The organism is Sphaerimonospora cavernae, assembly GCF_042435035.1.
In the GTDB taxonomy this organism is placed as follows: Bacteria; Actinomycetota; Actinomycetes; order Streptosporangiales; family Streptosporangiaceae; genus Sphaerimonospora; species Sphaerimonospora cavernae.
Genome location: NZ_JBHMQT010000050.1, coordinates 57,672 through 100,719 on the forward strand (window position 1 = coordinate 57,672; position 43,048 = coordinate 100,719).

General features: G+C 68.9%; 36 protein-coding genes (1 of these 36 running past the window's edge). 20 read left to right on the top strand and 16 right to left on the bottom strand.

All coding sequences use genetic code 11. From position 1 onward, the window contains the following. Nucleotides 1-855: the 5' portion of a magnesium and cobalt transport protein CorA gene (locus ACFHYQ_RS22800; protein WP_394303166.1), read on the bottom strand. It extends 258 nt beyond the left edge of the window; only the first 855 of its 1,113 coding nucleotides appear in the window; it begins with the start codon at nucleotides 853-855; the stop codon falls past the left edge of the window. A gap of 359 nt (nucleotides 856-1,214) precedes the next feature. Between ACFHYQ_RS22800 and purD the strand changes: the two genes are divergently transcribed. The 4 genes from purD (at nucleotide 1,215) to ACFHYQ_RS22820 (ending at nucleotide 6,500) form a co-directional block, all read left to right on the top strand. Beyond that, on the top strand, nucleotides 1,215-2,471 hold the full coding sequence (gene purD, locus ACFHYQ_RS22805) for a phosphoribosylamine--glycine ligase (RefSeq protein WP_394303167.1): 1,257 nt from the start codon (nucleotides 1,215-1,217) through the stop codon (nucleotides 2,469-2,471). Between the two features lie 254 nt (nucleotides 2,472-2,725). After that, complete coding sequence (murA, locus tag ACFHYQ_RS22810; RefSeq protein WP_394303168.1) at nucleotides 2,726-4,021, top strand: UDP-N-acetylglucosamine 1-carboxyvinyltransferase; 1,296 nt, start codon at nucleotides 2,726-2,728, stop codon at nucleotides 4,019-4,021. A 259-nt stretch (nucleotides 4,022-4,280) separates the two neighbouring features. Further along, nucleotides 4,281-5,525 carry a GTP cyclohydrolase IIa gene (locus ACFHYQ_RS22815; RefSeq protein ID WP_394303198.1) on the top strand — a complete coding sequence of 415 codons (1,245 nt, stop codon included), beginning with the start codon at nucleotides 4,281-4,283 and terminating at the stop codon, nucleotides 5,523-5,525. Between the two features lie 30 nt (nucleotides 5,526-5,555). Next, the gene (locus ACFHYQ_RS22820) at nucleotides 5,556-6,500 is read left to right on the top strand and encodes an EamA family transporter (protein ID WP_394303169.1); all 945 of its coding nucleotides are present in this window, start codon (nucleotides 5,556-5,558) and stop codon (nucleotides 6,498-6,500) included. A gap of 21 nt (nucleotides 6,501-6,521) precedes the next feature. Here ACFHYQ_RS22820 and ACFHYQ_RS22825 read toward each other — a convergent pair whose 3' ends face one another. Genes ACFHYQ_RS22825 through ACFHYQ_RS22835 form a run of 3 tightly spaced genes read right to left on the bottom strand, consistent with a single transcriptional unit; the run spans nucleotide 6,522 to nucleotide 9,492 of the window. Further along, complete coding sequence (locus ACFHYQ_RS22825; protein ID WP_394303170.1) at nucleotides 6,522-7,991, bottom strand: amidohydrolase family protein; 1,470 nt, start codon at nucleotides 7,989-7,991, stop codon at nucleotides 6,522-6,524. 29 nt (nucleotides 7,992-8,020) lie between these two features. Further along, nucleotides 8,021-8,599 carry an NADPH-dependent FMN reductase gene (locus ACFHYQ_RS22830; RefSeq protein WP_394303171.1) on the bottom strand — a complete coding sequence of 193 codons (579 nt, stop codon included), beginning with the start codon at nucleotides 8,597-8,599 and terminating at the stop codon, nucleotides 8,021-8,023. Between the two features lie 20 nt (nucleotides 8,600-8,619). Beyond that, nucleotides 8,620-9,492: a pirin family protein gene (locus ACFHYQ_RS22835; protein ID WP_394303172.1), complete on the bottom strand. Its 873-nt coding sequence runs from the start codon at nucleotides 9,490-9,492 to the stop codon at nucleotides 8,620-8,622. 87 nt (nucleotides 9,493-9,579) lie between these two features. On the opposite strand from ACFHYQ_RS22835, the gene ACFHYQ_RS22840 reads away from it, so the two are divergent. The 5 genes from ACFHYQ_RS22840 to ACFHYQ_RS22860 all read left to right on the top strand — a co-directional run bounded on the left by ACFHYQ_RS22840 (nucleotide 9,580) and on the right by ACFHYQ_RS22860 (nucleotide 13,310). Continuing rightward, nucleotides 9,580-10,047 carry a MarR family winged helix-turn-helix transcriptional regulator gene (locus tag ACFHYQ_RS22840; RefSeq protein ID WP_394303173.1) on the top strand — a complete coding sequence of 156 codons (468 nt, stop codon included), beginning with the start codon at nucleotides 9,580-9,582 and terminating at the stop codon, nucleotides 10,045-10,047. Nucleotides 10,048-10,167: 120 nt separating this feature from the next. Beyond that, complete coding sequence (locus ACFHYQ_RS22845) at nucleotides 10,168-10,392, top strand: NACHT N-terminal helical domain 7-containing protein (RefSeq protein ID WP_394303174.1); 225 nt, start codon at nucleotides 10,168-10,170, stop codon at nucleotides 10,390-10,392. After that, a complete protein-coding gene (locus ACFHYQ_RS22850) occupies nucleotides 10,361-11,419 on the top strand; it encodes an NACHT N-terminal helical domain 7-containing protein (protein WP_394303199.1) in 1,059 nt (352 codons plus the stop codon). The genes ACFHYQ_RS22845 and ACFHYQ_RS22850 overlap by 32 nt, the downstream gene beginning before the upstream one ends. A 104-nt stretch (nucleotides 11,420-11,523) precedes the next feature. Next, nucleotides 11,524-12,078: a flavoprotein gene (locus ACFHYQ_RS22855; RefSeq protein ID WP_394303175.1), complete on the top strand. Its 555-nt coding sequence runs from the start codon at nucleotides 11,524-11,526 to the stop codon at nucleotides 12,076-12,078. A 188-nt stretch (nucleotides 12,079-12,266) separates the two neighbouring features. Continuing rightward, a complete protein-coding gene (locus ACFHYQ_RS22860) occupies nucleotides 12,267-13,310 on the top strand; it encodes a Fic family protein (RefSeq protein ID WP_394303176.1) in 1,044 nt (347 codons plus the stop codon). Nucleotides 13,311-13,409: 99 nt separating this feature from the next. Here the strand turns inward: ACFHYQ_RS22860 and hisC are convergent, their stop codons facing one another. Together hisC and ACFHYQ_RS22870 are read right to left on the bottom strand one after the other, a co-directional pair. Beyond that, nucleotides 13,410-14,468, bottom strand: coding sequence for a histidinol-phosphate transaminase (gene hisC / locus ACFHYQ_RS22865; RefSeq protein ID WP_394303177.1), 1,059 nt, complete (start codon nucleotides 14,466-14,468; stop codon nucleotides 13,410-13,412). A 63-nt stretch (nucleotides 14,469-14,531) separates the two neighbouring features. Then, a complete protein-coding gene (locus ACFHYQ_RS22870) occupies nucleotides 14,532-15,047 on the bottom strand; it encodes a hypothetical protein (protein WP_394303178.1) in 516 nt (171 codons plus the stop codon). A 152-nt stretch (nucleotides 15,048-15,199) separates the two neighbouring features. Between ACFHYQ_RS22870 and ACFHYQ_RS22875 the strand changes: the two genes are divergently transcribed. Next, the gene (locus tag ACFHYQ_RS22875; RefSeq protein WP_394303179.1) at nucleotides 15,200-17,422 is read left to right on the top strand and encodes a glycoside hydrolase family 6 protein; all 2,223 of its coding nucleotides are present in this window, start codon (nucleotides 15,200-15,202) and stop codon (nucleotides 17,420-17,422) included. 36 nt (nucleotides 17,423-17,458) lie between these two features. After that, nucleotides 17,459-18,247 carry a polysaccharide deacetylase family protein gene (locus ACFHYQ_RS22880; protein ID WP_394303180.1) on the top strand — a complete coding sequence of 263 codons (789 nt, stop codon included), beginning with the start codon at nucleotides 17,459-17,461 and terminating at the stop codon, nucleotides 18,245-18,247. On the opposite strand, the gene ACFHYQ_RS22885 is transcribed toward ACFHYQ_RS22880, so the two are convergent. The 6 genes from ACFHYQ_RS22885 to ACFHYQ_RS22910 form a co-directional block, all read right to left on the bottom strand. Beyond that, complete coding sequence (locus tag ACFHYQ_RS22885) at nucleotides 18,177-19,367, bottom strand: acyltransferase family protein (RefSeq protein WP_394303181.1); 1,191 nt, start codon at nucleotides 19,365-19,367, stop codon at nucleotides 18,177-18,179. The genes ACFHYQ_RS22880 and ACFHYQ_RS22885 overlap by 71 nt on opposite strands. Before the next feature lie 61 nt (nucleotides 19,368-19,428). Further along, nucleotides 19,429-20,085, bottom strand: coding sequence for an NUDIX hydrolase (locus tag ACFHYQ_RS22890; RefSeq protein ID WP_394303182.1), 657 nt, complete (start codon nucleotides 20,083-20,085; stop codon nucleotides 19,429-19,431). A 10-nt stretch (nucleotides 20,086-20,095) separates the two neighbouring features. After that, nucleotides 20,096-22,003 carry a DUF4434 domain-containing protein gene (locus ACFHYQ_RS22895; protein WP_394303183.1) on the bottom strand — a complete coding sequence of 636 codons (1,908 nt, stop codon included), beginning with the start codon at nucleotides 22,001-22,003 and terminating at the stop codon, nucleotides 20,096-20,098. 49 nt (nucleotides 22,004-22,052) lie between these two features. Beyond that, nucleotides 22,053-23,144 (bottom strand): glycosyltransferase, encoded by a 1,092-nt coding sequence (locus ACFHYQ_RS22900; RefSeq protein WP_394303184.1) that lies wholly within the window; start codon nucleotides 23,142-23,144, stop codon nucleotides 22,053-22,055. A gap of 12 nt (nucleotides 23,145-23,156) precedes the next feature. Further along, complete coding sequence (locus ACFHYQ_RS22905) at nucleotides 23,157-24,434, bottom strand: nucleotide sugar dehydrogenase (RefSeq protein WP_394303185.1); 1,278 nt, start codon at nucleotides 24,432-24,434, stop codon at nucleotides 23,157-23,159. Nucleotides 24,435-24,539: 105 nt separating this feature from the next. Then, on the bottom strand, nucleotides 24,540-26,252 hold the full coding sequence (locus ACFHYQ_RS22910) for a glycosyltransferase (protein WP_394303186.1): 1,713 nt from the start codon (nucleotides 26,250-26,252) through the stop codon (nucleotides 24,540-24,542). A gap of 73 nt (nucleotides 26,253-26,325) precedes the next feature. Here ACFHYQ_RS22910 and wecB point away from each other — a divergent pair, with 73 nt between their 5' ends. The 3 genes from wecB to ACFHYQ_RS22925 all read left to right on the top strand — a co-directional run bounded on the left by wecB (nucleotide 26,326) and on the right by ACFHYQ_RS22925 (nucleotide 31,527). Further along, nucleotides 26,326-27,453: a non-hydrolyzing UDP-N-acetylglucosamine 2-epimerase gene (wecB, locus tag ACFHYQ_RS22915; protein WP_394303187.1), complete on the top strand. Its 1,128-nt coding sequence runs from the start codon at nucleotides 26,326-26,328 to the stop codon at nucleotides 27,451-27,453. 356 nt (nucleotides 27,454-27,809) lie between these two features. Continuing rightward, nucleotides 27,810-29,891: a glycosyltransferase family protein gene (locus tag ACFHYQ_RS22920; protein ID WP_394303188.1), complete on the top strand. Its 2,082-nt coding sequence runs from the start codon at nucleotides 27,810-27,812 to the stop codon at nucleotides 29,889-29,891. A 100-nt stretch (nucleotides 29,892-29,991) separates the two neighbouring features. Further along, complete coding sequence (locus ACFHYQ_RS22925; protein ID WP_394303189.1) at nucleotides 29,992-31,527, top strand: MDR family MFS transporter; 1,536 nt, start codon at nucleotides 29,992-29,994, stop codon at nucleotides 31,525-31,527. Nucleotides 31,528-31,549: 22 nt separating this feature from the next. On the opposite strand, the gene ACFHYQ_RS22930 is transcribed toward ACFHYQ_RS22925, so the two are convergent. From ACFHYQ_RS22930 to ACFHYQ_RS22940, 3 genes are all read right to left on the bottom strand, one after another. Next, a complete protein-coding gene (locus ACFHYQ_RS22930) occupies nucleotides 31,550-33,022 on the bottom strand; it encodes a flotillin family protein (RefSeq protein ID WP_394303190.1) in 1,473 nt (490 codons plus the stop codon). 29 nt (nucleotides 33,023-33,051) lie between these two features. Further along, nucleotides 33,052-33,252 (bottom strand): NfeD C-terminal domain-containing protein, encoded by a 201-nt coding sequence (locus tag ACFHYQ_RS22935; RefSeq protein ID WP_204018460.1) that lies wholly within the window; start codon nucleotides 33,250-33,252, stop codon nucleotides 33,052-33,054. A 218-nt stretch (nucleotides 33,253-33,470) separates the two neighbouring features. Beyond that, nucleotides 33,471-34,298: an SDR family NAD(P)-dependent oxidoreductase gene (locus tag ACFHYQ_RS22940; RefSeq protein WP_394303191.1), complete on the bottom strand. Its 828-nt coding sequence runs from the start codon at nucleotides 34,296-34,298 to the stop codon at nucleotides 33,471-33,473. A gap of 205 nt (nucleotides 34,299-34,503) precedes the next feature. On the opposite strand from ACFHYQ_RS22940, the gene ACFHYQ_RS22945 reads away from it, so the two are divergent. From ACFHYQ_RS22945 to ACFHYQ_RS22970, 6 genes are all read left to right on the top strand, one after another. Beyond that, nucleotides 34,504-37,146: a sensor histidine kinase gene (locus tag ACFHYQ_RS22945; RefSeq protein ID WP_394303192.1), complete on the top strand. Its 2,643-nt coding sequence runs from the start codon at nucleotides 34,504-34,506 to the stop codon at nucleotides 37,144-37,146. Next, the gene (locus ACFHYQ_RS22950; RefSeq protein WP_204018457.1) at nucleotides 37,143-37,550 is read left to right on the top strand and encodes a roadblock/LC7 domain-containing protein; all 408 of its coding nucleotides are present in this window, start codon (nucleotides 37,143-37,145) and stop codon (nucleotides 37,548-37,550) included. The genes ACFHYQ_RS22945 and ACFHYQ_RS22950 overlap by 4 nt, the downstream gene beginning before the upstream one ends. 13 nt (nucleotides 37,551-37,563) lie before the next feature. Continuing rightward, nucleotides 37,564-37,932 (top strand): DUF742 domain-containing protein, encoded by a 369-nt coding sequence (locus ACFHYQ_RS22955; RefSeq protein WP_394303193.1) that lies wholly within the window; start codon nucleotides 37,564-37,566, stop codon nucleotides 37,930-37,932. Continuing rightward, nucleotides 37,913-38,488, top strand: a complete 576-nt coding sequence (locus ACFHYQ_RS22960) for a GTP-binding protein (protein ID WP_394303194.1) — start codon at nucleotides 37,913-37,915, stop codon at nucleotides 38,486-38,488. The genes ACFHYQ_RS22955 and ACFHYQ_RS22960 overlap by 20 nt, the downstream gene beginning before the upstream one ends. 213 nt (nucleotides 38,489-38,701) lie before the next feature. After that, nucleotides 38,702-39,250 (top strand): TetR/AcrR family transcriptional regulator, encoded by a 549-nt coding sequence (locus ACFHYQ_RS22965; protein WP_394303195.1) that lies wholly within the window; start codon nucleotides 38,702-38,704, stop codon nucleotides 39,248-39,250. Nucleotides 39,251-39,278: 28 nt separating this feature from the next. Then, nucleotides 39,279-41,426, top strand: coding sequence for an MMPL family transporter (locus ACFHYQ_RS22970; RefSeq protein WP_394303196.1), 2,148 nt, complete (start codon nucleotides 39,279-39,281; stop codon nucleotides 41,424-41,426). 454 nt (nucleotides 41,427-41,880) lie between these two features. Here ACFHYQ_RS22970 and ACFHYQ_RS22975 read toward each other — a convergent pair whose 3' ends face one another. Continuing rightward, the gene (locus ACFHYQ_RS22975; RefSeq protein ID WP_394303197.1) at nucleotides 41,881-42,747 is read right to left on the bottom strand and encodes a hypothetical protein; all 867 of its coding nucleotides are present in this window, start codon (nucleotides 42,745-42,747) and stop codon (nucleotides 41,881-41,883) included. Between the last annotated feature and the right edge of the window lie 301 nt (nucleotides 42,748-43,048).

The following is a 43,048-nucleotide window of genomic DNA, read 5'->3' on the forward strand; positions in this document are numbered from 1 at the left end:
CTGGACCTGCTCGCACACCCGGGACAGGTGATCGCCGACGTCGCGGAAGTACTCCCGCATCTCCGAGGGGATCATGCGGCGCTGCGGCAGCGCGTTGAACGGCGTCTGCAGGGGGCCGACGGCCCGCTTGAGCTCCAGCATCTCCCGCTTGAACTGGTAGATGCGGTTGATGTCGCGGGAGCTCACCTGCGTGAAGACGGCCGACTCGACCTCTTCGAGCTCGGTCTGCATCTGGTCGGCGACCTGCAGGTACTTGTCGACCACATGGTCGGCGATCGCGTGCAGCACACCGGCCGGCCCGCGCACCAGCATCTTCGGCTCGGCCTCCATCCGCTCCCGGACGTCGCTGAGCGGGCAGTGCCGGCCGTGCCGTACGGTCACCACGAAGTCGGGCCCGACGAACACCATGATCTCGCCGGTGCCGATGATCTCACCGGTGGCGGCGGTCTCCTCGTGGTCGATGAATGCGACGGTCTTGAGAACGACGAACAGCGAGTCGCCGTACCGCTCGACTTTGGGCCGCTGATGGGCCTTGATGGCGTCCTCGACGGCGAGGGGGTGCAGGCCGAAGACGTCGGCGAGCCACTCGACCTCGGGGGCGTCCGGCTCATGCAGGCCGACCCACACGTAGGCGTCGGGGACGGGGCTGTCGTGGTTGTGCTCGCGGACCAGCCTGACCGCCTCGGGGATGTCCCGGGCGGGGACCTTCTCGCCGCCGACGTAGGCGCCGAACTCCACCACCGAGTTGTCCGGCGGGCCGCTCGGCCCGGCGGCGGCCGTCACCGACCCGTTGAGGCGTGGAGGCGCCATCCGGCCGTGCCTGTTGATGCGGGTGAACAGAATCGAGGAGCGCATGGCGGTCCCTTCCCGCCCGAGCCGGCACGCTCTACGCGCGACGTGATGTCACCCCTCAATACAGGCGTGAGCTACCTCTCGGGCTTCGGTTTCGGAGTGGTCGGGAATGCGCACGTCGTACGTGCGCCAGCACGTACTGACAGGATCACCAGGATTCATCCCGGACCACCTCCAATCGCCACGAGGCAGCACTTAGCCCGCCTAACCTACCACAGGTCGGCACCTTTCTCAGGCTACCCTCAGGAAGCATGGCCGATCATGCGTTTCTTGCCAAAAGCGGCCGCCACTTCCTGGCTACCCCTGTGGCATCCCGTCCGGCGGCGCGAAATCGCGGGGGGCCGGTGCGAGACAATGGGCGGGTGCGCGTACTTGTCATTGGAAGCGGAGGGCGCGAGCACGCCCTCTGCCGTGCCCTGAGGCTCGATCCCGCCGTCACCGAAGTCCACTGTGCGCCCGGCAACCCGGGCATGGCCGAGATCGCCGAGCAGCACCAGGTGGTCGCGACCGACGGTGCCGCGGTGGCGGAGCTGGCCGGCCGGCTGAACGTCGACCTCGTCGTCATCGGACCCGAGGCGCCGCTCGTCGCCGGAGTCGCCGACGCGGTCAGGTCCGCCGGCATCCCGTGCTTCGGCCCCGCACGGGAGGCCGCGGCGATCGAGGGGTCCAAGGCGTTCGCCAAGGACGTCATGCTGGCCGCCGGAGTGCCGACCGCCCGGGCCTTCACCTGCGTGACCGATGAGGAGGCCGCCACCGCACTCGACGAGTTCGGCCCGCCGTACGTGGTCAAGGACGATGGCCTGGCGGCAGGCAAGGGCGTGGTCGTGACCGACGACCGCGACGAGGCCCTCGCGCACGCCAGGGCATGTGGACGGGTCGTCATCGAGGAGTACCTGGACGGCCCCGAGGTGTCGCTGTTCGCGCTGTGCGACGGCGCGACCGCCGTGCCGCTGCAGCCCGCGCAGGACTTCAAACGCGCCCACGACGGGGACAAGGGACCGAACACCGGAGGAATGGGCGCCTACACGCCGCTGCCGTGGGCTCCCGACGGCCTCACCGACCAGGTCATGGCGGAGATCGTGCTGCCGACCGTCGCCGAGTTGGCCGGCCGTGGCATGCCGTACACGGGCGTGCTGTACGCGGGCCTGGCGCTCACCGAGGCGGGTCCGCGCGTCATCGAGTTCAACGCCCGCTTCGGTGACCCGGAGACGCAGGTCGTGCTCGACCGGCTGGAGACGCCGCTCGGCGGCCTGCTGCTCGCCTGCGCGACCGGTGACCTGGCCGCGCACGAGCCGCTGCGCTGGCGCGGCGGCGCGGCGGTCACCGTCGTGCTGGCCGCGGAGAACTACCCGGCCGACCCCGTCAAGGGCGACGAGATCACCGGTCTCCCGCCTGGTGGCGGGCCGGCCGGCGGTGCGGGGACGTACGTCCTGCACGCGGGCACCTCGCGTGACGAGAGCGGGCGGCTGGTGTCCAACGGCGGCCGGGTGCTCAACGTGATCGGCACCGGGACCGACGTGGCCGAGGCCAGGGCGCACGCCTACAAGGCGCTCGAACAGATCTCCATGCGGGGCTCCCACCACCGCTCCGACATCGCGCTGCACGCGTCCGGCGTCTGAACGGGACCTGAAAACCGGACCTGAAAACGAGGCCTGGCAACGGGACCTGAACCGGATCTGAACGGCACCTGTGAGCAGGCTTGTTTCAGTGCCCCCGTCCGGGGCACTGCGCAAGCCGTCCGGACCGGTACGGCGCACGCCCCCAGGCAACCCGTGCGAGTTCGGCTGAAACATCCGGATCAGGGGCTACGCTGTGGCGAAGCCGCCGCCTCATGCGGATCCCCTATCCCTCCCCCAACATAGGAGTCTCGTCCATGGTTCGTTACCGCGTCCGTGGTGGCAATGCGCTGCGTGGTACCGCCTTCATCCAGGGTGCGAAGAACGCCGTACTGCCGATGATCGGGGCCGCGCTGATGGCGGCCGAGGGCCGTACCGTGCTGCGCAACGTGCCGGTGATCGAAGACGTGCGCCGGGCGGTCGAACTCGCCCAGGCCGTGGGCGCCAAGGTGGAGTTCCACGAGACGGAGCGCACGCTCGTCATCGACGCCTCCCGGCTCACCAGCCCGGTCCTCCCCGCCGCCATCGCACGGCGGTTCCGCGGGTCCGTGCTGTTCGTGCCGGCCCTCCTCCACCGGCTCGGCGAGGCGGTCATCGAGGGTATCGGCGGCTGCAACCTCGGCAGCCGGAACCTGGACTTCCACTACCTCGGCTACAAGCGCCTCGGCGCGGTCGTCGACGAGGGGGAGAGCGTCATCCACATCAAGGCGGCCGGGCTCGTGGGCCACCCGCTCTACCTCGACACCCCCTCCCACACCGGCACCGAGAACCTGATCATGGCGGCCTCGCTCGCCAGGGGCACCACCGTCATCGAGAACGCGGCGCTCGAGCCCGAGGTCCTCGACGTCATCGCCATGCTCACCCGGATGGGCGCGCGGATCCACGGGGGCGGCACCGGCTTCATCACGGTCGAGGGAGTCAACGAGCTCACCGCGGTCGAGCACACGGTCATGCCCGACCGGCTCGACGCCGGCGTGTTCGCGATGGCGGCGGCGATCACCGGCGGCGAGGTGAACCTGGTCGGCGCCTCTCTCGAGCACCTGGGCGTGGTCCGCTGGAAGCTGGAGCAGATGGGCGTCGAGTTCGAGACCCACGGCGCCGTGCTGCACGTCCGCCGGGAGCGGACACTCCGCCCGATCAACGTGATCACCGACACCTACCCGGGCTTCGCGACCGACCTGCAGTCGCCGTTGATGACGGTCGCATGCCTGGCCGACGGGTCCAGCTACATCCACGAGCGCATCTTCGACGGGCGGTTCGCGCTGGCGGGCGAGTTGAACAAGATGGGCGCGAACATCGAGGTCGACGACAGCCGCGCGGTCGTCCACGGTCCCACTCCGCTGCACGGCGCCGAGGTGACCGCGCACGACCTGCGTTCCGGCATCGCGCTCGTGCTCGCGGGACTGGCCGCCGAGGGCGAGACCTCCATCGGGTCCGGCTATCTCATCGACCGCGGCCACGCCGCGCTCGCGCAGCGCATGCAGGCGCTCGGCGCCGATGTAGAACGGCTGGCAGATGTGGAACATGAAATTTCCCCTTTGAGCGGGGCATGAGCCTAGAATCCCATTTTTCCGTCTTGACCAGCGGAAACATTGCATTGTAGAGACCGGGTCAGCGACACCCGAATGGTATTCCGGTAAATCCGGGCGTGACATTTCGGCCCTAACCAGCGATCGTTCCAATGGAAGCCATGACGACGAGGCACCTGGGATGGGACGAACATTGGTCGAGCGCACGGAAGACAATCCGCGCGGGACACGCCTGAGCACGGTGGCGCCGGAGCTCACAATCGGTGTGGTGGGGTCGCATGATCTGGTCGAGAGGGTGATGCTGATGGGGCATTCAGCCGCCCCAGTGCCCTGTCGCCTGATCGCGGCCGCCTACCGCGACGAGCAGGAGGCGGCGGACAAGGTGACGCGACTGGGCCCCGGAGTGGACGCCTGCCTTTTCGCGAGCCCGGTGCCCTTCGAACTCGCCCGGCGGGCCGGCGTGCTGACAATGCCCGCCACCCACGTGCAACTCGGCGGAGCGGCACTGGTCGCGGCGATCGCACGGGCGGCGTTGGACGACCGGATCGATCCCCGGCGGGTGAGCATCGACGTGGTGGGCCGATCGGAGATCGACGAAGCCTACGTCGATCTCAACCTGCCGTCGAGCGAGGTGCACAGCCGCGAGGACGCGGGCCCGATCGGCACGATCACGGCCTTCCATGAGCGGCTGATGCGCCAGGGGACGACGACCGGTGCGCTGACAAGCGTTCAGGGGGTGGCCGACCGGCTGGCCGCGGCAGGGGTGCCGGCCGTGCCGATCCGCCCGACCGCCGCGGCGGTCCGTACGGCCCTGCACACGGCCGCGCTGCTCGGCGCACGGTACCGGCTGGAGGAGTCCCAGCTCACCGTGGTGCTGGTGGAAGTGCCGACGCTGCGCGAGCCGGTACGGAGGACCTCACCGCGCTACTGGCGGGACGAACTGCGACTGTCGCTGCACCGCCTGCTCGTCCAGGAGGCCAACCGGATCAACGCCAGTGTGTGGCCCATCGACGATCACGGCTATCTGGTGGTGGGCACCAAGGGCTCGATCGCGGCGGCCACCGACGGCTTCCGCGTGATGCCGTTCGCAGCGAGGATCCGCGACGAACTGGGGTTGGCCGTCGAGGTGGGCATCGGCATGGGCCGGACCGCCCATGAGGCGGAGACCCACGCCCGGGGCGCGCTCGCCCGCACCCAGGGCGGCAAGCAGACGCAGGGTTTCGCCGTCGACCGCGAGGGCCGGGCGCTGGTGCCGCCGCCGCGCACGCCTCCGCACCCGGCCGCGCCGTTCAAGCCGAAGGGGATCGAGGTGCTCACGCGCCTGGCCGCCAAGCTGGAGGGCGGCGACACCGTCGTGGACGCCGAGAGTGCCGGGAAGATGCTCAGCGTCACGCCGCGTACGGCCCGGCGGCTGCTGCGCACGCTGGTTGACGAGGGGCTAGCGTGGCCGCTTCCGCCGAACCGCACGCCCCAGCCCGGCCGCCCGCGTCAGCTCTACCGGCTCATCGTGGAGAAGCTGAACCGCTGAATGTCTCCCCGAGGTCTATTGTCATGACTCATGGGACAGGACGGTCGTGACATACGGGTGTGGCTGGCGCTCGCCGCCGTGTACGTGGTGTGGGGCTCGACGTACCTCGGCATCAGGATCGCCATCGAGACCATGCCCCCGCTCACGAGCGGCGGGCTCCGCTTCGTCGCGGCCGCGCTGATCCTCGGCACGGTCCTGCTCATCAGGGCCGTGCCGTACCGGATGACGTGGAAGCAGTTCGGAGGCGCCGCGCTGGTCGGCGTCCTCCTCCTGACCGGGGGCAACGGCATGGTCGCCGTGGCCGAACAGCACATCTCCAGCGGCCTGGCCGCGCTGCTCATCGCCGCCACCCCGCTGTGGCTGATCGTGCTCAGGACGGTCTTCCGCGACCGGCCGCACGTGCTGACCCTGGCCGGAGTGCTGGTGGGCTTCGCCGGCGTCGCCTTCCTCTCGCTCAGCTCGGCCGGCGGCGGCCCGGCGGGCAGCGGTGCGGGGATCGTCGTGGTCGTGCTGGCGTCGCTGTCGTGGTCGGTCGGCTCGTTCCTGTCCCAGCGGATCGCGATGCCCGCCAACCCCTTCGTGGCCAGCACCATCGAGATGGCGGTGGGCGGTGTCACGCTGCTGGCGCTCGGCGCGGCCCAGGGCGAGCGGCTGCACCTCGCCGAGGTGAGCTGGCAGTCGTGGGCGGCCCTGGCCTACCTGGTGCTGGCGGGCTCTCTCATCGGGTTCACGTCCTACATCTGGCTGCTCGGACACGCGCCGATCTCCCTGGCCTCCACCTACGCGTACGTGAACCCGGTGGTGGCGGTGATCCTCGGGTGGATCATCCTGTCCGAGCCGGTCACCGTCATCATGCTGGTCGCCGGCGCGCTGATCGTCGCGGGCGTCGCGCTCGTCGTCTCCACCGAACGCCGCAAACCCGTGGCCGCGGCCACGACCGCGGCCGCTCCCGAGTCCCAGCCGGACCCCACCTGACCGATGTTCGCGTTCCGGCACTCAGCTGTATGCGAACAGGTCCTGCCGCATGTCCAGTGCCTTGAAGAGGTAGTCGCGTGATGCTTCGAGTTCGCGTCGGAGACGGCCGAGATCCGCGCCGAGCAGGCGTCCCCGCCACTTACGGACCTTGCCCGCGACGATCACCGTCTCGACGTTGCTGCGGTCCATCAGCGAGACGACCGACCCCGGCACGCTGTTGAGCGGAGCGGTGTTGAGCGCGGTCGCGTCGAGCAGGACGATGTCGGCCTGCTTGCCGGGCGTGAGGGTGCCGCTCCTGCCGTCGAGCCCCAGGTGCTCGGCACCGTTGATGGTCGCGTATCGCAGCACGTCTCGGACGGTGACAAGCTCCGGCACGCTCTCGGCCGGCGTCGGGTAGTTGTTGGGCGGCACGAGGTCGCCCTGGTCCAGGACCATCTGGTTGACGACCATGCGCTGCATGGTCATCGCGGAGCGCATCAGCGTGAACGGGTCCGGGGCCATCGTCGTCTCGACGTCTGAGCTGAGCGAGGGCTCCATGCCGAGTTCCTGCATCTTCAGGATCGGCGGAGTCCCGTGCCGCATGACCATCTCGATCGGGACCGCGAGCGAGACCTGCGCGCCGGCGTCCCGGAACCTCTCCCACGTCTGGTCGGACATGCCGGTCATATGGATGAAGATATTGTCCGGGCCTACCTGGACTCCGCCGACGCCCCGGGCGACCTCGTCGAAGACCGGCCGCATCCCCCACGACCCCACCGCATGTGCGGCGATCTTCACGTCCAGCTCGCGGGCGATCGCCCAGGACCGGGTGTACACCTCCCTGCCGAGATGGAGCTCACCACCCATGACCATGCTCACCAGTTGATCGTCTGAGGAGAACCACTGATCCCGGATGCGGTGGGCATCCTCCGGATACCGGTATCCGGCGCGGCCGTCACCCTCGAAGAAGCCGAACGCGGCACGCCGCCCGGTGTCGATCAACGCCTGGATCGCCGCGTCGGTGTGCTCCGGGGAATGGTGGATCTGCGATACGTCGAGCACCGTGGTGACACCCGCGTCAAGCTGCGAAAGTCCCGCGAACAGTTCATTGATGTACACGTCCTGGGGGCGGTACACCCGGGTGAACCCGTTGAGAATGTGCTCGCCGTAGTTGGGGTGCGCGCTCGGCGAGCCCGAGCCGTCATCGAGGAGCAGGCCGTTGGCGAGAAGCGCACGTTGCGCCGTCTCGAACTGATGGTGGTGCGTGTCGACGAAACCCGGCATGACGATGCGCCCGCGAGCATCGATCACGTCCGCGTCGGGGGCATCGATATCGGGCCCGACCTCGATGATCTTATTTTCTTCGACCAGCACATCGGCGACCTCGAAGTCGCCCACCTCCGGGTCCATCGACATCACCGCCCCGCCTCGGATGACATAGCGACGTCCCCGGCCGCCACTGTCGCTCGGTGGTTCCTGGTCATGGCCCTGTTCACGCTGCCGGCTGGACATGTGGGTCCTCCTTCGTTTCGTAACGCCGGTCAGGATGTGCTGACGGCGGGGGTGACGCGCAGGGGGGTGAGCGCGGCGCTCCAGGCGATCACCTGGTCGAGCATGGTGTTCAGCGCTTCGAGGTTGTGGGCGGCGGGCCTGAAGACGGTGAGATCTTCGAACTCCGTCATCAGATGGAGCGTGACCTGCTGGCGTACGTCGGCTAACTGGAGGTTGCCGACGATCGTCCGCAGGTGTTCCACGGCACGGGCGCCGCCCGCCATGCCATAGGAGACGAAGCCGACCGCTTTGTTGGCCCACTCGGCGTAGACGTAGTCGATCGCGTTCTTCAGTACGCCGGGAATGCTGTGGTTGTACTCCGGAGTCACGATGACGAAGCCGTCGAATGACGCGATCGTGCTCGCCCACTGCTTGGTGTGCTCGTTCTGATACATGCCGAACGCGGGTATGAACGGCTCGTCGAAATGGGGCAGCGGGACGTCGCGAAGGTCGATGAGCTCGAAGGTGGCGTCATCTCGACGCGAGGCGTGTTCCAGCACCCAATTGGCCACCTGCTCGCTGTTGCGGTTCGGGCGCGAACTGCCCACGATGATGCCGATGCGGGTCATGGCTGTCTTCTGCCTTTCTTTCAGCTGTACTTCAGGCGGGCCTGACGGGGGATGTCGCCGAACTCGCCGGCATGGAAGTCCTGGAATGCCTTGGTGATCTCAACCCGGGTGTTCATCACGAACGGGCCGCCGATGGCGACTGGCTCCCTGATCGGCTGCCCGCTGTAGACCATGACCACGCTGGGCCCGTCCCCGTCGTCCGTCTCCAGCGCGATCGACGAGACGAGCGCGTCGGGGGTCGGGTCGGACCAGGCGATCTGACCTGCCCTCACGTCGCGTCCGGCGATTGTGAACCGGCCGTCCAGGACGTACAGGAACGCACGGTCCCGGCCCGGCAGGAGATGCTCGAGGCGACGGCCGGGCTCCACCGTGATGATCGCGCCGGAGATGGGCCACTCGTTGACCGCCGGCCCGGTGACGCCGTCCACCTCGCCCGCGATCAGGTCGATCCGGGCGCCGTCCCGCTCGATCACCGGCCGTCGTGCGGCGAGCAGGTCCTGGTAACGGGTTCCGGTCAGCTTCCGTTTCCCGGGCAGATTGACCCAGAGCTGAAGCGTGTGCGCCCGCTCGTCGCGGAAGGCGAGCTCGCGGTGGATGATGCCGCGTCCCGCGGTCATCCACTGCACGTCCCCGGTGGTCAGCGCGCCGGCGTTGCCGGCGTTGTCGCCGTGTTCGAGGACGCCGTCGACGACCAGGGTCACGGTCTCCAGGCCGCGGTGCGGGTGCCACTCGAAACCCGGCGAGGAGAACCAGTCCTCACTCAGCACCAGGAACGGATCAGTCAGCTCTGGCCGCATCGGGCTGATGATCATGCACTTGTCATCCACCTGTGCGTCCGGCCCGAGGTGCGTCTTCGTCTCGACCCGGACGACAGCGCGCTGCGCGGTGTCCATGGCTGCTCCTCCCACCCATCGAGTTGATGTGTCTACTGGAGACTACGACATTGGGTAGATATGTCAACTCATTGATAGGGTGGTCTCATGGCGCAGCTTGGACTGACCGAACGCGAGCTCCACGCATGGCGGACGTCCTTCCGGATGGTGGAGCTGCTGCGAACACGCATCGAGCAACAGCTGCAGGCCAGCAGCGGCCTGTCCAACGCCGACTACACCGTGCTCGCCCTACTGGCCGAAGCGCCCGACAGACGGATGCGCGCCTACGAGCTCGGTCGGGTCGCGGGCTGGGAGAAAAGCCGCATGCACCACCAGCTCACCCGGATGGAGCGGCGAGGCCTCGTCGTCCGGGAACGGTGCGGCTCTCGCGGCATAGACGCCGTGCTCACCGCGGAGGGCCTCGCCGCGCTCAGGAAAGCCGTGCCCGGCCACGCCGAAGAGGTCCGGCGCCTGTTCATCGACCGCCTGACCCCCGAAGAACTCGAGCACTTCGCCGACATCGCCGCCAAGATCCTCGACAACCTGCAAGCAGCCCAGCCACCCGCCATCACATAGCCACGCCACGGTCTGCCGACACATTCCCGGGCTCCCTATAACGATCACGTCGTCTGGCTGCCAATGGCGGCCGGGCCTGCTACCAAGGTCACAAAGGCTGTCGGCCCCCTGGAGTGACCCATGCGCAAAGGGATCACCTACTCTGACGCGGTTCGCCTTCTCGGCCAAGAGAGCAAGGTGGCGAAGGTCCTCAGCGGCGCGCTGCTCGATGCCACGCCGCTCGGTGGCGCCCTCTCCCTGTTCGACGTCAAGGACGAGGCCGTACGGCTCGGCACCAACGTGGCGGGGCAAGCTTCGCGACCGCGTCACCGGCCTGAACCGCTACGACCGTACGGCACGGCTTGAGGCGGCCCACGCCGCCATCATCGTCGCCGCGTTCTTCCAGGCTCTCGACGAGATGCGGTTGCCGTTCGACCCGAAGGAGCTCCGTCTCACAAAGGACGAGCAGGTGGCGTTGGCCGGGGGCGGCGCACGCCAGGGATCGTTCCTCGCGAAGCTGATGACCATCGAACCAGCCGGCTTCCGGGCACATCACTCCTATGCCCACGCTCTGCACTCGATCGGGCAGTACTACCGCGATTTCGCGGCAGAGCTTGCCTCGTTCGTCTCCGGCCTGGCCGTTCGGGACCGATTGAACGCCACCGAATGGACTCACAGCGAAAGCGCCTTACGGCAGGAACTCCCCGAAGCGGCCTGCCGGAAGTATGAGGAGCTCCACCGGCAACTGGCGGTGGACGTTCCCGAGTTCGCGCTCTGGCGTGACGAGATCGAGCGTCGTCGCCTCGCCACCGGCCTGGGCGAGCTGGAAGACCTGCTTACCCGGGTCGCCGCCCAGACCAGGCCGCATGAGCACCGGCATACGCTCTCGCGTGCGCATCGGGCGGTCCTCGACCGTCCGATCGCGCAGTCGGGCGAGATCCCGATGGGGATGCACCTGCCCACCCTCGCCGAGGCGTACGTGAACCCGGACTTCCGGATGGCCGAACACACCGAGCACGCCGCTCCGAGCACGGAATCGTGGTGGGACCAAGTCGAGCCGAACGACGACATCGTGGCATTCCTGGCCCGCTACCTCACCTCCCCGGAGGCAACCAGGATGCCGCTGGTCGTGCTCGGCCAGCCCGGTGCCGGCAAGTCCGTGCTCACCAGGATCCTCGCCGGCCGCCTGCCGGAGGGCGACTTTCTGCCGGTCCGGGTGCCCCTGCGTGAGGTGCCGGCGGACGGGACGATCCAGGAGCAGATCGAGGCCGCCGTGCGCGACGCCACCGGAGAGCACGTGAGCTGGCCAGAACTGGCACGCCGCGCCCGTACGCGTTGTCCGATACGCCGGTCCGTTGAACCGCTTTCCAGGTGCTCAGTCGACATGGCGTGACCTCACGCTGGGGACATAGTGTTCGCCTCAGACCACACTAAGGTTGTCTATCGGTCAGCGGATAGTAACCGTAAGTGCTTGATAGCGGATGGAGAACAGCCCGTATGACGCAGGAGAAGCCGATTCTGTATGTGGTCGCATGCGGAGGGCGGCCTGCGGCCGAACTGCCCGCCCTCATCGAGCGCCTGCAGGCGGACAACTGGACGGTCTGTGCGGTCGCCACGCCGTCGGGCACGAAGTTCATCGACTCCGACCGGCTCAGCGAACTTACCGGCTATCCCGTGCGCAACGACTACAAGCGGCCCGAGGACCCCGAAATCCTGCCCGCTCCCGACGCAATCGCCGTCGTGCCCGCGACCTTCAACACAACCAACAAGTGGGCTCAAGGCATCAGCGACACGTTGGCGCTCGGCCTGCTCAACGAAGCCCTCGGCCTCGGCCTGCCGATCGTCTCCGTGCCCTGGCCCAACCACGCGCTCGCCCTGCACCCCGCCTTCACCCACAGCGTTGCCCTGCTCAGGGAATGGGGCGTGTCGGTCATTTTCGACCCTGACCGGCTTCCTGCCCCGAATTCCGGCGCCCCGGGTGCGGTCTCGTTCCCCTGGGAGGAACTCCACAAGGAACTGCACGCCCTTCGGGTCCGCCTCACCGAGACTTGATCAGGGCCCCCATGTCGGTCGTCCCTGACGTACTCCTCGCGCCCGTCGCTGTGCGCGACGAGCGGCCGGGCAGAGGTTTCCCTGGCATGGCCAGCCTCTGACGTTGGAAAACAGCTTCCTGTGGACACGAAGTTGATAAGTTCAATTAGCTGAGCCCTAGATGTATCAACTTCGGCGGAGGAGGGCTGATGACGGGGAGAGGCCGACCGAGTCGTACCACTGTCTACCGCCGCCTCGACCAGGCGCTCGCCGAACTCAACCAGCGACTCGGCGGGCTGCCCACTCCGCATGAGGCTCGGGAGATCTGGGACGACATCTGGCATCAGGAGGCCCATCACTCCACAGCTCTGGAGGGCAACACGCTCGTCCTCCGCGAAGTCCGGACGCTCCTCGACCAGGGCCGAGCGGTCGGAGCGAAGCCGCTCCGCGAATACAACGAGGTCCGGGGATACGCGGACGCCGCACAGTGGGTGTACGGACAGGCGCTGGAGCCCGACATATGGCACAACGGCGACCTGATCACGCTCAATGAGGTACGACGGATCCATCATGCCGCCATGACCCCCGTTTGGGACGTGGCCCCACACCATGACGCCACCGAACGCGAAGGACCGGGGAGCTTCCGTGAGCACGACATCCAACCGTTCGCCGAAGGGATGACTCCCCCGAGTTGGCCACTGGTACCCGCCCAGATGGAGCAGTGGGTGGCCGATGTCCGCACGCTGGGAAAGCAGATCGAATCCGCGGCCGACCTGGATCGCCCGCTTCCTGAAGAGTTGGCGAGAATCCATGCCGAGTTCGAACGGATTCACCCGTTCATCGACGGCAACGGCAGAACCGGACGTCTGGCGCTGAACCTGATCCTGGTCCGGCTCGGCCATCCGCCGATCATCATCATGAAACGGCAGCGCACCACGTACCTCTCCGCCTTGCGGCGCGCCGACATCGGGGACTACGGCGCACTCGGCGAACTGATAGCCCGTGCGATGGAGGAGAACCTCAACCGGTTCATCCTCCCGAACCTGGCGGGTCCGGCACGGTTGGTCCCACTGGCCGCGCTCGTGGATAGAGAGTTCACCCTGGACGCGCTCAGGCAGGCCGCTCAGCGTGGCCGCCTGAACGCGGTACACGGCCCGGATGGCGTCTGGAGGTCGACCCGGAAATCAGTGGAGGCGTATCGCGCGGCCAAACACCGGCGGCCGGCGCAAGGGCACCCGGAGGAAGTCCCCTGACATGGGAAAACATCTCCTCGCAGGCGCGAAGTTGATAAGTTCAATTAGCTGAGCTCAAGGTGTATCAACTTCGGGCGGGTGCCCTTTCCCTTGACGGCGTCAGGTCAGGAAGGCCGAGGCGGCGGTGAGGAAGGTGTCGTTGGACTCGGTGTCGCCGATGGAGATGCGGGCGCCCTCGCCGGCGAAGGGCCGTACGGCCACGCCCAGCGCGGCGCAGCGCTCGGCGAACTCCATGGTGCGGTCGCCGAGCCGGAGCCAGACGAAGTTGGCCTCGGTGGACGGCACCGTCCAGCCCTGGGCCGCCAACGCCTCAAGGACCCGGGCCCGCTCCTTGACGACAGTCTCCACCCGCCCGTAGAGCTCGTCCTCGGCGGCCAGCGACGCGATGGCGGCGGCCTGCGCGATGTGGTTGACCGCGAACGGCAGCAGCGTCTTGCGTACGGCCTCCGCCACCGGCTCGTGCCCGATCAGGTAGCCCACCCGCAGCCCGGCCAGGCCGTACGCCTTGGAGAAGGTGCGCAGGACGGCGACGTTGCCGCGCTCACGGTAGAAGTCCAGGCCGTCGGGCACGTCCTCGTCCCTGATGTACTCCCGGTAGGCCTCGTCGAGCACCACGAGCACGTTCTCCGGCACCCGGTCGAGGAAGCGGCGCAACTCTGCGGTCCGGTTCACCGTGCCGGTCGGGTTGTTGGGGTTGCAGACGAAGACCAGGCGGGTCTGCGGCGTGATCGCCTCGGCCATCGCGTCGAGGTCGTGTGTCTCGTCCTTCAGCGGCACCTGGACGGATGTCGCGCCGGAAAGGTCGACGAGCAGCGGGTAGGCCTCGAAGGACCGCCACGCGTAGACCACCTCGGCGCCCGGCTCGCCGACCGCCTCCAGGACCTGCTGCGCGACCGCCACGGACCCCGCGCCCAGCGCGATGTGCTCGGCCGGCACGTCGAACCGCTCGGCGAGCGCCTCGGTGAGCCGCACCGCGCCGGGATCGGGATAGCGGTTGATCTCGGTCGCCGCCCTGGCGATCGCCTCGATCACCGAGGGCAGGGGCTCGTGCGGGCTCTCGTTGGAGGACAGCTTGTACGAGCGGCCATCGGGAGAGACCACCGACTTGCCCGGCTTGTACGGGGCCATGGTCTCGAGGATCGAGCGGAATCGCGGCATACCGTTACCTTAGAAGATGCTCCGGAAGAACAGGCCACCGATATTCGGGCAAGTCACCCTGCCTCACTTGTAGTAGACGTACAGCGACTTCCAGGTGCCGGAGTACTCGCAGCTGAGCGACGGCTTGGACGCCTTCTTCTCGGAACAGATCTTGAACTCGACCCCTTCGACGTTCTTGGCCGAGAACGCGAAAGTCTTCTTCGTGCCGTACGAGCAACTGCGGTAGTTGCGGAACATCAGATGCGGCTGGTTGGCGGAGTCGAAGGTGGTGAAGCGGAAGAGTGCCCATCCGCAGGTCGACGGCGTACGGCTCAGGCTGACGACGCTGCCGCTGACCTTGACGAGGGGGTTGGGCAGGCTGGGGTCGTCCTTCGCCGCGGCGGTCAGCGTGCCGTTCGCCTTGGCCTTCGTGCCCCTGGCGTAGTAGGGGCCCCACTTACTGGAGGAGGCACTGGCGGTCGAGGCACTGGCGGTCGAAGCGCCGGTGGTCGAAGCGTTGGCGGATGAGGCGGTGATCGGGGCGAGGGCGAGAATGCCGGCCGCGAAGGCGACGCCTGCCAGGGAGCGTGTGATCATCATGGCGATCCTTTCGATCTGCTGGTGGCAGCAGTTTGTATTCAGACGCTTTCAACTCCCTTGAGGAGTGCTGAACGGGGAATTACGGGCCATCGATCGCCTGTCGTGCCGGGATCAGGCTGGTTAGGATCGCGACGTAAGCCTGGATGAGGAGCATGATGACGAGCGGTGTCGAGGGCGAGGGGCTGCGGGACGCGGACCCCCGGCGGATCGGGCCGTTCCGCATCCTCAGCAGGCTCGGCCAGGGCGGCATGGGCACGGTGTTCCTCGGCCGCGACGCCGACGACCGCGAGGCCGCGGTCAAGGTGATCCACCCGCATTGGGCGGCCGACCCGGATTTCCGGCGCCGGTTCCAGCGCGAGGTGGCCGCCGCGCAGCGCGTCGCCCGCTTCTGCACCGCCGCCGTCCTCGGCGCGGGCGTGGACGGCGACGTCGCCTATCTGGCCACCGAGTACGTCCCCGGCCCCACACTCCAGGAGGTCGTACGGACCCGGGGGCCGCTGTCCGGGTCGAGCCTGGAGGCGGTCGCGGTGAACGTCGCGGTCGCCCTGCAGGCGATCCACAACGCGGGCGTGATCCACCGGGATCTCAAACCGTCGAACGTGCTGCTGTCGCCCGTCGGCCCCAAGGTCATCGACTTCGGCATCGCCCAGGTCACTGAGAACAGCGCCGAGATCAGCAGTGTGATCGCGGGCACACCCTCCTTCATGTCGCCCGAGCAGGCGAACGGCGAGCGCCTCACCCCGGCATCGGACATCTTCGCCTGGGGCGCCCTGGTCGCCTACACCGCCTCGGGCCGGGCGCCCTTCGGCACCGGGTCCATCCCCAGCATCCTCTACCGGGTGATTCACACCGATCCCGATATCTCAACGCTCGAGCCTGAGCTGCGGGCGATCGTCGAGCGGGCCCTGGTCAAGGATCCAGCCCAGCGTCCCACCGCGCAGCAACTCCTCGACCTGCTCACCGGCCGCGTCACCCCGGACCCAACCCCGGACCCAACCCCGGCTCCGGCTCCGGCTCCGGCCGTGGCCCCGCCCTTAGACAGAGCGCAGGCCGGTGAGCCGGCCCCCACCCGCATGAGCTCGCCGGGCGGCTCGCCCCGAGGTCGCCGGCCCAGGTTCCTGACCGGGTTGGTCGCGGCCGTCGCGGCGGTCGTCACCGCCGGGGTCGTCATCACCGTCCAACTGGCGTCGTCCCAGTCCTCCGGCGAGTCCTCCGGCTCCGCCGAGAAACCCGGCACCGCGCAGAGCGGCGAGCAGGACGCCGCGCAGAACGCCCAGCAGAACGCCACGGGAAACAGCACGGAGGCCGGCGGCGGTCCGTCAGACAGCGGGTCCAATCCGTTACGTGATCCGAACGTACGGCTCTATGCGCCCGTCGACGGCGACGCGGCCCGCCAGGCGTCGGCGTGGGAGGCGTCCGGGCGGACCGCGGACGCCGCGCTGATGCGGAAGCTGGCCGAGGTCCCCCAGGCCGTGTGGCTCAGCCAGATGACCGCCGACGAGGCCGCCCGCGCCACGGGCGGGGCGCTGGAAGCGGCGGCGCGGCAGGGCACGCTGCCGGTCTTCGTCACCGACCACATCCCGCTGCGCGCGTGCAACGAGAACGGCGCGGCGAGCCCCGAGGCGTACCTCCACTGGATCGACGCGATCGCGCGGGCGGTCGGCGACCGCGCCGCGGTGTTCGTGTTGGAGCCCAACAGCCTCGCCGAGCTTCCGGGTTCGCAGGACTGCGCGCGGGGCGACGCGAAGGACCAGCAGGCCCGGTTCCAGATGCTCGCCTCGGCCGTCGACCGCCTCCGCGCCCTGCCGCACGCCGCCGTGTATCTCGACGGCAGCCTGGAGCACTGGCCGTCCCTCGACGTCATCGCGGCGCGATTGATCAAGGCGGGGATCGGCAAGGCCGACGGCTTCTACCTCAACGCGGCCGGGTTCCAGCCGACGGATCGACTCGTCGCGTACGGCACCCGGCTCGCCGGGTGCGTCAAAGACACCTCAGCCGGTCGGGACTGCACCGACGCGAACGTCGCCGCCGCCAAGGACACCGCCGAGAACACCGAGGGACTGCCGCACTTCGTGATCGACACGAGCAGGAACGGCAAGGGGGAGTGGGAGGCGCCGGCGGGCAAGTACAAGGACCCGCAGGAATGGTGCAATCCTCCCGGACGTGGCGTCGGTGTCCGGCCGACCACCCGGACCGGCAGCGGACTAGCCGACGGTTATCTGTGGCTCCGGCCACCCGGCCTGTCGGACGACCGATGCACGCGCGGCGCGGCCGGTCCGAAGGATCCGATCTATGGGATCGTCACCCCCCATGGCGGCGTCTGGTGGCCGGATCTCGCGCTCCAGCGTGCCAGGGACGCCGTCCCGCCTCTCTGATCCTATTTTCAGGGTTCTTCACTAAGATCCTGCGACATGTGGCGGAAAATCAGGATCGTGGTGGCCGGCCTCTGCACCGCCGGCCTGTGCGTAACCCCCGTGACGGCCGGACCCGCGACGGCGTCCCAGACCGCCACCCAGGTGAAAGCCCAGCCCCAGCCCGAGGCCCAGCCCCAGGCGACGGCCAAGGCGAAGGCGAAGCCGTACTGCGTGAAGTACAAGTGCATCGCCCTCACCTTCGACGACGGCCCGTGGCCGTACACGCCCGAACTGCTCGACACGCTGAAGAAGCACCGGGCGAAGGCCACGTTCTTCCTGCTGGGCCGGAAGGTGGCCAACCGGCCCGAACTGACCCAGCGCATAGCGGCAGAGGGCCACGAGATCGGCAACCACACCTGGAACCATCCGGACCTGACCAAGCTGCCCGACGACGAGGTTTTCAGCGAGATCAACAGCACCTCGGACATCATCTACCAGACGATCGGCGAGACCCCGACGATGATGCGGCCGCCGAACGGCGCCACCAACGCCCACCTGACCCAGCTCACGGCCGAGGTGGGACTGCCGCAGATCCTGTGGACCCACTCCACCCTCGACTGGCAGGCCAGGAACACCAAGGTCATCGCCGCACGTACGCTCGCCGCGGCCGAGCCGAACGCGGTCATCCTGCTGCACGACATCGTCCCCGAGACGGTCAAGGCGATGCCGGGCGTGCTGACGAAGCTGGAGAAGCAGGGCTACCGGTTCGTCACCGTCACGACCCTGCTGCAGGGCCGAGAGCTGCGGAGCGGGGAGATCTATCCGCCTCGTCCGAAGAAGAAGTGACCACGTCGACCACGCCGACCACGCCGGTCACGTCGACCCGGTCGACCATGGCGAGGGAGCGGGTGAGCGCCGCCTTCAGCTTGGGCTGAAGCGGCCGCTCCACCAGTCGGTGGATTCCGTACGCCACGGCCAGGACGGCGACGACCACCAGCGACAGCGTGAGCCGGTTCCCGAGCACGGGGTGAAGCGCCTGGATGAGCAGAAATCCGACATGGTGGTGGAAGAGATAGAGCGGGTAGGTCAGCGCGCCCAGCGTGGTCAGCCAGCGCCAGTCGAGCCGATCGAGTGAGCCGCGCGCCACCAGGATCATCACCAGGAAGATCAGCGAGATCACACCGACCACCAGCGCGGATCCGAGGGCGGGGCCGAACCTGGTGAACGCGTCCGGCCTCTCCCCCAGCACGTTGACGAGCGCGAGCACCCAGCCGACCCCGACGAACAGCCACGGGAAGAACGATCCGCCGAAACGGTGGACGAGGTAGAGCGCCATGCCCGCGATGAAGTACGGCGCGGCGAACGGCACCAGCACGGCCTGAAGGAGATCGGCGTCCACCCGTTCGGCAACGACGAGCAGGAACACCCAGCCGCCGAGGAAGGCCAGACAGCGGCGGTAGGTGATGCCGATCGCGGCGAAGCAGGCGATGAGCGCGTAGAAGACCAGCTCCTGCCAGAGCGTCCAGTACACGATCTCCAGGTCCCTGATCCGCAGGCCGTGCTGGAGCATGGTCATGTTGGCCAGCAGCTGGCTGAAGGTGGGCCGGTGGTCGGTGATCAGCCCGCCGACGGCCAGCGCGCCGAGGATGAGCACGCTCGCCCAGTACGCCGGGTAGAGCCGGGCGATCCGCGAGACGGCGAACTCGCCCGGCGAACGGCCCCAGGCGCTCATCAGGATCACGAACCCGCTGATGACGAAGAACAGCCGCACACCGTAGACGCCGAACATCGTGACCGCGCTCAGCGCCGGGAAGGCGTTGGATGTGCCCCAGGCGCGGGTCTCGCCGAAATGGAACAGCACCACCCCGAGCGCCGCGCAGAACCGTAGAAGGTCGAGGACGCGCAGCCTCGGAGGCTCGGGGAGTTTGGCCGGCGCATCCGAACCGCGCTGGGCCGTGAAGAGCATAGGCCGGAATATATCCTGAAAGATCCCTGAACGACGATCAAACTCGTATGCCCGGCACGACCTAGATGCGGAGCATGGGCGGGTGGAGGAGTACGGCCGGGCCGCGGCGGTAGAGCATGGCGGGGCGGCCGCCGTCCCGGGTCGTCGTACGGCCCGTCGGGATGAGGAACCCCCCGGTCTTGGTGACCTTGCGGTGGAAGTTGCGCGGGTCGAGCTGCCGCCCCCACACGATCTCGTAGACGCGGCGCAGCTCCGCCACCGTGAACTCGGGCGGGCAGAACGCCGCGCCCAGCGAGGTGTACTCCAGCTTGCCCCGCGCCCGTTCAACCCCGTCGAGCATGATGCGGCGGTGGTCGAAGGCCATCTCCGTCAGCTCGGCGACCGGCTGCCAGCTCATGTGCGCCTCGGTCGAGGCGGGCAGATCGGGGGCGAGACCCAGGTAGGCGACGCTGAGCACCCGCTGGCGGGGGTCGCGGTCGGGGTACCCGTACGAATGCAGCTGCTCCAGATGAACCGGCGCACCCGGAAGGCCGGCCCGCTCCGTCAGCACCCGGGCGGCGGCGGCGGGCAGGTCCTCCTCCAGCTTGATGAACCCGCCGGACAGCGCCCACCGGCCTTCGTACGGGGGCCGGTCGCGCCGCCACACCAGCGCGCTGAGCTCCTGGGATCTGACGGTGAGCACGACCAGATCCACGCTGACCGGGATTCGCGGGATCATGACAGGCACGCTACACGGAATTGCGGTAGTAGACCGGCTCCGCCGCCTTCCTGCCGTCGGAGGTGGTCACGTCGACGCGCACCCACACGCCCTGCGGCACGCTGGCCCAGTCGACCGGGATCCAGACCTTCTCGGTGCCGACCGGCAGCCCCTCGATGGGAACGGTGTCGCGCCGGCCGACCACGGCCGCGTCGATCACCCGCGGTGTCTCCACGCCGGTCCAGCTCAGCGTGACCTTGGCGAAACCGACGTGGTAGCCCCGGATCTCCAGGCCGTCCTGGCCGTCCTGGCCGTCCTGGCCGTCCTGGGCTTCCTGGTCGACGCGCCGGGCCTCGATCGCGATGGGCCGGTCCCAGTCATCGGAGATCTCCTTCGAAAGGGAGGGCGAGTCGCAGGTGAAGAAGTCGCTCCACATGTACGAAATGATCTTCGAGACGTACGGCGCGGCCAGCGCGACCTGGGTGTCCAGCCGGGCCTTGTCGGTACGCCCCCGGGAGGACTGGCGGCCGCACGTGTCGCCGGTGTGCGTCGGCTCGAACGCCTCCACGTTGGCCCACAACCGCACGTCGATGCCCTCCTGGGCCAACTCCGTACGGGCCTGCGCCATCGCCCGGTAGTAGTCACGGGTCGAGCCGTAGTAGGCCGCAGCGTAGGTGGTGTCGCCGACGACGGGCTTGAGGCGGTCGTCCACCGGCTTGTTCTTGAGGTTGGGCCAGTACAGGCCGACCTTGCCGGTGCCCCGGCCGTCCTGCGGCGCGATGATCCCCACCCCGGTCCTGGCGAGGGCCTTGAAGCCCGCGGCGACCTGCGCCGGGGTTGCGGTGTACTTCTTCTGCCTGCGGCCGTCGAGGTAGGGGCTGACGAGGATCGGCTTGCCCGGCAGCACCTGCTCGACGATCCGGTGCTGCTCCTCGTAGACCAGGAGCGTCTGGAACTTGCTCGGATCGGTCCAGTCGCGGATCTGCAGCTCGAACGGTTGGTAGACGCCGCCGAGCGAGGCCCGGTCGGCGAAACGGTCGCCGTAGTCCTGCAGGACGCGCCGGGTCAGCGTGGTGAGCGTGCCGATGTGCCGGGGGTCGGCGGTCGCCGTCTTGACGAAGTCGCGCGGCGCGAGCGGCAGCGCCGGGAACACGTGGATGCCGAACCGGTCCCCCAGGTCGAGCAGCTCGGTGAGGCTGTCCTTCTGCCCGGCCGAGACCAGGATCAGGTGATAGCGCCGCCCCTTGGAGGTGAAGTCGCAGGTCGGGTCGTCCGAGCCGTCCTCGGGGGCGATCAGCCGGTAGAAGACGGCGCCGTTCACCTCGATCTCGTGCTCGATGGACGGGCAGCGGAAGATCCCGGGACCGAAGCGCTCGTCGGTACGGTAGACGTAGGTCCAGGTGATCATGTTGCCCGGGTTGGCGGCCTTGAGGTCCTTGTCGGCCGCCTGCACGCAGGTGAGGCCGTTCTCCTCGCACTTGGCGTAGCGCCCGTCGGGCTTCGGATCCTCAGCGGCCTTCCCCTGGTTCGCGCTCACCGGGCCGGCGCCGTCACCCAGCCTGTTCAGGACCCGGCCCTCGCGGTCCACCGGACGCGGCGACAGGCCGAAGCCGAGCCGTACGACCGTGTCCCCGCCCAGGCGGTGGATGGCCTGCAGCTGCCGGCGCCAGGTGCACGGGTCGGAGGTGGGGATCAGCCAGTAGCCCGTGACGGCGTACGGCGTGGGCGCCGTGGTGTCGAAGGTGCCGCACGGGTCGGTGAACACGCTGGCCGTGGGCGAGGGCGGTCCCTCCTGCGGGGGTGAGGGCGTGGCGGCGGGCGAGACCACCTCGGTGCCGGCCGTCCGCGGCCCCGGCGCCACCCCGTCTCTCAGGACGATCACGATGGACGCGACCCCCGCGAGGATCGCGATGCCCAGGATGAGAATGAGCCAACGCAACTTCAGGACAACTACCGCCCGTCGTTCTCTGGGTTCGTGAATCCGCCGGTCAACGGCCCTTGACGCCGGCCCAGGCCTCGAGCTGGGCGACGAACCGGCGTGCCGAGCTCGGCCAGTGGTGGTTGGCGCGGGCCGCGGCGTAGCCCCGCCCACCGGTCGCGCGCCGCGCCGCCGCGTCGTCCCTGAGCCGCAGCACGGCCCGGGCCACGGCGTCCGGATCCTCCCAGGGCACTACCGCGCCGCACTGGTAGCGCTCGACGAGCTCCACGGCACGCGGCGACGGCGTGGTGATCACGGGGATGCCGTGCGCCATATACTCGATGATCTTTGTGGGCATGGAGTGCCGGTAGTTCGGCTCGTCATGCAGCAGGGACAGCCCGGCGAGCGCCCCGTCGAGCCGCTTCAGCGCCTCGTCGTTGGGCATGAAGTCACGCCATTCCAGCAGGCCATCGGCGACGGCGTCGTTGAGCACCGGCCGGCTCTGCGGGTCGGCGTACCCGATCAGCTCGACCGCGACGCGATGCGGCCGGAGCAGCCTGGCCACCTCGACGGCCTCGCGTACGCCCCGGGCCTCCGACAGCCAGCCGAGATAGACCACGCGGTCGTCACCGGGCGGGCTGACGCTGTCGGGCACCCACGTCTCGTTCGGCACCACCAGGTGAGACTGCTTGAACCGCCCGGCGTAGGCCGACTCGGCGAGCAGCAGGTGCAGGTGGCGTTCCGCCGTACCCTCCAGGAGCCGGGCGAGGAACCGCATCGGCGGCCGCAGGAAGGCGGGCAGCCACGGCTTCAGCGAGAGCGTCGCGGGCGTGTCCTCGTGGACGTCCCAGACGACCGGCGGGCGGCTGCGGACACCGGCCACCGCGAGCAGCAGTTCGGGATCGTGGATGAGCGCGACGTCCACCTTGCCGCGCATGCTCCTGAACAGCCTGCGCGCGGCCCGTACGGCGGCCAGGCGTCGCCGTTCCGCCGCCCTCGGCAGGTCCACTCCGTTGACCCACGGGCGGGGCACCACCCCGCGCGCGGTGTACGGGGCCGCGTACGTGACCTCATGACCGGCGTCGACGAGTGCGCGGATCTGCCGGTGCAGGATCCGGGCGTCCTCGGGGTGATGCACCACCGTCATGACGAGCACGTGCACGCGTGGACCCTCCTACAACCGTTCGACGCGATCGCCGGTCGAGAGCACGCCGCGAGTGTCGAGCACGAGCCGGGCCCGATTCTCCACCACGTCCATATCGAACACGGAGTGCTGCTGAAGCAGCACGGTGATATCGGCCGCCTCGACGGCTTCGGCCAGGTCCTCGGCCCGCGGGATCGTCCTGCCCTCGACCGCCCATTCGGTGACGTAGGGGTCGCAGTACGCCAGGTCCGCGCCCAGCTCCAGCAGCGCCTCGGCCACCGGGACGGCGGGAGTCTCGCGCTGGTCGCCGATGTCGGGCTTGTAGGTCACGCCGAGCAGCAGCACGCGGGAGCCGTTCACCGCCTTGCGGTCCCGGTTCAGCAGCCGCTGCACCCGGGTCACGACATAGGACGGCATCCGCTCGTTGATCTCCTGCGCCAGCTCCACGAAGCGGAAGGGGTAGCCCAGCTTGCGCACGGTGTACGACAGGTAGGACGGGTCGACCGGGATGCAGTGGCCGCCCACCCCCGGGCCCGGGAGGAACTTCTGGAACCCGAACGGCTTGGTGGAGGCCGCCTCGATGGCCTCCCACAGGTTCACGCCGAGCTCGTCACAGAAGATCGCCATCTCGTTGACGAGGGCGATGTTGACGTGACGGTAGGTGTTCTCGAGCAGCTTGGCCATCTCGGCCTCGCGGGTGCCGCTGACCGGCACGACCCGCTCGACGAACCGTGCGTAGAAGGCCGCCGCCCGGTCCCGGCAGGCGCTCGTGTAGCCGCCGACGACCTTGGGAGTGTTGCGCAGACCGAACTTGGGGTTGCCGGGGTCGATCCGCTCCGGCGAGAAGGCCAGGTGGAAGTCCTCACCCGCGATCATCCCGGACTTCCGCTCCAGGATGGGCCGTACCAGTTCGTCGGTGGTGCCGGGCCAGGTGGTGGACTCCAGGACGACCAGGGTGCCCGGCCGCAGACGCTCGGCGATGGCGCTCACCGCGCCCTCGACCGCCGACAGGTCGGGACGGTGGTCATCGTCGAGCGGCGTCGGCACGCACACGACGATCGTGCTCGACCGCGCCAGCACGGAGGGGTCCAGCGTGGCCGTGAAGCCGCTGGAGACCATGGCGTCGAGATCGGCGTCGGTGAGGTCGTCGATGTACGACAGACCGGCGTTGATGGCCTCGACCTTGCGAGAGTCGACGTCCAGGCCAGCCACCCGCAGGCCGGCCGCCGCGGCCTCCTTGGCCAGCGGCATGCCCACGTAGCCCAGTCCGATGACCGTGAGATCGATTGGAAGATCGACGGAGGTCACGGCATTACCTGGGGGAGGGCCTGGGGGCGGAAACAACACTTCATGGTGGCAAAGGTTATCTCAAGTCGACACCAAGGTGGCCTCATGTACCACATGTTCAGGTGATTAACGGCTGTCGGTCAAAGTTTGGTAGATCTGCTGATATGTCCGGGCCAGGCTGCTCCAGGTCCGGTGCGCGGCGACCTCGGTCCTCCCCGCCTCGCCCATCGCGCGGCGGCGCTCCGGGTCGTCCCGCAGGGCGGTGAGGGCCTCGGCGAGGGCCGCGGGGTCGCCGGGCCGTACGAGCAGCCCCGGGCTGCCGGGGGCGCCGCCCCCGGCGCCGAGGAGCTCGGCCAGCGCGGGCAGGTCGCTGAGCACGACCGGCTTGCCCAGCGCCATCGCCTCGACGGGCTTGAGCGGGGTGACCAGGCGGCAGACCCTCAGGTCCTCGCGTGGGCAGACGAAGATGTCGATCGCCGCCTGCGCCTGGAGCGCCTCGTCCGGTCCCACCCGGCCGGGCAGGATCGCGACGTCACCCAGGCCGAGCCGTTCGACCTGCTCCAGCAGCGCCGGCCGCTCGGCGCCGTCGCCGACCAGGAGGACCCGCACCGGCGTCCTGGCGTCGCGCAGCAGAGCCGCGGCACTCAGCAGCGTCGCGAAGCCCTCGTAGCCGACGATGCTCGACACCGAGCCGACGACGATCTCGTCCTTGGCGATGCCGTACCGCTCACGCAGGGCCGCGCCGTCGTAGTCGGCGGTGAGCAGCGAGTCGTCCACCGCGTTGGGGGCGAGGTGGATCCGCTCCCGGGGGACGCCGCGCTCGACGATCTCGGCGGCCATCGTCTCGGCCAGCGTCACGACGGCGTCGGCGGCGCACATGATGGTCGCCTCGCGCTCGCGCTGCATCCGGTGTCGCTCGGTGCCGACCCGCCTGGGGTCGCGGGAGGCCCACGTCTCCTCGAGGAACCCGCGCACCTCGTAGACGAACGGGGTGTTCGTCCGCTCGCGTACGGCCATCGCCACCGAGCCGTTGCGGTGATCGGTGGCGGCGTGCAGCACCTGCGGACGCAGGGTGCGGACGAGTTCGGACACGTCGGCGGCGCCGCGGGTGATCCGGCCGCGGGTCTCGAACGGCACCTCGCCCTTCGGCAGGAGACGGTAGTAGGGGACGCCGTCGATCTCGTCGTACGGCTCGGCCTCGGTGTGCCCCTGCAGCATCGGCCAGCCCCAACTCGTCACGACGTGGGGGTCGAGCCCGGCGGCGCGCTGGGCGGTCACGATCCGGTGCGTGCGGACCGTGTAGCCCGCCTGCGTGTACGGCAGGGCGTTGGTGACCATGTGCAGCACCCGGCCGGGCACCCGCTCGCCCATGATGACCCTGGGCTTGGGCGGGATCGGGTCGGGCCCGAGTGCGGCGATCTCGCCCTCATACTGGGTGATCTTTCGGCGGACGAACGGCCACCGCTGGTGCGGGCGCAGGCTCTCGACGGCCTGCGTCATGTGGCCGGCGTCGAACAGCTCCTTCGACTTCTCCATCGGCCCGTCGGCCATCCGGCGCAGGATCTTGCGCCGGATCACCCTCGCGTAGCGGGCGGCCGGCCAGGCGACGCGGCCGACCACCGGGCGCAGGATCGACGGCGTCGCGTCGGCGGCCGCCTGGGCCACCCGCAGGGGGTCGGACTTGACCTTGCCCACGAAGATCCGCGACACGAGGACCGGGTTCTTCGCGAAACCACGGAGGAAGCCGCCCAGGCCGGCCCTGGCAGACTTGGCCGCTATCTCGGAAGCCGGCTTGGGGGTCGGCTTTGGAGTGGTAGGAGTGTTGGCCTCGGGTTGCACGGCGTGAACGTACCATAGGCAACGTTTGTCCCAGGGGGGTCAACGCACTGACGTCCGAGTGAAAGGCGTGGTCATGAGGGACAACCCGCTCGTCCTGCACGTGCTGGGCGCCCGGCCCAACTTCGTCAAGGCGGCACCGGTGGTCAAGGGCCTGGCGGAGCTCGGGGTCCGGCAGGGCATCATCCACACGGGTCAGCACTACGACGCGCTGATGTCGGATGTGTTCTTCGCCGACCTGGGCCTGCCCGAGCCGATCGCGAACCTCGGCGTCGGCTCCGGCTCGCACGCCCGGCAGACCGCCGCACTGCTCACCGGCCTCGAAGACGTGGTGCTCGAGCACGCCCCTTCGCTGGTGGTCGTCTACGGCGACGTGAACTCCACGCTCGCCGCCATCCTCGTGTGCGCCAAGCTCCATGTGCCGACGGCGCACGTGGAGGCCGGCCTGCGGTCGTTCGACCGGGAGATGCCCGAGGAGGTCAACCGGGTGGTGACCGACGCGCTGTCCGACCTGCTGTTCGCCACCTCGCCCGAGGCGCTGTCGCACCTGACGAACGAGGGCGTCGACCCGGCCAGGGTGCACCTCGTGGGCAACCCGATGATCGACAGCCTGTTCGCCGCGCTGCCGGGGCTCGACCCGGCCCCGGTCCAGGAACGACTCGGTGTGTCGGGCAGGTACGCCGTCGCGACGCTGCACCGGCCGGCCAACGTGGACGACCCCGAGGCGGCCCGTGAGCTCGTCGAGGCGGTGCTCGGCGTCGCCGAGCAGGTGCCGGTCATCGTGCCACTGCACCCGCGCGGACGGCAGCGGCTGGCCGACGCCGGCCTGGTCGACCGGCCGAACCTCAAGATCGTCGACCCGCTCGGCTATGTGGACTTCCTGTCGCTGGTGCGGGGCGCGGCGCTGGTGGTGACCGACTCCGGAGGCGTACAGGAGGAGACGACCATGCTGGGCGTCCCGTGCCTGACCGTCCGGCCGAACACCGAGCGGCCGATCACCGTCACCCACGGCACCAACCGCCTCGTCACCCCCGCCGGGCTGACCGCCGCCGCCGGGAAGGCGCTCGCCGACGGCGCCGTCACGCCGAGCGGGGAACTGCCGCCGCTGTGGGACGGCGCCGCCGGACCGAGGATCGCCCGAGTGATCGCCGCCTGGCTGAGGGGTGACAACCTCTCCCCCGCCTCCCGCGGCAAGCTCATCTAGCCATCCCCACCCCACCCCACCCCACCCCCGTGATCTTGCAGTTTCTCGCACACCATGCCTCTGACGTGCATAAATCAACTCCGTGATCTTGCAGTTTCTCGCACGCATGCCGTCCGACCTGCATTTATGCATTTCGTGATCTTGCAGTCGGAAGTGCAAGATCACGGACAGAGTTTCCGCCGCTCAGGGCATACGCCTGCGAGAAACTGCAAGATCACGAACGTGAAACTCCTGCTCACGGCCCGACGTGCGAGTATTCGCAAGATCACGGGCAGCTTGGGGTGGCTAGTTCGGGCAAATGGACACGAAGCGGGCGGCGGTCGCCGTACGATGTCTTTTCCACAAAGGGGAGAAGCATGGCTGAGACGCACGAGACTCCTGACGAGACTCCTGAGGAATCCCGATTCAAGCGCCTGGGCCCGGTGAACTGGCTGCCCGAGGAGCGCAAGCACGTCGAGTACTACGAGCAGCGGATCCGTGACCTGGAGAACCGGCTCGCCTATCAGGAGGCCCGCGCCGACTATGCCCTCTGGCGGGTCAAGGCCACCCAGACGCAGCGTCCGTACCGGGTGGCGGAGGTCCTGACCAGCGCGTCCAGGCCCGCCAAGTTCGTCCGGCTGCCACGCGACCTCAAAAAGGCGATGAGGGACCGCAAGAGCGCGCCGAAGGCGCCGATGTCCGCGATCGAGGTCGCCGCGCTCGCCGAGGCGAAGGGCCCCGAGGTCAAGATCCCCAACCTGCAGTGGCCGGACGGCCCGGTGGTGCGGCCGGACACGCGGGTCGCGGTGATCCTCGACGACTTCTCCCGGCTGGCGTTCCGCTACGAATGGGACCAGATCGAGTTCGGCCTGCAGGACTGGCGGGAGATCTTCGCCGAGAAGCGGCCCGAGCTGCTCTTCTGCGAGTCGGCCTGGCACGGCAACCAGGGCCGGTGGCGTTACCAGATGACCGGGACCAACGCCCCCAAGCAGGAGCTGCGCGACCTGATCGCCTGGTGCAAGGAGGAGGGCATCCCCACGGTCTTCTGGAACAAGGAGGACCCGCCCAACTTCGACTTCTTCATCGAGACGGCCAAGCTGTTCGACTACGTGTACACGTGCGACGGCGACATGATCCCGAAATATCGCGAGAGGCTGGGACATGACCGGGTCGGCGTGCTGCAGTTCGCCGCCCAGCCGCGGATCCACAACCCGATCCAGACCAAGCAGGGCCGGCCGTACGACATCGTGTTCGCGGGCATGTACTTCCGCGACAAGCACCCCGAGCGGCGCGAGCAGATGGAGACGATCCTCGCCCCGGCACGCGACCTCGGCCTGCACATCTTCGCGCGCAACGACAGCGTGGCCGACAAGTACGCCTGGCCCGAGGAGTACCGCCCGCACATCGTCGGCGAGCTGCCGTACGAGCAGATGCTGGCCGCGTACAAGATGTACAAGGTCTTCCTGAACGTGAACTCGGTGATCGACTCACCGACCATGTGCGCCCGCCGGGTCTTCGAGCTGTCCGCGTGCGGGACGACCGTGCTGTCGGGGTGGTCACGGGCGATCGAGGAGACGTTCGGGGAGCTGATTCCGGTCGCCCACTCCCAGGAGGAGGCCTACAACCGGGCGATCTACCTCATCAACAGCCCCGAGCTGCGGGCCCGCCAGGGCCATCTGGCCCTGCGCGAGGTGTTCGACAAGCACCTGTTCTCCCACCGGGTCGACCAGATCCTCACCGACCTCGGCCGCCCGATCGCGCCGCGGTCGCCGTCGATCTCCGTCGTGCTGCCGACCAACCGGGCCGGTCAGCTCGGGCACGCGATCCACCAGGTCGCCCGCCAGCGGCACCGCAACCTGGAGCTCGTGCTGGTCCTGCACGGCCTGTCGGAGGACCCGGCCGTGGTGCGGGACAAGGCGCTGGCCGCCGGCGTGCCCGCCGTCAAGGTGCTGACCGCCGATCCGGCCTGGACGCTGGGCGAGGTGCTCAACCACGGCATCGCCCACGCCGAGGGCGAGCTGATCGCCAAGATGGACGACGACAACATCTACGGCGAGCACTACCTGTCCGACCTGGTCCGGTCGTTCGACTACGCCGACGCCGAGATGGTCGGCAAGGGCGCGCACTACACGTACTTCCCGACGCAGGACATCACGATCTTCCGCCTGCCCGGCCTGGAGCATCGCTACGCCCACCTCATCCAGGGGGCGACGATCCTGGCCAGGGCCGACCTGCTGCGCTCGTTCCCGTTCGAGCCGGTTAACGCCGGCGAGGACACCCGGCTCGTACGGCGCTGCAAGGCCGAGGGCGTCCGGATCTACTCGGCCGACCGGTTCAACTTCATCTACATGAGGGGTTCGGACGCCACCGCCCACACCTGGCAGGCCGCCGACTACAAGCTGACCCGCAACGCGCAGTTCTGCTTCGCCGGGAACCCGGAGAAACATGTCCTGATCTGAGGAGTGTTCCGGTCAGGCCTGGTTCGCCGGGAATGCCGGGGGGCAATCAGCCGTTGGTCACTCGCGTAACGGCAGCATGTCCCAGGGGAGCTAAGGCAACGTGAGCACGGTCGCGGCTGGTGAGAAACGGGACGGCATCGGGTTCAGGTCGGAGCGCGGGCCGGTGCTGGCCGCCATCATGCTCTGCACCGGCCTGGTGGCGCTGGACAGCACGATCATCGCGACCGCGGTGCCGTCCGTCGTCTCCGACCTGGGCGGGTTCTCCCAGTTTCCGTGGCTGTTCTCGATCTATCTGCTCACCCAGGCGGTGACCGTCCCGATCTACGGCAAGCTCGCCGACGTCTTCGGACGCAAGCCGGTGATGTTCTTCGGCATCGGCGCCTTCCTGCTCGGGTCCGTGCTGTGCGGCGCCGCGTGGAGCATGCCGACGCTCATCCTCTTCCGCGCGATCCAGGGCATCGGCGCCGGAGCCGTCCAGCCCATCAGCATGACCATGGTCGGGGACATGTACTCGGTGGAGGAACGGGCCCGGGTGCAGGGCTACCTCGCCAGCGTGTGGGGTGTCTCGGCGGTCGTCGGGCCCACGCTGGGCGGCGTGTTCTCCGACTACGTGACCTGGCGGTGGATCTTCTTCATCAACCTCCCGCTCGGCGCGGTCGCGGCCTGGACGCTCGCCCGGCGGTTCAAGGAGCGGGTGACCCGCGGCTCACACCGGATCGACTACCTGGGCGCGGTGCTGCTCACCGTCGGTTCGTCCCTGCTCATCCTCGGCCTGCTCGAAGGCGGCGTGGCCTGGAGCTGGGGATCGCCGATCAGTCTGATCATCTTCGCGGCGGGCGTGGCCCTGGTGGTCGCCTTCGTCCTCGTGGAACGCCGGGCGGCCGAGCCGGTGCTGCCGCTGTGGGTGTTCCGCCACCGCGTGCTGACCGGCGGCAACATCGCCGCGCTGGGCATCGGCGCGTTCACGATCGGACTCAGTTCCTACGTGCCCACGTACGCGCAGGGCGTGCTCGGCACGAGTGCCCTGGTGGCGGGCTTCACTCTGGCCGCGCTCAGCATCGGCTGGCCGTTCGCCGCGACGCTCTCGGGCCGTCTCTACATGCGCATCGGTTTCCGTGACACCTCGCTGATCGGGACCACCGTCATCGTGGCCGGGGCCGTACTGTGCGTCCTGCTCGGCCAGGAGTCCCAGGTCTGGCAGGTGGCGGGGGCGTGCCTGGTCATCGGCCTCGGCATGGGACTCACGGCGAGTCCCACGCTGGTCGCCGTTCAGTCCGTCGTCGGATGGGAGCGCCGCGGCGTGGTGACCGGGACCAACATGTTCTGCCGGTCGATCGGCAGCGCGGTCGGCGCGGCGGTCCTGGGCGCCGTCTCGAACGCGACGCTGTCGGACCGCTTCGCCCACCCGCCGGCCTCGGTGGGCGGCGACCGGCTGCCCAGGAGCGTGGACGCCACGAGCGCGGTGCTGACCGGGCAGGGCGCGGCGGACTCGGCCGCGATGGCCTTCATCCGCGGCGCGCTCCACGACGCCGTCCACAACGTGTTCCTCACCCTCCTCGTCGTGGCCGTGCTCATCGTCGGCGGGCTGCTTCTCATGCCCCGCCGCCGCGCCCAGGCCGCCACCGAGACCAGCTGACCGGCTCTCGAAGGCAGGGCCGTCAGGATGCGGTGTCGATGGCGTTCTTCGCGGCGGGCTCGGCGCCGTTTCCGGTCCCGTTGACGCCGGCCGCCAGGCCGTTGCCGCCGGAGAGCAGGGATCGGGCCAGGCCGAGACCGGTGCCACCGAGGGTGAGGGCCTTGGCCAGCATCTCCTCGATGCCCTGGGCGCCGTTCAGCACCACCATGTGATCGACGTTGCCGAACGCCTTCGAGCCGGCCTCCACGATCTGCGGCCAGTTCTCGGCGAGCTGCTGGGCGATGACGGCCTCCTGGTTCTCGGCCAGCGCCTCCGAGCGTGCGCGGATCGCCTCGGCCTCGGCCAGACCCTTCGCCCTGGCCGCCTCGGCCTCCGCCAGCCCGCGTGCCTTCGCGGCCTCGGCCTCACCCAGACCCGTCGCCTTCGTCGCGGCGGCCGCGGCCTCACCGCGGAGCCGTACCGCCTCGGCCTCGGCCGCCGCCGTCTGCTTCACCTGCGACGCCTGGGCGGCGGCACGCAGTTCGGTCTCCCTGGCCTCGGCCTCCGCCTGGGCGATGCGCGCGTCGCGCTCGGCCTGCGACAGCGTCACGGTCTCGTACGCCTTGGCGTCGGCGGGCTTGCGCACCTGGGACTGCAGCCGCTGCTCGGAGAGCTGGGCCTCCAGCTCGGCGGCCCTGGTCTCCTGGACCACGACCTCCTGGCGGGCGGCGGCCTCCGACAGCGGGCCGGCCTGGCGGGTGCGCGCCTGGGCCTGATCGATCTCGGCCTGGTAGGACGCCTGCTTGATCTGGGCGTCGCGCCAGGCCGCGGCCTTGTTCGCGGCCGCGACCTGCTCTGCCTCGGTCGCCTCCTGGTCGCGCTGCGCCTCCGCGATGCGGGCGGAGGCCGCGATCCTTGCGGCGTGCGGCTTACCCAGGTTCGTGATGTAGCCGGTCTCGTCGTCGATCTCCTGAATCTGCAGCGAGTCCACCACCAGGCCGAGCTTGCTCATCTCGTCGGCGGCCGAGCTGCGCGTCTCGCTGGTGAGCCGCTCACGGTTCAGGATGAGATCCTCGACGGTCAGGTTGCCGGTGATCGAGCGCAGGTGACCGGTGAACAGCTCATGGATCGCGTCGTTCATGGAGTCCTGCTGGTCGAGGAAGCGTCGGGCGGCGTTCGCGATGCTCACGAAGTCGTCGCCGACCTTGTAGATCACCACCCCGCGCACCTGGACGGGGATCCCCTGCTGGGTGACGCAGGACACCTGCAGGTTGGTCGCCCGGCTGTCGAGCCTGAGCCGGCGCGCCGTCTGGAACCCGGGCAGCACCGCCGTGCCCTTGCCCGTGACGATCTTGAATCCCAGGCTGTCGGCCAGCTCGTTCCTCGTATGGGCGCCGAGACCGGAGATGATCAGCGCCTCGTTGGGTTCGGCGACCCGCCAGACGGCCTTGAACAGCATGGTGAGGATGATGAGGACGACGACAGCCGCGCCCACGAACAGGATTTCCGTCGGCATTCATGCCTCCGTGATCAAGGGGATGGTGATCAGACGATCGCTCGGGCGACGTAGACCGTACGCGGTGGCGAATACTCCACGACGACGACCATCGATCCGACCGGGATCTCCTCGTCCGGGACACTGGGATGGGCGTAGAACGCCTCGGTGCCCCCGCGGATCGGCACCATCACCTCACCCACAAGGCCTGGGCCGATCTTTCCCGTGACCCTGCCCTGCCTGCCGATCACCGTGTCACCCCGTCGTCACGTCCCGTCACCCGTAGTCCACCGCGAATGCGCACGTTACCCCGGATTTCCGCGTTACGACAGCACTCGAAGGAAAGCCCTCCGCGGTCCGCCGCGTCGCGCCCGGATACGCCGCACCCGATTCGTCTTCGCCCAGATAACGGGCGACTTCTCATAATGGTTCCATATCAGTTCTTAAACGATTTTCCGATGATTCTGCCTCAGGAGTCGGCTGCGGACGGCCCGAGACCGGTGGCGGTGAGGCTCGCCCGCCAGAGGACTTCGGCGAGCGCGGGGTCGGACATCCGGCTCGGCACACCGGCGGGGAGGTCACGGGCGAAGTATCGGCCGGGGTGCGCGACGCCGTCCTCATGAGTGGCCAGATGAACGATCCTGGCGGCCCCGGTCGCCACCGGTTCGGACATGCCGGGCACCCGGGTGACCAACCGCATGTAGCGGGTGTCGGCGGCGAACCCGGTCTTCAGCACGCCGGGATGCAGGCAGGTCGCGGCCAGGCCCCGCTCGGCCAGTGACACGGTGAACAGCGCGTTGGCCTGCTTCGAATCGCCGTACTGCCGCCACCCGCTCCAGCGGCGCCGTTCCCGCGACAGGTCCGCCGGATCGAGGCGGCCGGCTCTGGCGGCCCGAGACGAGGTGGTCACGACCCGGGCGCCGCACGCCCTCAGCCGGTCGATCAGCAGGTTGGTCAGCAGGAACGGCGCGAGGTGGTTGACCTGCATAATCAACTCGTTGTCGTCCTCGGTGATCTGACGCTCGCCGACCATCATGCCCGCGTTGTTGATCAGAACATCGATTCGCTGACACCGGTCGAGCAACTCACGGGCCAGCCGCCGCACCTGATCCAGGGAGGCGAAGTCTGCGACCAGGACGTCCGCCGGCGTTCCAGCGATCGAGCCGGCACGTTCCGCGACCCCCGCCAGCCTGGCCGGATCACGACCGACGAGCACAAGCCGATGCCCCCGCTTCGCGAGATCAAGGGCGGCGACTGCCCCGATTCCGGAACTTGCCCCAGTGATCACTGTATTCATCAGATCCTCCCAATGCGCCAGAACTGTATAGGTGCTAGCCTGCTGTGCGATCTTCCGGAGGTGCATTTTCCGCAAATGCGCACGAGCCTCCAGCAATGCAGGAGTGGCCATGGGTTCGAGAAACCGGTCGATTCGGTTCAAGATCTTTTTACTGCTGCTCCTACCCCTGCTCATGCTGAGTGCCATGTGGGGGTTTGTCCTAAAATTGACGGTTGGTGATGGTTTAGCCCTGTATCGGGCAAAGACCCTGTACGACACCATCGGTGTCACCTCTACCGACCTCGGGCTGCAGCTGCAGGCCGAGCGTGCGATCACCGCCAAGTTGCTCAGCTCCGGCCATACCAACTCGGCCGAGCTCAGCACGCAGCAGAAGAAGACCACGGAGTCGCTCGACAAGTTCATGGGGATGGCCCGCGACGAGGGCACCCGCGACTCGCTCAGCGGCGAGCTCCAGACGAACATCGACACCGTGCTCGGCTCGTTCGAACGCCTGTCCTTCGTCCGCGAGGCGGTCGCGACGGGCAGGTTCAACCGGCTGCAGGCCATCGACGGCTACAACGGGCTGATGGACCAGCTCTTCGGCCTGTACGAGCGGCTCGTCTCCGTCCCGGACCTGACCATCTTCCAGCAGGCGGGCGCACTGCAGGGGATGGGCAACGCGTACGAGATGATCGCGCGTGAGGACGCCCTGATCCGCGGCGCCCTCATCAGCCGCCGGCTGACGCAGGAGGAGCAGAACACGTTCAGCGAGTGGGTCTCCACCCGCCGCTTCCTCTATCGCAAGAACCGGTCGGTCCTGAGCGGCGAGATGCGGGCGCCGTACGAGAGAGTGCTGGGCTCCCCGATGTTCGCCCGCTTCTCCGACCTCGAGAACCTCGTCGTCAACCAGGTGCACTCGGGCGGTCCACTCCCTGCCGAGGCGGGGAGGTGGGAGGCCACGGTCCAGAGCATCACTTCCGAGCTCGACACCGCCCGTGCCCGGGCCACCGATGCCCTGAACGCGGAGTCCGCCTCCACCGCGACCGGCATCCTGGCCCGCATCGTGATCGCCGGGGGGCTCGGCCTCGTGGCGATCGCCTTCACGATCATCTTCTCGGTCCGGTTCGGCCGGCGCCTCGCCCACGATCTCGCGGACCTGCGGGACGTGGCGCTCGACCTCGCCGACGTACGACTCCCGCGAGTCGTCGCGAAGCTCAGACAGGGTGAGGATGTCGACGTCGCGGCCGAGGCGCCGCCCATCCGCGCCGGCGGATCGCTGGAGGTCGAGGACGTCGCGCACGCGTTCACCTCTGTGCAGCGGACCGCCGTCGAGGCCGCCGTCGGCCAGGCCAACCTGCGCAAGGGCGTGAGCCAGGTCTTCCTCAACCTGGCCCGGCGTAACCAGGGCCTGTTGCACCGCCAGCTCACCCTGCTCGACACGATGCAGCGCCGTACCGACGACCCGGAGTCCCTGCGGGAGCTGTTCCGGCTGGACCACCTGACGACCCGCATGCGCCGCCACGCGGAGAGCCTGATCATCCTCTCGGGCTCCACTCCCGGCCGGTCCTGGCGCAAGCCGGTGCCGGTCATCGACGTCGTACGCGCCGCGATCTCCGAGGTAGAGGACTACACCCGCATCTCGATGACACCGATGCCGGAAGCGTCTCTCACCGGCGCGTCGGTGGCCGACATCGTGCACCTGATCGCGGAACTGATGGAGAACGCGGCGATTTTCTCGCCGCCGCAGACGAAGGTGCAGGTGCGCGGCGAGGTCGTCGCGAACGGGCTGGTGCTCGAGGTCGAGGACCGCGGCCTGGGGCTCGAGCCGGAGAAGTACGACGAGATCAACATGCGGCTCGCCGACCCGCCCGAGTTCGACCCGGCGGACAGCGACCGGCTCGGCCTGTTCGTCGTCAGCCAGCTCGCCGGCCGGTACGGAATCAACGTGTTCCTGCGCAGTTCGCCGTACGGCGGAACGACCGCGATCGTGCTCATCCCGCGCGCCCTGGTGGCCGACGACGGAGCTCCGCCCGCGATCACCGGATCGGCCGAGCAGGCCCCGTACGCGCAGGGCTCGTATGCGCAGGCCCCGTACGCACAGGTCCCGGCACCGCATGTGACGGCCCCTGCCCTCGCAGCCGGCTCGCATGCCAAGCCGGGTCCGGCCGCCATGCACCGGAGTGAATCGAACCGGGATGAATCCCACCAGGGTGAATCGGGGAATGAGCTCGCCGAAAGCGACGACCCGGACTCCTCGCCATTCTTCACCCCTGCCGCCCTGCGGACCGAGGCCGTGCCCTCGGCACTTCGGGTGGACCTCGCCGAGCCGGGCTCCCCCGGCCCATGCCTCGGCAGCTCAGGCCCCGGCAGCCCTTCGGAGAATGGTGCGAACGGCACCGAGGTTCACCGCGACCCGCGTACCGATCCAGGTCTGGCCGATTCAGGTCTGGCCGATTCAGTGCCGACCGATTCGAGGCCGACCGATTCGGGATTGCACGTTTCGGAACAGGCGGCGGTCAGGCACAATAAGCCGGAACAGAAGGGTTTGGATCAGGACAGTCTCCGCCAGGATGGCTTGACCGGGAACGGCTCCCGGCCGGTGAGAGGGTCCATTGCGAACGGCACGCATGCCGGATTGCCACGCCGGGTGCGCCAGGCCAGCATCGCGCCACAGCTCCGAGACCAGCCGCCGCTCTCGGCGCCGATCCCGGACACGGATTGCGACAGCCGGTCCCCGGAGGAGGCCAGGGCGATGCTCTCGGCGATCCAACGGGGCGCACAACGCGGCCGCGAGGAGTCGGAGCAGCCGGGCAGCGGCACTCCCGACGACCACGCACAGAACATGCACGGCGAGAAAGGTGACGAATGACCGGCAAAGCGACGTCGAACGGCGAACTCAACTGGCTGCTCGACGATCTCATCAGCAGGGTCGCCGCCGTACGACAGGCGGTGATCCTCTCCACCGACGGCCTCGTCGTTGGAGCCTCGCAGGGGCTGAGCCGAGAGGACGCGGAACACCTGTCCGCGGTCGCCGCCGGCTTCCAGAGCCTGGCACGCGGTGCGGGACGACACTTCGGCGGGGGCGAGGTGCGCCAGACGATCGTCGAGATGGAGACCGCGTTCCTGTTCGTGACGGCCGCCGGACAGGGCACATGCCTGGCCGTGCTCGCGGCCTCCGACGCGGACGTCGGCCACATCGCGTACGAGATGGCCATGCTCGTCAAGCGGGTCGGCCAGCACATCTCGACGAACCCCCGGCGGATCTCTCCATGAGATGGCAGGCCACATGACGGAACCCACGTGGATGGACGAAGAGGCCGGCCAGTTCGTCCGGCTGTACGCGTTGACAGGAGGCCGCACGCGGTCTTCCGGCGACGACTTCGATCTGATCGCCATGGTTACCGCCATCCCTGAGTCGGCGGGGGACGGCTCGGGCATCGGGCCCGAGCAGCGGCGCATCCTGGAGATCGCCCGCTTCAGCGCCTCGGTGGCGGACATCGCGTCCGAGGTGGGCCTGCCGCTCGGCGTGGTCCGCGTACTACTCGGGGATCTCCACGACCTGGGACTGATCGACGTACGGTCCCCGGTCAAGGTGGCGCCGCTGCCAAGCGAGCGCATTCTCAAGGAAGTGATCAATGGCCTTCGCGCCCTCTGAGGAGCCGGTCGCCCTCAAGATCCTGGTGGCCGGCGGTTTCGGTGTCGGAAAGACCACGCTGGTCGGGGCGATCAGTGAGATTCGTCCTTTGCGCACCGAGGAGGTGCTGTCCGATCGTGGCGTGGGCGTGGACGACACCGACGGTGTGGAGGGGAAGACCACCACGACCGTGGCGATGGACTTCGGCCGGATCACCATCAGGGAAGGCCTCGTGGTCTACCTGTTCGGCACACCGGGCCAGGAACGTTTCTGGTTCATGTGGGACGAACTTTCCTATGGTGCCCTGGGGGCGGTCGTGCTGGCCGACACCCGCCGCCTCACGGACTGCTTTCCGTCCATTGACTATTTCGAGCAACGCGGCACCCCCTTCATTGTCGCGGTGAACTGCTTCGATGGCGCTGAAACCCATGAGCCTGAGGACGTGCGAATCGCTCTCGACCTCGATCCGGACGTACCCGTGCTGCTCTGCGACGTACGACGGCGGGCCTCCGCCAAAGTCGTGCTCGTCACCCTCGTCGAGCACTCCCTCAAGATGCTGACCGCCGCGCAGCGCTAGACGCGCATTCATTGAGGATCGCTGATCCTCAATGATTCGCCCGTTGCCGGGCGAAGGTCCCCATCTGATCCGGGCGGTCGTGTGCCGCCCGGCGCGGGGTGGACGCTTCACGGCCCCCCTTCCCCGTCTCCGATCCAGTGGTGATCTCAAGCGGGCCGCGACGACGGGGGGTGACCGGCAGGACTGTCCGATCGGTCAGTTATCGTGGGGTGCATGGCACGTTCCGCTACCGCGATGCGCGAGGAGATCCTGGAGTCGGCGGCGCGGCTGTTCGCCACGCGCGGCTTCCGCGGCACGTCGCTGCAGGACATCGCCTCGGACGTGGGCTGCGCCAAGGCGTCCCTGCTGTACCACTTCGCGAACAAGGACGCGATCTTGGCCGAGCTGCTGATGCCGGCCGGACGGGAGCTGGCCGAGCTCGCTGAGCGCCTCGCGCCGCTGGACGACGACGAGGCCGCCCGCGCGGCGGTCGCCGGGCTCGTCGGGTTGTCGATGCGCTTCCGGCTGCAGGTCAAGATCCTCCTGCAGGACATCGACGCCATGCTCAACCGCCCGGAGTTGCCTGATGTGGACGCCGTCATCGAGCGGCTGATCGACTCGCTGGCCGCCCGTTCGGATGCTCCGCGGGCCCGGGTGCGGGCCTGGATGGCGATGACGGCGATCTTCCTGACGAGCGCCGCCGACCTTCCAGTGCCCGACGAGACGATATGCGCCGAGTTGAGCCGCGGTGCGCTGCGCACGCTCGACCTTCCGATCGACTGACCTCTCGAGAAAGAGACCTTCTTCCCCCATGGCAACCTTGCTGTACCGGCTGGGCCGGTTCTCCTTCCGCAGGCGGGGGCTTGTCGCCGCCGTGTGGCTGCTGTCGCTGGTGCTGTTGGGCGGGGCGGTCGCCGCCTTCAGCGGTACCACGACGGACAAATTCACCATGCCCGGCACCGAGTCGCAGCGGGCACTGGACGCGCTGGCCAAGGAATTTCCGCAGGCCGGCGGGGCCACCGGGACCATCGTCGTCGCCGCTCCGCAGGGGCAGAAGCTTGACCCCGCCGCCGTCGCGCCCGTGGTGAAGGAGGCCGCGGCCATCCCCGGCGTCGTCGCGGCCCTGGACCCGTTCCAGTCTCGCGCGGTCTCCCCGGACGGCCGTTACGCCCTGGTTCAGGTGCAGTTCGACCGGAGCGCTGAGGAGGTCACCGCCGCCCAGCGTGAGGCGTACCTGAAGGCCGGTTCATCGGCGACCGGGCTACAGGTCGAGCACGGCGGCGAGGTCATGAGAAGCGCGCCCGAAGTGGGCGGATCGGAAGGGCTCGGCGTCCTGATCGCCGCGGCGGTGCTGATCGTCACCTTCGGCTCGCTGGTGGCGGCCGGCATGACGCTGCTGAACGCGCTGATCGGCGTCGGCGTCGGCATGGCCGGTCTGTACGCGCTCAGCGGTGTCGTCGAGTTGACCTCCGTAACGCCGGTGCTCGCGCTGATGCTCGGCCTGGCCGTCGGCATCGACTACTCGCTGTTCATCACCTCCCGCTATCGCCAGTTCCTCGCTGAGGGCATGGAACCCGAAGATGCCGCCGGCCGGGCCACCGGCACCGCCGGAACGGCGGTCGTGTTCGCCGGAGCCACCGTGGTGATCGCGCTCGCCGGGCTGTCGGTCGTCGGCATCCCGTTCCTGAGCGTCATGGGCCTGGCCGCCGCGGGCACCGTGGCCGTCGCCGTCCTGGTCGCGCTCACCCTGCTGCCCGCCTTCCTGTCGTACGCCGGCGCCCGCGTGCTGCCGCGCGAACAGCGCACCGGCGGGAGCGCGGGCGCGGGCCGAGAGGGCTTCGGGTACGCCTGGGGGCGGATCGTCACCCGGCTGCGCGTGCCGATCCTGCTGGCGGGGATCGTCGCCCTGGGCGCGCTGACGCTCCCGGCCCAGGACCTGCGCCTCGCTCTGCCGGACGCCGGCGCCGCCGCCCCCGGCTCCGCCGAGCGCCGGGCGTACGACCTGACCAGCGAGGGGTTCGGCGAGGGCTTCAACGCCCGCCTGATCGCCGTGGTCTCCGCCGACGAGGCCCAGGCGACGACGGCGGCCGCCGGACAGGTCGCGAAGCTGATCCAGCAGACCGAGGGCGTACTGGCCGTGGCCCCGCCACAGACGAACGCGGCCGGCACCACCGCACTGTTGACCATCATTCCGAAGGCCGGGCCCACCGACGTGGCCACCGAGAACGCCGTCCACGCCATCCGCGCCCAGGTCGCCGGCATCGGGGGCGCGGAGATCGCGCTGACCGGTGCGACCGCCGTCGGCATCGACGTCTCCGACAAGCTGGCCGACGCCATGCCGGTGTACCTGCTGCTGGTGGTCGGCCTGTCGGTGCTGCTGCTGATGCTGGTCTTCCGCTCGATCCTGGTGCCGGTCAAGGCGGCCATGGGCTTCCTGCTCACCGTGGGCTCGACCTTCGGCATCACGGTGGCGATCTTCCAGCAGGGGCATCTGGCCGATCTGGTCGGTCTGGACGTACCGGGCCCGCTGGTCAGCTTCCTGCCGATCCTGCTGATCGGCATCCTGTTCGGACTGGCCATGGACTATGAGGTGTTCCTGGTCTCGCGGATGCGGGAGGATTTCGTTCACGGCGACACGGCCCGGCAGGCCACGATCAACGGCATGGGACACAACGCCAGGGTCGTCACCGCCGCCGCGTTGATCATGGCGTCCGTGTTCGGCGGGTTCGTGTTCATGGACGACCCGATCATCAAGTCCATGGGCTTCGCGCTGGCCATCGGCGTGCTCATCGACGCCTTCGTCGTCCGCATGACCCTCGTTCCGGCGGTGATGTCCATGCTCGACCGTGCCGCCTGGTGGCTGCCGCGTCCACTGGCCCGGGCGCTGCCCAACCTCGACGTCGAGGGCGAACGCCTGCGTCGGCGACTCTCCGACGAGCGCGTCCTCGAACGGGTGTAGAACTCAACGAGACGACTGTCCGGCTCGAGATGACGTCGGTGGCGAAGCCCCCGTTCGCATCGACCGGAGGCCGACCCCGAAGTCCCGAAAGCCACAACGAGGAGCGGCTGCGACCAACCCCCCTGTCGCAGCCGCTCTGTCGTGGCGTGTCGCCATCCCCGCCCCTGCCGTGCCCCAGGTTGCCCGGCGGGACGTGGTGACTGCCCAGGGCTGGTGGGCAGGACCTGGACACGAGCATCCGATGTCCGGATGGCTCTTCGCCACGAATTGGGGGGCGAGAGACGCGTACCGGGGTCTTCCGCGTCTCTCGCCGTTCTGGACGGGATGTGTTGTGGACTCCCGCCAAGATCATCGCAGTGCTGTCGCTCGGCGTTGTGGTGTGGTGTGCCCATCCACAGCGCCGAGCGACAGCGGGCTCAGCGGTTAGCGGTGGCCACCCCCGTGCATACCGCCCCTAGCGGCGACCGCGGTCACCGCCACGGTCACCGCCGCGGTAATCACCGCGGTAATCACCGCGGTCACCGCCACGGTCACCGCCGCGGTCACCATCGTTGCGGCCGTCGTGACCATGGCGGCCGTCACGGCCGTCCCTGCCGTCGTGACCGTTGCGGCCGTCGTGGCCGCGGACCGGACCGTGGCCCCAGTGGCCGCCCCAGCGGGTGCCGCCCCAGTTGTGGCCGGGGTTGTAGTAGCCGCGGCCGGGCAGGCCGTACCAGCGGCCGGCCAGGCCGGTGACGAAGGACTGCTCGCACCAGGAGCCGGGCAGCGGGGCCCACCTGCCGCCCGAGAGGTAGACCGGGGTGGTGAAGCCGGCCCCGCAGGACGGGGAGACGTACACCCCGCCGTTGACGACGTACTGGCAGCTGGGGAGCGTGTAGGTGGCCCCCTCCACGACGTACTCGTGGACGGTGGGGGCGAGGTCGTAGCCGGGCAGGCCGTACCAACGGCCGGGCATCCCGGCGATGGTCTCGGCGGTCCAGGTGCCCGGCAGGGCGATGACGCGACTCTCGACGACGTAGACCGGCCTGGTCATGCCGGCCCCACAGGTGGGGGCGACGTAGATCCCGCCGTTCATGACGGACTGGCAACTGGGCAGGACGTAGGTCCGTCCGCCGTGGACGTAGCGGTGAACGCGCGGGTCCGATCCGCGTTTGTGAGCGATGCTCGGGTGGCTGACGCCGGCGGGCGTGTGCGCCGCGCTGCTGATCTGCTGCGGTGCGACGCCGGCCGTCGCGGTTGCCGTCCCGGTGGCCAGTGCCGCGGGGGTGACCAGGGCAGCGGCTGCGAGGGCCCCTGTGAGGAGGGCTTTGTTCATCGTCAAGGGACGATTCCTTCCGTGAGGTGTGCTTGACATCGGGTCGACGCGCATCCCGGCGGCCGGCGTGCGGACCGGGCTGCCGGGATGCGCACGACCGGCAGTTGAGACGGTGCGGTTCGGTGATCGTCGGTCGAGAAGGACAAACGGGATCATCGATAACCTTTGTCAGCAGTTTTTGACGACATTGCGGGGTGGAACAGGTCGAGCATCGGCACGCCCGCCGCCGCCGCGATGGCCTCCGCGGTAAACAACCAGCCGGTGCGCAGAGCGTGATGGCCGCTGGCCCGGCGTCGATCTGACCGCT

What these genes read in the sequence shown, in the direction of transcription:
- hisC (WP_394303177.1), bottom strand. Translation starts at nt 14,468, where the DNA reads ATGCCGCGATTCCGCTCGATCCTCGAGACCATGGCCCCGTACAAGCCG.
- ACFHYQ_RS22885 (WP_394303181.1), bottom strand. Translation starts at nt 19,367, where the DNA reads ATGCTCTTCACGGCCCAGCGCGGTTCGGATGCGCCGGCCAAACTCCCC.
- wecB (WP_394303187.1), top strand. Translation starts at nt 26,326, where the DNA reads ATGAGGGACAACCCGCTCGTCCTGCACGTGCTGGGCGCCCGGCCCAAC.
- ACFHYQ_RS22870 (WP_394303178.1), bottom strand. Translation starts at nt 15,047, where the DNA reads ATGATGATCACACGCTCCCTGGCAGGCGTCGCCTTCGCGGCCGGCATT.
- ACFHYQ_RS22840 (WP_394303173.1), top strand. Translation starts at nt 9,580, where the DNA reads ATGGCGCAGCTTGGACTGACCGAACGCGAGCTCCACGCATGGCGGACG.
- ACFHYQ_RS22820 (WP_394303169.1), top strand. Translation starts at nt 5,556, where the DNA reads ATGGGACAGGACGGTCGTGACATACGGGTGTGGCTGGCGCTCGCCGCC.
- ACFHYQ_RS22880 (WP_394303180.1), top strand. Translation starts at nt 17,459, where the DNA reads ATGTGGCGGAAAATCAGGATCGTGGTGGCCGGCCTCTGCACCGCCGGC.
- ACFHYQ_RS22835 (WP_394303172.1), bottom strand. Translation starts at nt 9,492, where the DNA reads ATGGACACCGCGCAGCGCGCTGTCGTCCGGGTCGAGACGAAGACGCAC.
- ACFHYQ_RS22960 (WP_394303194.1), top strand. Translation starts at nt 37,913, where the DNA reads ATGGCCTTCGCGCCCTCTGAGGAGCCGGTCGCCCTCAAGATCCTGGTG.
- ACFHYQ_RS22970 (WP_394303196.1), top strand. Translation starts at nt 39,279, where the DNA reads ATGGCAACCTTGCTGTACCGGCTGGGCCGGTTCTCCTTCCGCAGGCGG.
- ACFHYQ_RS22930 (WP_394303190.1), bottom strand. Translation starts at nt 33,022, where the DNA reads ATGCCGACGGAAATCCTGTTCGTGGGCGCGGCTGTCGTCGTCCTCATC.
- ACFHYQ_RS22950 (WP_204018457.1), top strand. Translation starts at nt 37,143, where the DNA reads ATGACCGGCAAAGCGACGTCGAACGGCGAACTCAACTGGCTGCTCGAC.
- ACFHYQ_RS22855 (WP_394303175.1), top strand. Translation starts at nt 11,524, where the DNA reads ATGACGCAGGAGAAGCCGATTCTGTATGTGGTCGCATGCGGAGGGCGG.
- murA (WP_394303168.1), top strand. Translation starts at nt 2,726, where the DNA reads ATGGTTCGTTACCGCGTCCGTGGTGGCAATGCGCTGCGTGGTACCGCC.
- ACFHYQ_RS22965 (WP_394303195.1), top strand. Translation starts at nt 38,702, where the DNA reads ATGGCACGTTCCGCTACCGCGATGCGCGAGGAGATCCTGGAGTCGGCG.
- ACFHYQ_RS22890 (WP_394303182.1), bottom strand. Translation starts at nt 20,085, where the DNA reads ATGATCCCGCGAATCCCGGTCAGCGTGGATCTGGTCGTGCTCACCGTC.
- ACFHYQ_RS22860 (WP_394303176.1), top strand. Translation starts at nt 12,267, where the DNA reads ATGACGGGGAGAGGCCGACCGAGTCGTACCACTGTCTACCGCCGCCTC.
- ACFHYQ_RS22825 (WP_394303170.1), bottom strand. Translation starts at nt 7,991, where the DNA reads ATGTCCAGCCGGCAGCGTGAACAGGGCCATGACCAGGAACCACCGAGC.
- ACFHYQ_RS22920 (WP_394303188.1), top strand. Translation starts at nt 27,810, where the DNA reads ATGGCTGAGACGCACGAGACTCCTGACGAGACTCCTGAGGAATCCCGA.
- ACFHYQ_RS22875 (WP_394303179.1), top strand. Translation starts at nt 15,200, where the DNA reads ATGATGACGAGCGGTGTCGAGGGCGAGGGGCTGCGGGACGCGGACCCC.
- ACFHYQ_RS22955 (WP_394303193.1), top strand. Translation starts at nt 37,564, where the DNA reads ATGACGGAACCCACGTGGATGGACGAAGAGGCCGGCCAGTTCGTCCGG.
- ACFHYQ_RS22830 (WP_394303171.1), bottom strand. Translation starts at nt 8,599, where the DNA reads ATGACCCGCATCGGCATCATCGTGGGCAGTTCGCGCCCGAACCGCAAC.
- ACFHYQ_RS22845 (WP_394303174.1), top strand. Translation starts at nt 10,168, where the DNA reads ATGCGCAAAGGGATCACCTACTCTGACGCGGTTCGCCTTCTCGGCCAA.
- ACFHYQ_RS22940 (WP_394303191.1), bottom strand. Translation starts at nt 34,298, where the DNA reads ATGAATACAGTGATCACTGGGGCAAGTTCCGGAATCGGGGCAGTCGCC.